57 protein-coding genes and 6 tRNA genes (2 of these 63 cut by a window edge) are annotated in these 55442 nt (G+C 59.8%); 20 read left to right on the top strand and 43 right to left on the bottom strand.

What is annotated here, in order from left to right:
- The 5 genes from BC360_RS25330 to BC360_RS25310 all read right to left on the bottom strand — a co-directional run.
- Nucleotides 1–5 (bottom strand) — tRNA-Glu (locus BC360_RS25330); it reaches 70 nt to the left of the window's first position.
- 198 nt (nt 6–203) lie between these two features.
- Nucleotides 204–278 (bottom strand) — tRNA-Glu (locus BC360_RS25325).
- Nucleotides 279–487: 209 nt separating this feature from the next.
- A tRNA-Glu gene (locus tag BC360_RS25320) sits at nt 488–562 on the bottom strand.
- Between the two features lie 136 nt (nt 563–698).
- Nucleotides 699–2084 (bottom strand): YcbK family protein, encoded by a 1386-nt coding sequence (locus BC360_RS25315; protein WP_065797283.1) that lies wholly within the window; start codon nt 2082–2084, stop codon nt 699–701.
- A 401-nt stretch (nt 2085–2485) separates the two neighbouring features.
- Nucleotides 2486–2926, bottom strand: coding sequence for a VOC family protein (locus tag BC360_RS25310; protein ID WP_065781523.1), 441 nt, complete (start codon nt 2924–2926; stop codon nt 2486–2488).
- A gap of 197 nt (nt 2927–3123) precedes the next feature.
- Between BC360_RS25310 and BC360_RS25305 the strand changes: the two genes are divergently transcribed.
- The 3 genes from BC360_RS25305 (at nt 3124) to BC360_RS25295 (ending at nt 4990) form a co-directional block, all read left to right on the top strand.
- Complete coding sequence (locus BC360_RS25305; protein ID WP_025426885.1) at nt 3124–3702, top strand: cold-shock protein; 579 nt, start codon at nt 3124–3126, stop codon at nt 3700–3702.
- On the top strand, nt 3702–4184 hold the full coding sequence (locus BC360_RS25300; protein ID WP_065797282.1) for a DUF192 domain-containing protein: 483 nt from the start codon (nt 3702–3704) through the stop codon (nt 4182–4184). Before BC360_RS25305 ends, BC360_RS25300 begins: the two co-directional genes overlap by 1 nt.
- A gap of 158 nt (nt 4185–4342) precedes the next feature.
- Entirely contained in the window at nt 4343–4990 is a 648-nt protein-coding gene (locus tag BC360_RS25295) for an outer membrane protein (RefSeq protein ID WP_065797281.1), read from the top strand.
- A 209-nt stretch (nt 4991–5199) separates the two neighbouring features.
- On the opposite strand, the gene BC360_RS25290 is transcribed toward BC360_RS25295, so the two are convergent.
- The 7 genes from BC360_RS25290 to BC360_RS25260 all read right to left on the bottom strand — a co-directional run bounded on the left by BC360_RS25290 (nt 5200) and on the right by BC360_RS25260 (nt 10610).
- A complete protein-coding gene (locus tag BC360_RS25290) occupies nt 5200–5856 on the bottom strand; it encodes a DUF1062 domain-containing protein (protein ID WP_244512897.1) in 657 nt (218 codons plus the stop codon).
- A 368-nt stretch (nt 5857–6224) separates the two neighbouring features.
- Complete coding sequence (locus BC360_RS25285; RefSeq protein ID WP_065797279.1) at nt 6225–7301, bottom strand: D-alanine--D-alanine ligase family protein; 1077 nt, start codon at nt 7299–7301, stop codon at nt 6225–6227.
- A gap of 230 nt (nt 7302–7531) precedes the next feature.
- Complete coding sequence (locus BC360_RS25280; protein ID WP_065797421.1) at nt 7532–8122, bottom strand: histidine phosphatase family protein; 591 nt, start codon at nt 8120–8122, stop codon at nt 7532–7534.
- Nucleotides 8123–8244: 122 nt separating this feature from the next.
- Nucleotides 8245–8321, bottom strand: a tRNA-Arg gene (locus BC360_RS25275).
- Nucleotides 8322–8358: 37 nt separating this feature from the next.
- On the bottom strand, nt 8359–8664 hold the full coding sequence (locus BC360_RS25270) for an ETC complex I subunit (RefSeq protein ID WP_065781518.1): 306 nt from the start codon (nt 8662–8664) through the stop codon (nt 8359–8361).
- Nucleotides 8665–9088: 424 nt separating this feature from the next.
- Nucleotides 9089–9685, bottom strand: coding sequence for a hypothetical protein (locus BC360_RS25265; protein WP_065781517.1), 597 nt, complete (start codon nt 9683–9685; stop codon nt 9089–9091).
- Entirely contained in the window at nt 9678–10610 is a 933-nt protein-coding gene (locus BC360_RS25260) for a hypothetical protein (protein WP_065781516.1), read from the bottom strand. Before BC360_RS25260 ends, BC360_RS25265 begins: the two co-directional genes overlap by 8 nt.
- 243 nt (nt 10611–10853) lie before the next feature.
- Here BC360_RS25260 and BC360_RS25255 point away from each other — a divergent pair, with 243 nt between their 5' ends.
- A complete protein-coding gene (locus BC360_RS25255; protein ID WP_141690299.1) occupies nt 10854–11069 on the top strand; it encodes a hypothetical protein in 216 nt (71 codons plus the stop codon).
- Nucleotides 11070–11115: 46 nt separating this feature from the next.
- Here BC360_RS25255 and BC360_RS25250 read toward each other — a convergent pair whose 3' ends face one another.
- Nucleotides 11116–11493 (bottom strand): hypothetical protein, encoded by a 378-nt coding sequence (locus BC360_RS25250; RefSeq protein ID WP_244512896.1) that lies wholly within the window; start codon nt 11491–11493, stop codon nt 11116–11118.
- 186 nt (nt 11494–11679) lie between these two features.
- Between BC360_RS25250 and BC360_RS25245 the strand changes: the two genes are divergently transcribed.
- Nucleotides 11680–11925, top strand: coding sequence for a hypothetical protein (locus BC360_RS25245; RefSeq protein ID WP_139110197.1), 246 nt, complete (start codon nt 11680–11682; stop codon nt 11923–11925).
- A 44-nt stretch (nt 11926–11969) separates the two neighbouring features.
- Here the strand turns inward: BC360_RS25245 and BC360_RS25240 are convergent, their stop codons facing one another.
- The 21 genes from BC360_RS25240 to BC360_RS25145 form a co-directional block, all read right to left on the bottom strand.
- Complete coding sequence (locus BC360_RS25240; protein ID WP_065781512.1) at nt 11970–12272, bottom strand: hypothetical protein; 303 nt, start codon at nt 12270–12272, stop codon at nt 11970–11972.
- Nucleotides 12269–12604: a DUF2293 domain-containing protein gene (locus BC360_RS25235; protein ID WP_065781511.1), complete on the bottom strand. Its 336-nt coding sequence runs from the start codon at nt 12602–12604 to the stop codon at nt 12269–12271. Before BC360_RS25235 ends, BC360_RS25240 begins: the two co-directional genes overlap by 4 nt.
- Nucleotides 12601–12807: a hypothetical protein gene (locus BC360_RS25230; protein ID WP_065781510.1), complete on the bottom strand. Its 207-nt coding sequence runs from the start codon at nt 12805–12807 to the stop codon at nt 12601–12603. The genes BC360_RS25235 and BC360_RS25230 overlap by 4 nt, the downstream gene beginning before the upstream one ends.
- A 12-nt stretch (nt 12808–12819) precedes the next feature.
- Nucleotides 12820–13065 carry a hypothetical protein gene (locus tag BC360_RS25225; RefSeq protein WP_065781509.1) on the bottom strand — a complete coding sequence of 82 codons (246 nt, stop codon included), beginning with the start codon at nt 13063–13065 and terminating at the stop codon, nt 12820–12822.
- Nucleotides 13066–13199: 134 nt separating this feature from the next.
- Nucleotides 13200–13481, bottom strand: a complete 282-nt coding sequence (locus tag BC360_RS25220) for a hypothetical protein (RefSeq protein WP_065781508.1) — start codon at nt 13479–13481, stop codon at nt 13200–13202.
- Between the two features lie 849 nt (nt 13482–14330).
- Nucleotides 14331–17054 carry a D-alanyl-D-alanine carboxypeptidase family protein gene (locus BC360_RS25215; RefSeq protein WP_065781507.1) on the bottom strand — a complete coding sequence of 908 codons (2724 nt, stop codon included), beginning with the start codon at nt 17052–17054 and terminating at the stop codon, nt 14331–14333.
- An 11-nt stretch (nt 17055–17065) separates the two neighbouring features.
- Nucleotides 17066–18697 (bottom strand): terminase large subunit, encoded by a 1632-nt coding sequence (locus BC360_RS25210; protein ID WP_065781506.1) that lies wholly within the window; start codon nt 18695–18697, stop codon nt 17066–17068.
- The gene (locus BC360_RS25205; RefSeq protein ID WP_065781505.1) at nt 18697–19083 is read right to left on the bottom strand and encodes a phage terminase small subunit P27 family; all 387 of its coding nucleotides are present in this window, start codon (nt 19081–19083) and stop codon (nt 18697–18699) included. The genes BC360_RS25210 and BC360_RS25205 overlap by 1 nt, the downstream gene beginning before the upstream one ends.
- The gene (locus BC360_RS25200; protein WP_065781548.1) at nt 19080–19379 is read right to left on the bottom strand and encodes a phage head closure protein; all 300 of its coding nucleotides are present in this window, start codon (nt 19377–19379) and stop codon (nt 19080–19082) included. The genes BC360_RS25205 and BC360_RS25200 overlap by 4 nt, the downstream gene beginning before the upstream one ends.
- A gap of 17 nt (nt 19380–19396) precedes the next feature.
- Nucleotides 19397–19810, bottom strand: coding sequence for a DUF3168 domain-containing protein (locus BC360_RS25195; RefSeq protein WP_065781504.1), 414 nt, complete (start codon nt 19808–19810; stop codon nt 19397–19399).
- A gap of 3 nt (nt 19811–19813) precedes the next feature.
- Nucleotides 19814–20239, bottom strand: a complete 426-nt coding sequence (locus BC360_RS25190; RefSeq protein WP_065781503.1) for an HK97-gp10 family putative phage morphogenesis protein — start codon at nt 20237–20239, stop codon at nt 19814–19816.
- On the bottom strand, nt 20229–20531 hold the full coding sequence (locus tag BC360_RS25185; RefSeq protein WP_065781502.1) for a head-tail connector protein: 303 nt from the start codon (nt 20529–20531) through the stop codon (nt 20229–20231). The genes BC360_RS25190 and BC360_RS25185 overlap by 11 nt, the downstream gene beginning before the upstream one ends.
- Nucleotides 20528–20998 carry a hypothetical protein gene (locus tag BC360_RS25180; RefSeq protein WP_065781501.1) on the bottom strand — a complete coding sequence of 157 codons (471 nt, stop codon included), beginning with the start codon at nt 20996–20998 and terminating at the stop codon, nt 20528–20530. Before BC360_RS25180 ends, BC360_RS25185 begins: the two co-directional genes overlap by 4 nt.
- Nucleotides 20998–21336: an HNH endonuclease gene (locus BC360_RS31110; protein WP_083222726.1), complete on the bottom strand. Its 339-nt coding sequence runs from the start codon at nt 21334–21336 to the stop codon at nt 20998–21000. Before BC360_RS31110 ends, BC360_RS25180 begins: the two co-directional genes overlap by 1 nt.
- Entirely contained in the window at nt 21333–21908 is a 576-nt protein-coding gene (locus BC360_RS25175) for a hypothetical protein (protein WP_065781500.1), read from the bottom strand. Before BC360_RS25175 ends, BC360_RS31110 begins: the two co-directional genes overlap by 4 nt.
- A 3-nt stretch (nt 21909–21911) precedes the next feature.
- Complete coding sequence (locus tag BC360_RS25170; RefSeq protein WP_065781499.1) at nt 21912–23474, bottom strand: phage major capsid protein; 1563 nt, start codon at nt 23472–23474, stop codon at nt 21912–21914.
- The gene (locus BC360_RS25165) at nt 23471–23809 is read right to left on the bottom strand and encodes a gene transfer agent family protein (RefSeq protein WP_065781498.1); all 339 of its coding nucleotides are present in this window, start codon (nt 23807–23809) and stop codon (nt 23471–23473) included. The genes BC360_RS25170 and BC360_RS25165 overlap by 4 nt, the downstream gene beginning before the upstream one ends.
- Complete coding sequence (locus tag BC360_RS25160) at nt 23806–24057, bottom strand: hypothetical protein (RefSeq protein ID WP_139110195.1); 252 nt, start codon at nt 24055–24057, stop codon at nt 23806–23808. The genes BC360_RS25165 and BC360_RS25160 overlap by 4 nt, the downstream gene beginning before the upstream one ends.
- Nucleotides 24054–25274: a phage portal protein gene (locus BC360_RS25155; RefSeq protein ID WP_065781497.1), complete on the bottom strand. Its 1221-nt coding sequence runs from the start codon at nt 25272–25274 to the stop codon at nt 24054–24056. Before BC360_RS25155 ends, BC360_RS25160 begins: the two co-directional genes overlap by 4 nt.
- Nucleotides 25275–25373: 99 nt before the next feature.
- Entirely contained in the window at nt 25374–26960 is a 1587-nt protein-coding gene (locus BC360_RS25150; protein WP_065781496.1) for a tyrosine-type recombinase/integrase, read from the bottom strand.
- A gap of 91 nt (nt 26961–27051) precedes the next feature.
- Nucleotides 27052–27128 (bottom strand) — tRNA-Pro (locus BC360_RS25145).
- Nucleotides 27129–27347: 219 nt separating this feature from the next.
- Here BC360_RS25145 and BC360_RS25140 point away from each other — a divergent pair.
- Both BC360_RS25140 and BC360_RS25135 read left to right on the top strand, forming a co-directional pair.
- Nucleotides 27348–28529, top strand: coding sequence for a GGDEF domain-containing protein (locus BC360_RS25140; RefSeq protein ID WP_065797278.1), 1182 nt, complete (start codon nt 27348–27350; stop codon nt 28527–28529).
- A 280-nt stretch (nt 28530–28809) separates the two neighbouring features.
- Nucleotides 28810–29814, top strand: a complete 1005-nt coding sequence (locus BC360_RS25135) for a GlxA family transcriptional regulator (protein ID WP_065797277.1) — start codon at nt 28810–28812, stop codon at nt 29812–29814.
- Nucleotides 29815–29884: 70 nt separating this feature from the next.
- On the opposite strand, the gene BC360_RS25130 is transcribed toward BC360_RS25135, so the two are convergent.
- Entirely contained in the window at nt 29885–30139 is a 255-nt protein-coding gene (locus BC360_RS25130; protein ID WP_065781547.1) for a YMGG-like glycine zipper-containing protein, read from the bottom strand.
- A gap of 556 nt (nt 30140–30695) precedes the next feature.
- Nucleotides 30696–30771: transfer RNA gene (locus tag BC360_RS25120), tRNA-Lys, on the bottom strand.
- Nucleotides 30772–30962: 191 nt separating this feature from the next.
- On the opposite strand from BC360_RS25120, the gene BC360_RS25115 reads away from it, so the two are divergent.
- Nucleotides 30963–31709 carry a cytochrome c biogenesis CcdA family protein gene (locus BC360_RS25115; RefSeq protein ID WP_065797420.1) on the top strand — a complete coding sequence of 249 codons (747 nt, stop codon included), beginning with the start codon at nt 30963–30965 and terminating at the stop codon, nt 31707–31709.
- Nucleotides 31710–31916: 207 nt separating this feature from the next.
- A complete protein-coding gene (locus BC360_RS25110) occupies nt 31917–32879 on the top strand; it encodes an AEC family transporter (RefSeq protein ID WP_065797275.1) in 963 nt (320 codons plus the stop codon).
- On the opposite strand, the gene BC360_RS25105 is transcribed toward BC360_RS25110, so the two are convergent.
- Complete coding sequence (locus tag BC360_RS25105) at nt 32847–34058, bottom strand: UbiH/UbiF family hydroxylase (RefSeq protein WP_065781492.1); 1212 nt, start codon at nt 34056–34058, stop codon at nt 32847–32849. The genes BC360_RS25110 and BC360_RS25105 overlap by 33 nt on opposite strands.
- A gap of 278 nt (nt 34059–34336) precedes the next feature.
- Here BC360_RS25105 and pcsA point away from each other — a divergent pair, with 278 nt between their 5' ends.
- The 8 genes from pcsA to BC360_RS25065 all read left to right on the top strand — a co-directional run bounded on the left by pcsA (nt 34337) and on the right by BC360_RS25065 (nt 43341).
- Nucleotides 34337–35062, top strand: coding sequence for a phosphatidylcholine synthase (gene pcsA, locus BC360_RS25100; protein WP_065797274.1), 726 nt, complete (start codon nt 34337–34339; stop codon nt 35060–35062).
- 10 nt (nt 35063–35072) lie between these two features.
- On the top strand, nt 35073–36050 hold the full coding sequence (locus BC360_RS25095) for a quinone oxidoreductase family protein (protein WP_065797273.1): 978 nt from the start codon (nt 35073–35075) through the stop codon (nt 36048–36050).
- A 49-nt stretch (nt 36051–36099) separates the two neighbouring features.
- Nucleotides 36100–37674, top strand: coding sequence for an ABC transporter ATP-binding protein (locus BC360_RS25090; protein ID WP_065797272.1), 1575 nt, complete (start codon nt 36100–36102; stop codon nt 37672–37674).
- Nucleotides 37664–38758 (top strand): ABC transporter permease, encoded by a 1095-nt coding sequence (locus BC360_RS25085; RefSeq protein WP_065797271.1) that lies wholly within the window; start codon nt 37664–37666, stop codon nt 38756–38758. Before BC360_RS25090 ends, BC360_RS25085 begins: the two co-directional genes overlap by 11 nt.
- A complete protein-coding gene (locus BC360_RS25080) occupies nt 38758–39678 on the top strand; it encodes an ABC transporter permease (RefSeq protein WP_065797270.1) in 921 nt (306 codons plus the stop codon). The genes BC360_RS25085 and BC360_RS25080 overlap by 1 nt, the downstream gene beginning before the upstream one ends.
- Before the next feature lie 48 nt (nt 39679–39726).
- Nucleotides 39727–40797, top strand: a complete 1071-nt coding sequence (locus BC360_RS25075) for a BMP family ABC transporter substrate-binding protein (protein WP_065797269.1) — start codon at nt 39727–39729, stop codon at nt 40795–40797.
- A gap of 327 nt (nt 40798–41124) precedes the next feature.
- Nucleotides 41125–41871 carry a FadR/GntR family transcriptional regulator gene (locus BC360_RS25070; RefSeq protein ID WP_065797268.1) on the top strand — a complete coding sequence of 249 codons (747 nt, stop codon included), beginning with the start codon at nt 41125–41127 and terminating at the stop codon, nt 41869–41871.
- 177 nt (nt 41872–42048) lie between these two features.
- The gene (locus BC360_RS25065) at nt 42049–43341 is read left to right on the top strand and encodes a hemolysin family protein (protein WP_065797267.1); all 1293 of its coding nucleotides are present in this window, start codon (nt 42049–42051) and stop codon (nt 43339–43341) included.
- A 339-nt stretch (nt 43342–43680) separates the two neighbouring features.
- Here BC360_RS25065 and glp read toward each other — a convergent pair whose 3' ends face one another.
- Genes glp through BC360_RS25040 form a run of 5 tightly spaced genes read right to left on the bottom strand, consistent with a single transcriptional unit; the run spans nt 43681 to nt 49159 of the window.
- Nucleotides 43681–44892: a gephyrin-like molybdotransferase Glp gene (gene glp, locus BC360_RS25060; protein WP_065797266.1), complete on the bottom strand. Its 1212-nt coding sequence runs from the start codon at nt 44890–44892 to the stop codon at nt 43681–43683.
- Between the two features lie 6 nt (nt 44893–44898).
- Complete coding sequence (gene moaC / locus BC360_RS25055) at nt 44899–45387, bottom strand: cyclic pyranopterin monophosphate synthase MoaC (RefSeq protein WP_065781482.1); 489 nt, start codon at nt 45385–45387, stop codon at nt 44899–44901.
- Entirely contained in the window at nt 45387–46202 is an 816-nt protein-coding gene (gene trpC / locus BC360_RS25050) for an indole-3-glycerol phosphate synthase TrpC (protein ID WP_065797265.1), read from the bottom strand. Before trpC ends, moaC begins: the two co-directional genes overlap by 1 nt.
- Before the next feature lie 31 nt (nt 46203–46233).
- Nucleotides 46234–47247, bottom strand: coding sequence for an anthranilate phosphoribosyltransferase (trpD, locus tag BC360_RS25045; RefSeq protein WP_065781480.1), 1014 nt, complete (start codon nt 47245–47247; stop codon nt 46234–46236).
- Nucleotides 47248–47266: 19 nt separating this feature from the next.
- Nucleotides 47267–49159 (bottom strand): peptidylprolyl isomerase, encoded by a 1893-nt coding sequence (locus tag BC360_RS25040; protein WP_065797264.1) that lies wholly within the window; start codon nt 49157–49159, stop codon nt 47267–47269.
- 362 nt (nt 49160–49521) lie between these two features.
- On the opposite strand from BC360_RS25040, the gene BC360_RS25035 reads away from it, so the two are divergent.
- Nucleotides 49522–51168 (top strand): Na/Pi cotransporter family protein, encoded by a 1647-nt coding sequence (locus BC360_RS25035; protein WP_065781478.1) that lies wholly within the window; start codon nt 49522–49524, stop codon nt 51166–51168.
- A 3-nt stretch (nt 51169–51171) separates the two neighbouring features.
- On the opposite strand, the gene BC360_RS25030 is transcribed toward BC360_RS25035, so the two are convergent.
- On the bottom strand, nt 51172–52935 hold the full coding sequence (locus BC360_RS25030; protein ID WP_065797263.1) for a hypothetical protein: 1764 nt from the start codon (nt 52933–52935) through the stop codon (nt 51172–51174).
- Between the two features lie 206 nt (nt 52936–53141).
- Here BC360_RS25030 and glmU point away from each other — a divergent pair, with 206 nt between their 5' ends.
- Together glmU and glmS are read left to right on the top strand one after the other, a co-directional pair.
- The gene (glmU, locus tag BC360_RS25025; RefSeq protein ID WP_065797262.1) at nt 53142–54512 is read left to right on the top strand and encodes a bifunctional UDP-N-acetylglucosamine diphosphorylase/glucosamine-1-phosphate N-acetyltransferase GlmU; all 1371 of its coding nucleotides are present in this window, start codon (nt 53142–53144) and stop codon (nt 54510–54512) included.
- 145 nt (nt 54513–54657) lie between these two features.
- A protein-coding gene (gene glmS / locus BC360_RS25020; RefSeq protein ID WP_065797261.1) for a glutamine--fructose-6-phosphate transaminase (isomerizing) crosses the window boundary here: on the top strand, nt 54658–55442 show its 5' end (the start). The gene runs 1042 nt beyond the window's last position; 785 of the gene's 1827 nt are visible here — the first part of the coding sequence; it begins with the start codon at nt 54658–54660; the stop codon falls past the right edge of the window.

The raw sequence follows: 55442 nt of genomic DNA, 5'->3' as shown, positions 1-55442 counted from the left end.
GGCGCACTTGCTGTGTGGGCGTCTTATAGTCAGCGCTTTTGCCAGCTGCAAGCGCTAATGTCAGGATTTTCGAGGTTTTTCTGTGGAAAATGCAGGAAAAATCACGGGTTAAAAACACCGTGCCCGTGGCCGACACAGAGGGGAGCATGGACCACGCAATCGGCGTCAAATCTGTAGCGAATGTGCTGGGGAAAGGATCACAGTGGCACGCCCTAGGGGAGTCGAACCCCTCTTCCCAGAATGAAAATCTGGTGTCCTAACCGATAGACGAAGGGCGCACTTGCTGTGTGGGCGCCTTATAGGCAGCGCCTTTGCAGACTGCAAGCGGTAATCTGAGAATTCGCGCGCTTTTCCTGTGAAAAGAACCGGAAAAATCTGCCACCACCCGGTCGTCCCGGAGAGCGACACATAATCGAGCGCGCGTCGGATTCTGGATGCAGAACTGCCGCTCACGAGCAGGGAAATCATTTGAAGGGGAGGGTCACAGTGGCACGCCCTAGGGGAGTCGAACCCCTCTTCCCAGAATGAAAATCTGGTGTCCTAACCGATAGACGAAGGGCGCACTTGCTGTGTCGGCGTCTTATAGTCAGGCGATTTGATTACCGCAAGCGTCAATTTTCATTTTTCTGTAAAAAATGCACAGGCAGGGAGCAGGGGGCGGATTCTGTGGATTAACCCGTCGAAACAAGGGCTTGCGTTCAGCCCTTGCTGCGGCGGCAACGCCAGTTCCAGTCGCGCTGCGCGCCGATGTCGATATGAACCGATTCCGTGTGGCAGTAGGTGCCGACGCCGCCGCGCCCGGGAATGCTGCGCAGGAAATCTGCCAATTCCCACTTGCTGACGCCCTGGACCTGGATGTCGGCCGCTTCGCAGCGCGTATGGAGGGATTGCTTCGCGCGGTTGACCTTGATCGGACGCAGGCCCGAAGTCACCATGACTTGGCGGCCGTAACGCGTCTCCACCTGCTTCAGCATCTGCATCAGTTCCGGCTTGAAGCAGCCGGCCTCGACCTTTTCGGTCTGCAGGATGAGGCCGCTTGGCGCCAGGCGAGCAAGGCCGGAAAGCGAGGCGAGCTGAACGGGCGCGTCCTCTTCATCTGCTGCATGGTCTTCATGCGCGACGCTGAACAGCGGACTCATCTTGACGCCGGGCAGGCCATTGTAGGCGAGCGAAGCCATTTGCGGTTGGCTGGCATTGCTGGTGGTGATGGTCTTTTTTTCGGCGGGCTGCGCTGCGCGCGCCGTTACCTGCTGCTGCTTCTCCTTGCGCTTGCCGGCAAAAAGGCTCGCAAGGGTCCAGGTCTTCGGCTCTTCCTTGGAATCGTTCTCGCTGGTCTTGCCGTCCGGCGCGGCCGTCATCGTCTGGGCAACTTCCGTCGTTGCCTGCGCCTGCTCGGCGGCCTGCACGGGTTGCAGCACACGCGACGTCTTTCCGCCGAGGGCAGCCTGCGCACTCAAGGGCAGCGGTACGGAGGCGGGAAGGGTGGCTCCCTCCGGAGAGGCATAGGCCATCACAGCCGTATCCGACGGCGCGCCGGAGGTGTCGTTCGAGGCGCCCTGCTGCGGCTGGATGATCGGTTGGGGTTGGGGTTGAGGCTGAGTTTGCCCCTGTCCCCGGTTGCCGCTGAAAAGACTGTTCGTCGTTGCGTTCATGGTCGGCTGGGCAGCGCCCGTGGCCGGGATGGAGCCCGTCGCCTGCGGCTGTGCGCCCGTCGCAGCCGCCTGGCCGTCCGCCGGAACCTGGCCATAGATACTGGAGGAGGCTGCTCGCAGGCCGGTGCTCTGCATCGTCAGCGATCCAGCCTGTTGTGCGGGGTCTTGCCCCGGCACGAGGGCGCCATTGCCCTGGGTTGCCTGCGGGTTGCTGCCGACCGCCGATACCTGGGCGTCGCGAACAGTCGCGCCGGCCTGGGTCGAATCGGCGACCTGCAGCGATTCTTGCGCTTCCTCGACTTTCAGCGCGTTCGCGGCTTCGCTGTCGGCCACAGCGGACACGCAGCCGCTCAAGGCGAGCAGTGAAACGGATATCGCGGTTGCGCGGCCAATTGACGACAGCAGCGCCCTCTTGGTTTCCCGATGTTGCAACGTCCTATCCCCGCTCTCCGTGCATGATTGGCGAGATCGTCGCCTTTCCATGCATTAAGTCTCAGTTCCGAAACATCGCCCAGAACAAACGAAAACGAATTTCGCGCGGCGGGCCAAACGGATCGCCGCGGGAAGGATTAGGCCAAATACAGTTAGGGGGCGTCGCCACGAGACATCGCGGATAGAACCCCGTATCAACGTTTCGCGCGGAAGTTACTGAACGATACGTGATTTGTAAACTGGCGCTAACCTTGAGCCCACATGCGCTTAGCATGCAAAGGCCCGGTGTCGGTGCCGGGCCCCGGATCATTCATTATTTCAACGGATCCGCGACTCGACTTTGCCAAGCCGGAACTCCCGGCTGCAGACGTCGATCATCGGCGGTCAGAATTGCGCGAGGCTTACCAGGCGCCGGTGTTGGCCATCGAGGCCCAGGGCTCTTGCGTGGGTCGATTTTCGCCCTTCTGCAGGATCTCGATCGAAATGCCGTCGGGCGAGCGCACGAAGGCCATGTGCCCATCGCGCGGCGGACGGTTGATGGTCACGCCATTGTCCATCAGATGCTGGCAGAAGCCATAGATGTCATCCACCTCATAGGCCAGGTGACCAAAGTTCCGGCCGCCTGTATAATCTTCGCTGTCCCAATTGTAGGTGAGTTCGAGGCACGGCGAGAGCTTGCCCTTTGCCCGGTCAAGATCGCCGGGGGCGGCCAGGAAGACAAGCGTGAAACGGCCCTTTTCGTTCTCGTAGCGACGGATTTCGCTGAGGCCGAAAATCGTGCAGTAGAACTTCAAGGCCTCGTCCAGATTTTTGACGCGAACCATCGTGTGCAGATAACGCATTGCAATGTCCCTGTTTCGAAGAAGATGGCGTATACTGATCTGCCAGCAAGCCAGAGGCAAGGCTGCGTCCCTACATTCGGCCCAGGCCAAAATACGCCGAGGGTCTTGCGCATCAGCGGCGGGACGATGTTATTCTAGTCAATAAGAATCAGTTAACTGTAGTCGGTAGTCGCGCGTAAACGAGGGGCTGGGAGAGAATGGCGGATAGGACATCTTCAAAAGACGTCATGCATGATGACGACTTTGGCAGCGACGCCCTCGACCTCGTCGAAATCACCGGCGTGATCAAGTGGTTCGATGTCGCCAAGGGCTTTGGCTTCATCGTGCCCGATAACGGCATGCAGGACGTACTGGTGCATGTGACCTGCCTGCGGCGTGACGGTTATCAGACGGTGCTCGAAGGGGCCCGGGTCGTGGCTCTCATCCAGAAACGCGATCGTGGCTACCAGGCCTTCCGCATTCTCTCGATGGATCAGTCGACAGCCATTCATCCCTCGCAGCTGCCGCCGATCAGAACCCATGTGCAGGTCACGCCGACGAGCGGCCTCGAGCGTGTTCTCGTCAAGTGGTTCAACCGGACCAAGGGGTTCGGCTTCCTGACGCGCGGCGAGGGCACGGAAGATATTTTCGTGCATATGGAAACGCTGCGCCGTTTCGGACTGACCGAACTTCGCCCCGGCCAGGTAGTTCTCGTGCGCTTCGGCGATGGTGAAAAGGGCCTGATGGCGGCCGAGATCCATCCCGACGGCCCAACGCCGACGAGCCGTTCGCACTGATGTCGATAGCTCGAACCCTTTCTGCAAGAAGCGCCGCCATGGCGCTTTTTTTGTCTCTGCTGTTGTTTGCCGTTGCTGCGTTTGCAGAGGTGCAATTCACCGCCGACCGGATGCGTGTGGTGACGGCAGACAACCAGGCCCATGAGTTGACGGTCGAGCTTGCCATCGATGCCGATCAACGCGAGCAGGGGCTGATGTTTCGCCGCTCAATGGCGCCTGACCATGGGATGCTGTTCGATTTCGGCGAAACGCGCCGGGTCATGATGTGGATGAAGAACACCCATCTGGCGCTCGATATGCTGTTCGTCGACAAGCGCGGCATCGTTCGCACCATCCATCAGGATGCAGTTCCGTTCTCGGAGGCGATCATCGATTCGGGCGAACCGGTGGCCTTTGTGCTGGAGCTCAATGCCGGCACCGTCAAGCGCCTGGGCATCAAGCCCGGCGACCGGCTCGAAGGCGCTCGCATCGGCGGCAATTGATCAAGTAGCGCCCAGCTTCAGAATTGGCTGACTGGAAATGTATAATCATATGATTTAAAAGAGAAATTTATTATTCCCGCTCCGAAGCGAGCCTTTTCGGCAGACGCGCCCTACATAAGTTGGTAATCTTGCTATCGGACCAACAGGAGGCATCTGTGATGATCAGGCATGTGCTTGTTGCAATCTTTGCTACTGCCGCTCTTGCGCCCGCTGCATCGGCCGCCGATCTGACCGAAAATCTCGAGCCGGTGCCCCTGGTGGAAGCCGCGCCTACCTTTGTCTGGACGGGCGGCTATGTCGGTCTGCAAGGCGGTGGCGGCTGGCTTAATGGCGACTTCAGCGCGCCTGGTGCAAATGCTTCTGAGGACTTCAATGGTGGCCTTCTCGGTGCCTTCGCCGGCTACAACTATCAGCAAGGCGATTGGGTCTACGGCATCGAGGGCGATGTCAGTTATAACTGGAACGACAAGACCTTCGATATCTTCGGTGCTTCTCCGGAAGTCGGGACTGATGTGTCCGGCTCCGTCCGCGGCCGCCTCGGTTACGTCGCCCATGAAAAGGCGCTTGTCTATGCGACCGGCGGTTGGGCAATTACACGCGGATTCGTTGATGTGCCGGGGGCTTCCAAGGAAAAGGAAACCTTCAATGGCTGGACGATCGGTGCGGGCGTCGACTACGCCTTCACCGACAGCATGTTTGGCCGAGCCGAATACCGCTACAACGACTATGGCGACAAGGACATCGGCGGCATCAACGTCGATCTCGACCAGCATCAATTCACCGTCGGTATCGGCGTGAAGTTCTGAAGACCATCGATGTCAGGAGGGCTCCGATGGCATCGGAGCCCTCTTTCGCTGTCGTTGTCCGCGTTATTCACGCTTACAGCGCCGCGCGTCAAACATGACGCGCTAAGGACGCTGTCACACTTTAAAATTGCTGCATAATTTATCCTTAAATCGATTCCGATTTAAGGAATTATGCAGTAGCCCGAGGCCGGGCCCCGGCCGGTCTTCGGCTAAGGCCCGGCGCGGCTGAGGATCGCGTTGCGATCGGCTTCGCCGGCAAGATCGATGGTGATACGCATCTGATCCTTCACAGAGCGCCGTAGCGTATTCCTGCCCAACGGAGTCGTGGCGACGCGGCCCGCTTCTTCAAGCATGGCGATACGCTTGCGTGACAGGCCGAGCTCCATGGATAGCAGCCTTTCGGTTCTCAGCGATGTTTTCATTGCCAGGCCGAGAACGATCTCCACACGTAAGGATGACGCGGCGGCAGGATTCAGTATCGTTTTCTCTACATGAACCTCGGCAAATTCTTCGATTCGCCCTGCATTCTGGCGCAGTCCGTCGAGATCGAAAGAAACCTTTTCGATCCAGGCTCCGTCGTTGTTCTGCAAGGCGTGCAGCGTGGCCGGATCGATATCGCGGATGTGGCGGCGCTCGAAGATGGGGCGATTCCAGGTGCTGTCGCAGCCGCTGCAGCGATAGATCAACCAGGCATCCAGCCGCCGGCCATTGGCATTGAGCCGCGTTTTGCCGCTCGGCTCAAACGGACGCACTGTTCGGCAGCGGTTGCAGGCGAGCCACGGGCGCGGCGCGATCCTGGGTTTGATGGTCCACTGGACCAGGAGTGTGTGAGACATGTCGTCTGGTTCTTCCGATTGGAAGTCCATCAAGACGACGGTTTGAGCACCCGTTCAGGGGACGCGGTCTGGCAGCGTTTTGGTGATGGTTCGATCCGCACGAAGAATCATGCGGCGACAGGTCGGCAATGCCATTCCGGTCTCGAACCGTCACCTCGACGAACGCATTAGGCTGCGATCCGACAGCGACGATCGCTATCGGGCGTACGTGGTGAAACAAGCGAGACCGGGGTTTACAAAGGCAAAGCAGAACTCCAGGAAAAGACAGCGCAATTTGCTGCGCAACCCTCCTAGCCGAATATGACTGCTACGGGAAGTAGCAATTTCGCGATTCATCGCGCAGTCGGAACGCGCGACGCGACGCGTTCCACCAATGCAATGCGGACTTGGGAAAATGATCAGCGAGCCAGCGTGGCCCTTGCCAATCCATGCTCGATCAACAGGCCGACAAGCTCAGTGTAGGGCACGCCGCTCGCGGCCATGGCCTTCGGGTACATGCTGATATCGGTAAAGCCAGGCATGGTGTTGACCTCGTTGATCACAACGCTCAAGTCCGGCCGGACGAAAAAGTCGACGCGCGCCAGCCCTTCGCAGCCGAGCGCGATGAACGCTTGTCCGGCCATGTCCTGCAAGCGTTGCGTTACCTCGTCTGGCAGAACTGCCGGAATGCTGATGGCGGCGCCATCTTCATCAAGGTACTTAGCCTCATAGGTATAAAAGCCGTGGCTGGCACTGGTCGCGATCTCGCCCGGAACGGAAACCATCAGGCTTCCGTCTGATCTTTCGAGCACGGCGCACTCGATTTCCCGTGCCTGGACGAATTCCTCGATGAGAACCTTCGTGTCGAACTTGAAGCCTTCGTCGACCGCCGCATCGAACTCTTCGGCAGTTTTCGCCTTGCTGACGCCGACCGACGAACCCTGTCGTGCAGGTTTGACGAAGACCGGCTGTCCCAATGCGGCCGTTACATTCTCGAAGTCCGGACGCTGATTGGGCCTTGCGGTGACGGAGCGGGCAACCGGTAGACCCGCCTCGCGCAACAGGCGCTTGGCCATTTCCTTGTCGATGGCCGTGGCGGAGCCGAGGATGCCGCAGCCGACCAGCGGGATATTGCAGACCTGAGCGAGCCCCTGGATCGATCCGTCCTCGCCGTACAATCCGTGCAGGACGGGAAACAGAATGTCGATCGCCGGTGGGTGCATCATCGTGCCGGCAGCACCGTCGAAGGCGATCAGGCGACCGCGTCCGCCAGGCACCAGGCATACTTTTGTACCGGCATAGACGATGTCAGCAGGCAGGCTGCCAGCCGTCATCTCGATCAACAACCATTGTCCGGTACGATCGATGAGGATCGGCACGATCTCGTACTTGGCCGGATCGATCGCTTTGAGGACATTGCGTGCTGAGAGGATGGAAACGTCGTGCTCGGCGGATTGCCCGCCAAAGAGCACACCCACACGCAATCTCGAGGTCATGAAAGTTCCTTTCCGGGAGCGTGAATCAATCGATGAGCTCCGTTTTACCTGACCAATTGCAACCGAATTGAGGTGGTTGGTGCGTCGTCATTTCCTGGCGTTCCGCTTTGCTGACTGGCTTCACCAAGCGATATCACGTCGGGTTATGGTACGGACCGATTGAACTGCAGCTGTTTTCGGAGTTAGGTCGGCACGACTTGATCCCTGACGGCCATCGAGATGAACTCCGGCTACGCGAACATGGGCGCCGAACCGCCTACAAGACTGAATTCACCGTCGCAAAGGCGATAGAAACCATCCTGAGGAACGGGCAGCTCCAGCATTTCGCGCTTCGAAAGGCCGGAATACACGCCGCGTACCAATCTACCGAAAAGCCCGTGAGAAATCGCAATGGTTGGCAAAAGCGTATCTGCGAGCCAGTCTCTTGCCCGGGCACACGCAGCATCAAAACTTTCGCCGTCTGGAGACCTAAAATACCAATCAAAAGCGTCCGAGCCATCCAGCATTGTCGGAAACTCATTGTCGATCTCGAACTTCGTCATACCATCCCAAGAGCCGACAGAAACCTCCATCAGCCGGGCGTCGTCACGAGCGACCAAGGGCAACACTCGCGTTAGGCGATCAGCTGTCTGTCGAGTTCGGCCAAGGGGGCTGACGTCCATTTGGAATGATTGCTGGCTGCCTGAAATCTCTTTCTGAAGGAATTCAGCGGTGCAATCCGCCTGTTCGATACCGCGCGCCGTAAGCGGGGAATCCAGTTGACCTTGGTAGCGACCCAAGGTGTTCCACATCGTCTCGCCATGACGAAGCAGATAAATCAATTGTGTCGCCATATAAGCAGATACCCGCTGCAGTTCACTTCAGAGGTTCGATATCCAGTAGAGCCCAGGATCTATCGAAGATAGGTTGGTCAGGCCCGTAGAACCTGAACAAGGAGAAGTGATGGCGACCCCTGCAGGATTCGAACCTGCGACAACCTGCTTAGAAGGCAGGTGCTCTATCCAACTGAGCTAAGGGGCCGTTCCGGGCGGAGCCCGTTGAAAGCGGCTCAAGGACCTCAATGGGTCCAGGGCTGCATCCGGCTGAAACGGAAATTGTCCGGGTAGGACACAGTCTTGCGCGTTGCCTCTTTCGGCGCGATCACGCGGTATTCGATGCCGTTGCGCTCGGCATAGGCAATTGCCTGCTCAGCGCTTTCAAAAGTCAGTCGCAGCTGCTGCAGCGTATCGCCCGAGCTGGTGTAGCCCATGACCGGATCGATTGTGCGCGGCTTTTCCTGATCGAACTCCAGCAACCACAGATTCGTCTTGGCTTTGCCAGACTGCATGGCGGTCTTTGCTGGACGATAGATCTTTGCGGACATGGTCTCGAACGGCTCCGTTATTTCGCTGGTGGAGCATTTTGCGGCCCCAACATGCGTCTTCCCATAGCGCAGAATGATTTAAAACGGAATGACTTTCAGACCGATAAATCTGGCTTTCGTCCGTATTTTGCCGGCAATGGTCGAGCGATCGCTTGGCCATGAAGGGCCGACGGCACCGGCGTGTCGCATGGCCTTCGTCTCGACAGGCATTATACGCCGACAATGCTCCCACAGATTCGCGGTCAGCAACATCGTGTGCAGCTAATAATCTAATGCTTTTGGGGATTTCGTTGGTCGGAGTGGAGAGATTCGAAATCGCCATCTCTCCACTTTATAACCTCGTATCAAATTGTTTTTAAATGATAAAATGAATATTAGCATTCGATCATTTGTGACATTGTGACGGGCGTAATTTTGTGACGTGTTACGCGCCCTTCTTACTGCTGTCTTTCAATTTCTCTTCAAAAAGAAAGTTAACCCGGCCAACAATCCGAGCGAACGTGTAGCCTCCTTCAAGGATTAAGAAAAAGAAGGCGCTGCGAATCACTAGCTGCAGCCACCAAATGTAATCCGACGCCTTAGGGGTGATTTCCAGCAAGCAAGGCAGCACTCGTTTAGCAAACCAATCGTTCTGTGCCTCAGGCGCAATAACTACCATAGCCACGGCCAGTGCGGCGGACGCCGTCATCACGAAATAGGAAACGTTGTGAAACAGTTCTTTGGACAGATCACGAATGCGTTCCATCCTGTTCTTTTTCTCTAAGGATGCGTCGCTGGAAACAGTTCCCTCGTTGCCACTTGCGATATAGAAAAGAACACTGAAGCCGAAGCCAAGAAGAATTGACGCCACAGTATTAATGGAATTGACGAAATCTGTCAGGTTATCCGTGAGAAGGAAAGCTATAGCCGGCGATATCGCTACAAATGCAGCGATTCGCGGCCAAATACGGATACGCCCGTCCGTTCTATAGTTATAGAAGGTTGCGTTATTCTCCGCGATGATGGACCTAATGCTAACCATTCTCTGTGACTTTTATGACGTGATCATTAAGGGCTATCAGTATCTCGTTGCATGTGTCTGCGTTGCCAGGATGGCCGTCTTCATCAACATCGACTTCAAGCGGAAATCTTGTCGCCCGAAACCCATTCTCGAACATGTAAATGGTTGTCGATTTTCCGTTCATATCCGCGAGCACGGTGCAATCGATAACGTCGTCGTCTTCGATGGCGATCACGTCGCTTTGATTCATAAGGCCAGCGACGGCATGTTTGATCGCATTCTGGCCCTGTCCGAAAAATGGAATGATGTTTCGTTTAACCCGCTCGACAAGAATGTCATCCTTGCCAGAGCGGGTCAGGGCAATCATTATTTTACCGCCAAGAGTGCTTCGACCGTTGATCGCTGTTGATTTGTTCGCAACATTTACCCGGATTTCACGCGGCTCTGCGTTCTTATAGTAAGACGCACCTAGTCTGAAAGAATGGGAGCGAATTCCCTTTCGTTCAGGCATAAAACCGACAAGCGTATCCTTTAGAGTATTATACCCTCCGAATAGTCCAAGGTATTGGGACCCTATGTAAATCATGCCAGTCTCGGACAAATACAGCACAAAATGAAACGGGCGTAGGTTTACGCTTTGTGCGGATATCTTTCCTTTGTCAGTATTGTCGTATCCGTGACCATAGTAAGAAGCCCTGAATGTGCCCGTAATGGTGCGAGCGTTGGGAAAATCAAGGTTCTCAAGCGGCGCTTCTTTGCGGGACCGCAACCTTTCGATGTCGGATTCCTGTTTCAAGTCGAAGGGTTTTTGGGCCTGCATCTTCGCGAAAAGCGCAGAGAATTCCGCCGTTGTGAACGGTGAAATCGCCTCCTCGTTGCCGGATTTCTTCATTCGCGCCAGATAGTGGAAGCTAGCGCTTACCTCTTCATTCTTTCTCGTAACCATTCGCCCTGATATCCCGTAACAGCTTACAACTAGCGATTCGCACTCGTAGGGATTGAAACACTAAAAGTAGCTCTTGTTTAGTGGGGACTAAGTAGCGTCGTCCGGCACCCTCCACAACTTGGGGATATCTTTAATGTTCTTATTTTGTTCTTTTTGTCGCAGAAGTCAAGGCGTTCGGGGAGAGCCGCGAGGGGCAACCGATGGGGTTAGAAGATGGCAAGGCTAGTGGGCAGTTCTAGTGAGATGGAAGAGCAGGCGCGAAAGTTGTCCGATGCCGAGCTTGCCGAAATCGCATGGATGAATGATAGCCCGGAAGCACTAAAGGCACGCGGCGAGATTGCGCGCCGAGCGGCGGAAGGTGGCCAGTCGACGCTTCGCTGGGCGAAGATAGCTGGCTGGGCAGGAATTGTCGCGATTGTATTAACTTTGATCAGCTTGGGTATTCAGGTCATCGGCTAAATCTGAGTGGAAAGCCCGCTGGTGAAGGCCAGTGGGCTTTCGTTGATCACTTCTTCTTTTTCGCTGCCGTTGCCGGCTGTATTTTCGGTGTCTCTGTTCCAGCCCACGCGAGGCCGTTCATGAACGCACTGCAAGCTTGGATGGGTCCGACCAATACGGTAGCGCCCGCTAGGTTGCCGTTGACCTTTTGGCGAGCCTTGGCAACGTCCGCGTCTGTCGCTCCTAGCGCCTTCGCCTTTGCAAGGTTCGACTGAGCGTCGGCGCGCATTTGCGCAACCGAACCGTATCCGCCATATGCCGGGCAGTTCATTGCAACAGCTTCCGCGCCTGCATAGCGATTGAGGTGCGCCTCCATTGGAGTGGCGGCGGGCGTGGTATTGCACCCGGCAAGCGTCAAGGCCGCTGCACCGGCAACGATAAGCATTCTCATTTCTTGGAATCCCCCACAGATTTACAACTTGTCGTGTATCGACGCTTGTGTTGCCCGACAAGAGGTCTGGCGCTTCTCCACGCTGCAATAACCGATCTGACGAGTCTGCTAAGTGATTGCATGCTGCCTCTTGCGCAACTAAGGTTTGCATATCCTGTAAACCTGACACAAAGAGCCCACATGAAATTCGTCGGTGTAATGATCCTCGTGCAAATGATCGGTGGTTCTGCCGAGCCCCGGATTGAGACCAAAGTGTTGACCATCCTGCCGATGGAACAATGCGAGGAGCAAGCAGCCAACCTCAACCGGGATGTGGTGCCGCCGAAACTGACTCAGGACGGTGGTATCATCGTATTCGAACGCCGTCAGTGCGCCCTTATGATGGATAGCGAACTGACGGCGGCGGCTAAGCGGATTGGAAACTGAGTGAAGCTGCCGTTCACGACTGATGCCTCTTGTCTGCCGTCGATTTAGGGAAGTAGCCGCGATGCAAGCGTCGTCGGCAGCCCATCGCAAAAAATCACCATGGCGTCTTGTGGAACGGATGAAAGGGCCTTTCGTAGGGCGGTTGCGTCGAAGTGGTTCCACGCTTTCGCCTGCGTCAACTGGACTGCCGCCATGAAAATTCGGTCGCTGTCCGCTCCCCCGTCAGGACCAACTTCGGTCAGAAACTTCGCAAGCGCAGCGAGAAAATCTTGAGCGAAGCTTTGATCTGAAAGTCGGTGATCAAGGGTTGTTATGTCTGAAGGTCGCAGTGCTGCAATGTTTATCATCGCATCCCCTGTTGAATGGCGCGGGTTGCCGGGAAGTCATCAAGCGCTTGCCTTGGCCGCTTCTTCCACGCCCCAATCATAGCGTTGATCTTTGGTTGCACTCGCCGCCGTGCTTCATTCCGATCGGTGCCGACTAAAAGCATCTGGTCATAGTCGGTCATGGTATGTCGAAGCGTGGTCTGCATGGTGATGCCGACCGCCTTACCGATGGATGCCTTCTGCCAGTCCTTTTTGGCGATCTCTGCGACGAAGAACGTGACGGCGAAATCCGGGCATCCGGGATGCTTGCGGCGAATGTGCTTCTCTATCGCTTCCGCCGCAAACTTCGTCATGCTTCACGCCGTCGCTGATTTTCGAAGGCGTAAAAGATGACGCTGGCGAGTTCGTCAGCGCGCCGGGAGACGGGCACAAAGTCCCATTCTTCCTGCGGCTCATTGCGTGCCTGGATCAGCGTTTCTTCAATGATGACGCTGATTTTTTTGACGAAAGCTTCATCGGTATCCTTCCACGGAAGGATGTTCGATTGATCAGACATGATGCTTCACCTCTAAGCGGCTGGCCGGATAAGCGAAGGAATACCTGCAACAATTTGCTTTGCCGCTTCCGCGCGCTGATCTTCAATGATCTGTCGCATCATATCCTCTGGCACGATGCCGTAATCAGTGAGCAATTCCGCGATCTGGTGCGGGGCGATCTGGCCGGAAACCATGTCCGGCTGAAGCTTGGCAATATTGGCGGCGAGGCCGTGGGTGAGGCTGTCGAAGATGGCAGTGGGAATGAAGGTGGTTTGCATAGGTAGCCTTTCTGATTTTTCGACATGAATCTTAGGCCGCGCAGATTCACGCGTCTAGAGGATTGCTAATTTTTGTTGTTATAAAACAAAGGCTTAATATAAGTAAGAACATACTTATTTTTGGCCGTTCGGCGCTAGAACCGACCGAATACCTCGTTTTCCTTCATACGTTCGGTGCTTTCTTGCTCGATCCGGGCGTTGCGCTTGGCAAGGGCTTTCTCGCCCTTTGCGCGGTGATAGGCGGCTTGCGTCCGTTCCTGCCACTTCCGCTTTGCAACGGCGTCCTTGTGGTTGCGGAGTTCCGCGATGGTCAAACCGGCAGCATCCGCTTCAGCTTTTTCGCGAGCGACGATGCCTTGTGCGCGCTTCTGTTGCTGAGCTTTATACTTTTCACGGAATACCGGAGATATTGCCACGTGCTGCTTCCCTGCTAACGAACAGTGAGGCCGGGGTGTCAGAAAGGAAAACCGCCCCGGCCTCATTCCCATGGAGCCGCGCTTTCGCGCACACGCTGCTATAGCGGTCTGGAAATCGGACGCTGTGGGAAAAATGAGGGCGGCGAGCTTTTGGGGACCGGAGACATTAGGATTGGAAGCTTTATCCAGTCGCGTAGCGATCTAAAGAAGCAAAATCCACGTAACAACAATAACCATCTTCTAGGAAAAAGGACATAGCTTCACTATGCGCATAGAAAAGACAAAGGGCCTATTGGCAAGTGTCTAATCTATGCTTGGTGAAGAGCTATCCAAAACCTTCTTCTGAGGCCACCACAGCACACACCTTATGACGGGGTGCAGGGGGAGGACATAACCAAACTAGAGAACCTTGTGACAGGTAAGGCGGGGTCTGACTGTCGCCTTTTATCTCTGGCTTCCTCTGTCCCTTAGAAACAGGCCACCCTTCCGGTGTGGGCCGTTTCCTTACGACTGAGCAGGCGTAAACGTGTCATACCAGTTTGGCGATATCGACGCGTTTTGTGGGTCGCAAGCTACCAGCGGAGCCCACTCCTGCGACGTCTGACATTACGGCGTGAAATCATCGGCGGCTAGGCCAGCCTATTCAGGAAGCAGGTAAAGTCAGACGCTGCTTTTCTGGGTTATATTATAGCAAGTTCACAATCGCCCTGACGAACTATTTCGTTGAAATCAGAAGAAAAACCCCATGCATCCGATTTTCTACCTGCTATAATAGAGACAATTGCAGCAGCAGCGGCAATTGTTTTCACAAACACCCGGCGAAGTCAGACGCGCCGGGTGTTTTGTTGTCTATCGGCTCCTGCTATTGGCGAAATTGCCGGGCCTTGTCTGTTTCCGCATCTCGTCGGCCACCACGCCGCGCATTGTAACTTCCATCTGCCGGGCCATCCGCTTCGCGAGGTCGGCATTCTGTTCAGGTGTCCCGCCGCCGTTCGTGTTGACGGTGACAGGGGCGTTAATCGAGATCGCTTGCACCGGGGCGGCGCTCATGCTGCCAAGGTCCGGCGTGGAAAGCATCGGCGTGCCGGTGACAAGGCCACCTTCGGCATAGCCGGGCATCCTCCCATAGTTCATCGCGTCAAGTGCGCGGGTGCCAATCCGCCGCGTGGCTTCCTTCGTCACGACGTATTCACCGCCATGGACGATACCCTTCGGCTCGTGCTTGCCGCCATCGCCAGTGTATCCCCCTTCCGCGAAGCCGAAGAGTGCGCCGAGCAAGCCGCCGAGGATACCACCGAAACCGCCGCCGCTACTTCCAGCGCCAGCACCACCACCGAACAAACCGGCAAGCGGCCCTTCGCCCATAAGAACGGCCTGAAGGCCAACTTTGATCAGCGTTTGCAACATGGATTGCAACGCCTGTTCCGCCGTCATGGTGCCTGACAAAAGACCGGCAAGGGCGTCCGTGATTTGCGAGCCGAAGAAATGCCCGGCTTCGGCAAGCCCTTCCTGTTTCTGGCGAAGCCCTTCGGTTGCCACTTCCGCTTGCGCCATACCCTGCGCAAGCTGGGCGATCTGGGCGCGCTGCTGAGGGGTGAGGGTGATGCCCGCTCGCTGCGCCTGATTGAGCATCTCTTGCTCATACCGGAGCGCCTGCGCCCGCTGCGCCGTCATGCCAAGCGCCTGTTGTTCGGTGCCCTGCGCCGCGACGTATTCGCGGGCATTGGCCGTGATCTGGCTATAGGCGTCGGCCTGCCGAGTCGCTGCGTCGGTCAGACGTTGAATTTCGGCGGTTGTGTTCTTACTACGGGCGTCGGCGTCCTCAATGTGCCAGTTCTCATTCGACAACGGGAAGGACAGGCCGAAGCTTCCTGCATTCTGGTGCATCCACTTCCGGGCAGCGTCGGACGCATAGCCGAGATCGGCAGCGTTACCCTTATTGTGCTGGCTGTTGCCGGGCGGTGCCGCCCACTTCCGGGCGGCTTCCGGCGATCCATGTTTTTCCAACGCATCAAGCCAAATTTCCTGTTGGCGCTGAATGGAGCGATAGCCGGAGTTGATCGTGACCGAACCGCGAAGGTCGTCGGGCATGGAGGCCAGCATTTTCGCCAGCTTCGCCGCGAAGGCGTCGGCCATGCCGTTGACGTGATCCTGCGCTTTGCCGGACGCCAGCCTGCTAGAAAGGTAGCCTGTCGGATCGTCGGTCGCGCTCTTGAGGTTCACAGACGAAAGCGCCTTGCCGCGCATTTCGTTAGCCAGGGCGATTTCGCGCTGACCTTGCGCACGTGCGATTGCAGCCTGATAGACGGCTTCGATTTGGGCTTTCTTGTCGAGATCGGCCAGCGATTTCGCCAGTTCCGGGACTTCGTTCTTCAGGGCGCGGATTGCGTCACCGAAGTTCTTGATGTTGGCGACGGCGCGGCCTGCGGCGGTATCAGTGCCGGACAAGGTAGCGTTGAGGTTGTCGAGCGGCGGCTTTGCGCCGCGTGCTTCCTCGCCGGTCTTGTAGATGAAGCTTTCGGAATAGCCGTTGCGCCGGTCGAGAATGTCGCGAAGCTTCATCGCCTCGCCGGTCAATTCCTCGACAAGCTGCTTCTGGCGATCAATGTTGAGGTCAATGGTCGGATCGTCGGGATTGATGCCCTTATCAAGCTGAAGATCGGACAGAAGGTCTTTCGCTTCGCGAAGCTTGTCGTAGGTGCTGAGAAGCTGAGACTGGACGTTCCGCGTCGTCTGTTCCTCGATGCGGTTCATCCGGTCAAGCCAATCGTCCATAGCACCGACGACATCAACCACGGCTTTCTTTAGAGCCGTGCCAACGGTGCCGGTGATCTTCGAGAACTTCCGGTCGATTTCGTCGGCGCGCTGAATCACCTCGTCGTCAAGGACAAGGCCAAGGTCGTGAGCTTCCTTGATGGCTCGCCGGATACCGTCGGCACCTTGGCTAATGAGTTCCACGAAACGTTCGCCGCCCGTGCCGCCGAACAGTTCATCGGCAATGCGGATTTGTGCCGCCCGGTCGAATTGCTGAAGTCGGGCAATGATTTCGATAAGCAATTCGTTCGGGTCGGCCAGCTTGCGCTTAAGTTCCGTGGCGCTGTAGCCAAGGCGGGCGAAGGCGTCGGCGGCGCTGCCCTTTCCGGTGACAATGAATTCGTCTGCGCGAAGGGAAAGCTCCTTCATTCCGTCGACAAGCGCGTCAACCGGGATGCGGGCTTGGTTCGCCACATGGGACAGTTCTTGGAAAGTGCGATTGGATAGACCGGCGCGCTTGGCTTCTGATCCGATGTTCGCCACGCCCCTTGTAAGGTCGGTGACGCGGCCAATGATGGCATCCAGCCCGCCGATTGCCAGCCCGCCCACGATACCACCAGCCAGCCCCTTGCTGAATGCGCCCATGGTCTTCATGGCATTGCCCATGGCCTTCTCGATGCCCGAACCGGCGTTTTCGGCGTCCTTCTTCATCTGGCCGAAGTCGCGGCGGGTCCGATTCTTACCGCGCTCAAGGTCGCGTTCGAATTTCGTAAGGCGGGCCTCAAACGAGACCAAAAGGCGCTGTTCGTCGTCTGCCATCTGATAGGCTCCTATGCGGCTTCGGCTTCGTCGCGAAGCCGGTCAAATTCATCGGGATCGAGGTCGAAAATGGATCGGCGGTTGTCGTTCGCAACGGCACGGGACACGGCCATGGCGGCGGCAACAGCGCCGTCGATACGGTCGGTCTTCTTGCCCTTGTGCATCCGCACAAGGCCGGTATCGTTGCGGCTGGCAACGACGCTATCGAAGTGATGGCGAAGGACCGGGTGCCCGTTGTGGCGAATATTGAAGCCATTCACGACGCGCTCAAGGGTGCCGATGGCCGGTCCCATGGTGAGCGGTCCCTGTCGCATCTCAATTGCAGGCAAGCCGTCATCATGAAGGCGCTGCATGGTCATCCGGGCAAGGTGCGGGTCGAATGCGATTTCCTGGACGTTGTCATTGTCGGCGCAAATCTCGCGAATGTGCTGCTCGACAGCTTCCGGCTCGATCACCGGGCCGTCAATTACGGTAATCAAGCCTTCATCGCGCCACTGTTCATAAGGCACGCCGTCACGCTGCGAACGGCCCTTCAGGTCATCGCCCGGCACAAAGAACCACGGGTGAACGAAGATCCGGCCATCGTCGTGACGCCATGCGCCAACCACGGCAGTCAGGTCGCCGTTCACGGACATATCGACTCCGAGGAAGCACGGCAGCGCCGCAAGGTCGACAAGGTCAAAATGCTGATCAATCCCGGCGTCATAGGTCGCCATGTTGAACAGCGGGTCGCGGGAATGGGCCTGCCAGATATTCAAGTTGAACTGCTGAAACGCGAACCGTTCGGCGGGCCGGTCGGCTGCTTCCTTCGCAGCGGTGCGCAAGGCGTTCAAGTTCGGGAAGCCGTGGGCAAGGCCGGGATTGCAACGATGCCAAACGGCTTCATCCTGCCAATCGTCGCCGGGCGCTGCTTCGAAGATAATCGGCAGATATGCCGGATTGTCGATCTCGCCGAGCGCGACCTTGCGGGCATAATCGTATTCGGTGAAGCCAAGATTTTCAGAACCGCGCCCGGCAGTCGTCGCGATCACCATAAGCGTGCCGCTGGTCTTGACCATGCCGGATTTCAGGGCTTCCCAAAGGTCTCGGCCCTTCCAAACGTGGATTTCGTCCACGAGGACGAAAGCGGGCGTCTTGCCATGCTGGGCCGCGCCATCGCTGGAAATGGCTTGAAGCTCGACCCCTTCAGAATTCAGGACGATCTTCTTCGCGCTGTTATGGGCGTTATAGATGCGGGTCGCCGCAACAATCCGCTTGTCCATGCGGACAATGTTCGCAGCTTCCTTGAAGCCAAGCCCGGCTTGTTCACGGTCGGACGCGGCAAAGATCACCTGTCCTGCAGCGACACGTTCGGGGCCGATGGTATGGAGCAAGGCAAGGGCTGCGGCGAGACTGGTCTTGCGGTTGCCACGCGGGATCATCCAGAACACGGTTTCAACAATCCGCCTGCCGTCCGCGTGTCGGGGTCCATAGATGCGGCGAACAATCCGTTCCTGCCAATCGTAGAGCTGGAAAGCCGACTTCGACGCGGTGCTGTTCGGGTGCCTCAACAACCGGAGGAACTTCACAGCCCTTTCGCCATAGCCGAAAGGGTCGGGAATATCGCTGCCGTCAAAAATCCAATCGGGATAGGTGCTTGCCATCAAAGCACCTTCAGGGGGTTGTCGCTGTCGTCATCGGCGGATGCACCACCGACACGCGCACGCGACACGGGCGAGAGACCATATTCAGCCGCAAGCTGCCGCGCTGTCTGCATCGCCTTATCCTGCGCGCGGCAAAACTTAAGATCGATCTCGCCGGTTGCGCGAAGCTGGTCCTCAATCTCGCGAACAAGGCCACGGGCGCGGCAATAGTCTTCGACGCCGCCGAGATCGCCACGGGTGATAATCCCGCGTTCAATAAGGCCGGGCCAGACGCGTTTCCATTCCGCACGGGCATACTCTGAAAGAGTCCTCGGCGCGGCGGGCGCTTTCGTCAACGCGTTGCTGTCGCGGGAAATGGGCGGCTTCACGCCGCGAAGGTGTGTCACCGGATCACCTCGCCGCGAAGCTCAAGGGCTTCATGCCTGCCGAGTTCCTTGATTTCTTTGAGGCCGTAGCTCTGGCCGTTGTGTGTCACACGGTCGGCGGTGGTGATGCCAGGGCGATACCGGACACGGAAAATCATGGTGCCGGTTTCGGCCTCGCCGTAGCCGGTGAAAAATTCGGTAGCGGTCTGCTGAAGGACTTCGGCCCAAACCACGGCCACGGGCGTCCATGCCTTCACCACGTCGCCGGTCGGCTTCACGGTTTCGGTCTGCCGGTCAATGGTGATGCGGCGATCCATGTTCCCGATATTGAGCACTAGACCACCCACCGAATGAGGGCTTCGACGGAAAGGACGCCGTGCCCATATTCGGGCTTCGGATCACGCGGGAACCGGGTTCCTGTCACCTTGAAGTGGTCGCAATAGCCGCCTTCAATCGGCAGATTGTATTTGGACAGGGCGGCGGCAAGGGTGCCGGTGATTTCTTTCGCGGCATCCTGCCCGGCATCCGGCGTCCAGATATGCAGGTCGAGATAAACCCACGCGGCGCTCTGGCTTGCGTAGTCGTTACCGTGCAAGGTCGTCGTGCCGTCGCTCATGACGATGCATGGCGTCTTATCCGGGCGGGTGGAGCCGGCGCGGATATGGTCAGCCGGGACAAGCGCCGTGACTTCCGGCTTATCCAGAAGCCGGGTGCGAATGGCGGTCTGAAGGGCAAGAACGGGTTCCACGGATTATCCTTTCCATGCATCGCGCACGGCCCTACGTCCGGCACGGTCAATGCGTTGCTGAAGGCGTTCGCCGAGAAGGCGAACGGCGAGCCAAAAGAATGGCTGCGCATCGGTCTTGCTGGTCCCGTATTCGACAAGGTGCGCATACCGAACGTCTGTATTGCCAGCGGTCACGATCACCTCATTTTCACCCGCCACGCGGGAGCCGCCCGGCTGACTGTAAGGCGGGGTCGCCTTTCCGGGTCCGGTGACGGCAATTGAGGTCTTGAGGTCGGGCGCACTGGTCGCCGGATCGTCGGGCGCAAGGTGACGCTGCATCGCGGCGAGTTCTTCCGCCGACGACATGAGCGCCTTGTTGATGCTCTTCCGGGGTGCTGCCTTCACGCGATCAAAGGCGCTCATGAGGTTATCGAGACCATCATTCGCCATCGTGGAACCACCTTTCCCGATAGCTATCGAGGACGACGGCCACGCCATGCGGCGCAAGCTGCGAGGTCAGACCGAAGGTCGCGATGTTGCGAACCTCATAATAGAAGGCGACAAGCCGAAGGATCGCCAACTTAAGATCAGCCGGGAACGGGTCGAGATCGGTCAGCGGCTTGCCGACATAGTTCGCCACGTATTGTTCGGCGGCTTCGATGTAAAGCTCGATCAAGGCGTCTTCATCGGTGCTATCCACCTTCATATGTTGCTTCGCCAGTTCCGGCGTGATGCCTGTCATTCGGCTGCTTCCTGTGAAAAAGTTAAATTCGGCCTCTCTTCCAAAGCCTTCCCCGCGCCGGTCCCCTTTGAAGGGGTAAAGTCCAAGACCACCCCCGGGTGCTTGCGGGCTGTTTTCGATCTGGGCGCGAGCGCTACCGCTTCCTCAATCGGCATCCTGCCAAGCCGGACAAGGAAGGCCGTCCTGCTAATGCCAACGTGTGCGGCCCACTCTGTCAGTGTCTTGCTCACGCCGTTTACCCAATAGCTCGTCCCTTTACGGCGCGAGGCTGGAAGTTGTTCAGGGCTGAAGATCGGCAACCGCTGGGTGCCAAGGCCGATTTGCATTGGCGTAGTGATCGCGTCAGCAATGGTTGCGCCGCGCTCAAGTCGCCCGATGATGATGGCTGGAGTGATCCCGTAATCGAGCGCCCATTCGGTGATAGGCTGGCCGATACCGTCGTGATCAAGGATGGTGGCGGGCGTCATCACAATGCACGCTCCTGCCGCTGTTTCACGCTGTTGTGGCATGGCGCGCAAAGGGGCTGCCAGTTTGCCCTATGCCAGAAGAGGCGCTTGTCGCCACGGTGCGGGATGACGTGATCCACCAGCGAGGCGGGGCTTCCGCATGTGCGGCAATACGGGTGCGCCTGAAGGTATTCGGCACGTGCTTTGCGCCATTCGTGGTCATAGCCACGGGCACGGGCTGAAGGGCGGCGCGCATCGTGCCGGGCCTTTCGCTCACGCTGGATAGTGCGCTGGCATTCACAAAGCTGGCCGTGGGGGACGATTGCGCCACAGGCGCAAATGCGGGGTGGCTTTCTCATCGGTCACGCCCTTGGCCTTTGAGTGCGTGCAGTCCGGCACGGTCAAATTCGGGATCAAGGCCAGCGACGACGTTACGCTCTGCCTGTTCCGGGTCGGTTTTATCGTCACTGCGGAAACGCGCCCAATACGCCCTGTTAATTTCGGTAGGTGTGGCGTTCCAAGCCTGTTCTGCCGTCCATCCGAGGATGCCGGTTGCGCGATCATAAAAGTTCGCGAAGATTTCAGCCCATGTCATGGGCCTATCAATCGTCAGCTGGTTTTTCCCCTTCGGATCGGGCGCCGGGGTGAGCATAGAAACGAGCTCGACCAGCGGGGCGCGAACGGACAGGAAGAATGGGAGAAGCGGCCTTCCGGGGATTGAAGACAGGAAGGCCGCTGCATCCTGACGGCTTGTCATCGTCAGGATCATTTCGGAAATGATCGTAAGGTTGCAATCGTCCAACGCCCGGAACAAGGCCGGAATGCCGTGGAGTTCTTCAAGGATGGTGGCGGCGCGCAGGGAGGGGCGAAGCGTCACGGCGTTGCCGCCGTGAACAATGGTGATTTCTTCGTATGCGCGCCGCTTGTTCATGGCTTACGCGGCAACCTTCAGCTTCACGAAGCGGTCGGGATGCGTCACGTCAGCGCCGACGCGCTTGCGGGCGTGGAACCGAACCTGTCCCTTGCCTGCGAGGCTGTAAGGGTCGCGAAGGGTCGAAAGGCCAACGCGGTCAATGATCCGGTAGCCGGAGAGATCGCCGAACAGGATCGGGAACTTGCCAGCGCCGATATCATCCATGTCGGGCATTTCGACAATCGGACGGCCAAGCAGGGTCATGACGCCGCCTGCCGTGATCGGATCGAGCACAAGGTAACGGCCAGTGCCGTCCTTCCACTGCCGAATAACGGACAGGGTGTTGCGGTTCATGAGCCAAGCGCCGTTCTGAGCGTGCGACGTGGCAATCTGGTGATACATGCCAATGATCACGTCTGCGGGGTTCGAAGTCGGGAAAGTCGCGGCAACGCCGGTCTTCACTTCCTTGATGCCGGAAGCGGTCATGATGCCCTTCGGCTGGCCGGTGCCCGTGCCCTTCACGAATGCAATGCCTTCGGTCTTGCCGAAGCTTTCGGCGTAGTCGGCAAGAAGTTCGCCCTCAAGGCCGTAAGCATTGTCTTCGAGAAGCTGGTTCGAAACGTCGGTGAAGGTCGCCAGTTCGAACGGGGTCAGCGTGACCTGTTCGAAGGTCATGCCGCTTTCGGTGCGGTCGCCGGTTTCGTCCACCCACGTTGCAGCAGTGCCGGACACGCGGCGCGGATACTTGATTTCCGGGGCTGAGATATTGACGACGCGGGCATAGCTGCGGATCGGGGAATATTCGTTCAAGAGCTTGATAAGCTCGCTGCCGAATTCTTCCGGGGCCAGGTATCCGCCGTTGGCGTCGGTCGAGACGGTGAGCGCCTTGACTTCATCCGGGCTGATACGTTCAACACCACGGCGAAGATAAGAGACGAACGCCTTCTGTTCGACGTTATCGTTGACGGCAGTGGGATGGTTGTTGTTATCGGCGGCGGGGCGGCGGTTCATCTTCGCCTTCATCGTGGCGATTTCTTCTTTGAGAGCCTTGACCTCTTCGGCGCTGGCAACCGGATCGGACTTCACTTCCGGCTCATTCTTCAGTTCGTTTTCCATGCTGTTTCCTTCGATGATTGATTTGACTTCGGCGGCGGCGTCCGGGTGAACCGGGCGGCGGCAAAGGCTGATTTCGGTGATGGTGAGATTGGTCAAAACACGCCCACCTTCAGGGCGGGCCTTGTGTTCGTGGAGGCGATAGCCAATGGACAGGCCACGCATGACGCCTGCCTTCATGTAGCGGCGGGCTTCCTTGGCAGGGTCCACGCCTTCGACAAACAGGCGGCCCTTCACCTCAAGGCCCTTGTCGGTGACGGCATAGGAATTCCAGATGCCGACAACCTTCCGCCCGTCATGTTCCATGAGCATCGGAATTTCGGGCACGAAGCTGAAGGCGGAAGGCTCGATAAGGTCGCCGTAGCTGTCCGGCTTGCCGAACGGCCACGCGGTGCCGGTCACGGTGCCGGTGTCGTCAATTGAGACTTCCGCTTTAATTTCGAGATTTTCGAGCGTGGCGGCGTCGATCATGCGGCCACCTGCTGCAGAGCGTCGTTGATCGCCTCCGTGCCGAAGAACAGAGCGGTAATGACGCCATCGGCAACGGCGAAGACTTCGGCCAGCGGACGCCCGATGGCATAAACGGAAACAAGGCGGTCGGCTTCAGCGGGAGCGGTGCCGCCACCAACAAGTCCGAGCCGGATAATTTCAGTCACGTCCGAAAAGCTGTAATCGGACCCACGGAAGCGTCGGAACAGAGCGCCGACGCCTTGGCCGGTCTTGCGCTCAAGTTCTTCAATTAGATCACGCGAGGGGAAGGCGAAGGTCTTTTCCCCGTCGCCAAAGAATGCACGGTGTTCGTTCATGGGTGTTCCTTGAGTGCGGCATTCAGTTGCTCAACCGACACGCGGTATGCGTCGTGAAGAGGTTTTCGTTGCTCTAACTCGACCAACGCGCGGAAGGCGCGCCCGGTGGAGCTACAGGCGGCACCATTGGGGCGGAAAAGTTCAAGGTCGAGACGAGCGGCAAGAACTCGTCGCGCTGCAAGCTGGGCCTTCTCTGGCATGTTCGATTTCAGAATCGTTGTAGCGATGTCGAAAGATGATCGGCTCACGCGGCTTCCTTCGCCGCAACCGACGCTGGCGCGGCGCTGCTGGTGGTATGGGGATTGATAAGTTCGTTGCCGTCTGGGAGGGGCGGCATATTCTGGATCGCGCGCGCCTCGTTCGGCGTCATGATCCGGTTTGTCACAAGGGCGGTCATGTTCGCGGTGCGGCTCGCCGCGTCGGCGCGCATGAGGTCTTCAGTGACAAACTCGAAGTAGTAGCTGTCGTGTTCGTCTTCGGTCAGAAGGACGGTTGCGAGTGCTTCCGTCCACGTATCCAGCCACGGGCGAAGGCAAAGCTGAAGGAAGGACGCACCCATCTGTTCGGCGTTGCTCCAGGTCGCCCGGCTCATCTCAAAAAGCAGATGCGGCGGAACGCCGAAGACGCGTGCGATGTCGGCAATCTGGAACACGCGATTTTCAAGGAACTGCGCGTCGGTAGAAGGCATTGTTTGCGAAACGAATTTGCGCCCACCGTCCAGATAGAGGGGTTCCCGGTTCTCTGATTCCTGCCACTTCCGCCAAGATTTCAGGACGTTGAAAAGGCGCTGCGCGCCCCCTGTATTCTCCGGCACCTTCTCCGGGTCTTCGATCACGCCACGGGGCATTCGACCGCTGCCGAATAGACGGGCGGCATCACGCTCAAGAATGGCGGAAAGGCCGATAGCCTCGCGTCCGAATGCTACAGGCGACCGGCCAAGGAAGGATCGGATATGAAGGATTTCGGTGTGCGGGTAATCTGTGGTGCCGCCGTCTTCAGTGACGCGGTAGACCGGAGGTGCGGCGGGTGTGTCTTCGATAATCGAGACAGTTCCCGGTTTCAGATAGATGAATTCGAACGGGCGCCCATCCGGGTAGCGCACGACGCGGGCGAAGCCGCTCCCGTAAATGAGGGCTTCGGCGGTCAGTTGGGTGCGAAGCCAAATCGGGCCCGTCCATGCATTGGAGCGGCGGTGCACGATGCGATAGGCGGAATGATCCTCTGCCGCCTGCTTGGTATCTTTCGTCTCGCGGTAAAGCTTTACGGGAAGAGAGCCGACGCTTTGGGAAATCAACCGGACGGCTTGCGCTACGGCAGGAACGTAAAGCGCTGACATGCCGCCGACGTTCACGCCCGAAACGGTAGAGCGAACGCCGAAAAGCTCTGAAATAGCAGGATCAGACAGGGCGTAAGCTTTGCGCCCGTCAAAACCGATCTTGCTTTTTACCTCAGTCCAAATTCCCATTAAGGACAATACTCCCATTAATCTAGGAATATTGTCCCACACTCAGATTCGCCTGTGAATCCCTTAAATCATCAAAAGTGATGATTTATTGCCTATTGATCACGAATTCTGATTGGTTGGTTCCGGAGCAGAAGGAAGGATGTCCCGAACGTTGTCCATTTGCCTCGCAATCTCGACCAGCTTCACATCGCTGCCGCCGTAATCGTCGGCAGAGGAACCGGAAGAGCGGCCAGTGATGTAACGGGCCGCCCGTTCGGTAATTCCACCCGTCGTAAGGGCGTCCTCAAACAGATGGCGAAAACCGTGGTTCGGCGGCGGCAAGTCATCCCGGTTCGGAAAGACTTTCTCATGTATCCATTCGCGAAGACGCTGGTCTTCGTTCTTCCCACCCGGAAAGAGCTTGCCGTCTGGCCGTGCTTTCACCCATTCGACAAATCCCTCTTTGATTAGCGCCCTATGCACCGGCACTTTTCGGGCCTTGTGAGTCTTAGTCGTCCGGCCATTGCCGACACGAATATGAATGAACCAATGACCTTCAACTTCGGAGATATCGCGCTTCTCTAGCGGGGTCACTTCGTTCACGCGTGCGCCGGTATGGGCGATGATCCAAGGTATCCAGCGGAAACTTGCACGGGTAGCAGTGCGAGCAAATTCAAGGAAATGCCGCGCATCCTTCAGAGAATAGGTTCGGTCGGCGCTATCGCCCTTTTCCACCACCGGCAGTTCTAGCGCCGTCCATGGGTCGCCGCCTGGGAACATCTTGTTTTCAGCTTGCCGGTTCGCCTCATTCATCAATGACCGGATGATGGTGATTTTGTCGTGGACCGTCTTACGGGATAGGTTTCCATCCGTGAGCATGTGGTCGCGCCATGCCTTACCATCGGCCAGCGTGATTGTGGCAACGCTCTTGCTCTTTCGGAAGTCTTCGAAGTCGGCTTGCGCTGTTCCATACTTATCCAAGGTCGCTTCCGATTTCGGACGGCTGAGACCGATGGACGCTAGGCGCTTCTGTTCCGTGATCACGTCGGCAAAGGTCACGGCATGAAAAGGTGACGCATCTTCCGGCTGTTCCTCGACCTCCTTTATCGCCTCGACAAGCAGGGGGTGCACGGGCTGGCCGTTAAAAACACCTTCGTCGCGCTCGTCCTGCCGAAGCATGGCCTCATAGGAAGCGACGCAAAGGGCTTGCGCCAGCGCTCGCCATTCCGGGGTTCCCTTCACGGTGTCGGTGTTGCCAGCAAGGCGGGCGCGCTCCAGCCGAGCGCCGACCAGTTCCTCTAGCTCGTCGTCGCTAAGACGTCCGGCGAAACCATCGCGGAACCGGCGTCCTTCGTCAGCGTCGATACCGTCTTGCGCATAACGGTAATCATGCTGTCGAATCTCTGCATCGAAGGTGATTTGGCTCTGATAGTCGCGAAGGGCGATCTGTTGCGTTGTGAGAGCATAAGGGGCGGCTTTCGGTGCGTTGCCGTTCGCCGCCTCGTGCTTGTGCCGGGCGATTCCAATCTGTCTTTGGATCGATGCGACGGCAGCGGCGTGATTCCGAAGGGCCGTGCGGCGGTCGCCGCCAAGCTGAATTTCGAGTTCAGCCCGGTTGTCGAGATAGGGGCGAAGTGCGGGAGGGATAACGACTCGCGCCGAGTAGCGCCCGTTTCGTTCTTTCCAGTGCTGAGGTTTTCCAGCCATTCGAAGGCCCATTTGTGACGTGGTTTGTGACGTCAATATGGGCTAAAAGCCTTACGGCGCAAGGGGTTCGAATGATTTCAATTAGATAAAGTGGTCGGAGTGGAGAGATTCGAACTCCCGACCCTCTGGTCCCAAACCAGATGCGCTACCAGACTGCGCTACACTCCGTGCCAACGGCGCCGGAGATACACGCTTCACCCACGCCCTGCAACATGAAATTTCGCCTCGGCCGAAACGAGGGGCCAAAAGTCATGCGATGGCAGGGTGCAGGGATGATCGACATGCGGCAATTTCGGGCTTTGCAGCCGATTTCTCATTTCCATTTAGTAATCGCTAAACTCCGTGCGATAGAGGCGCGGCGACAAACAACCACGCCGAGCCGGACCGATGACTGCCCAACTTGACCTCGCAACTGTACTGCTGCTTCACAAGTCGTCGTTTCTGGTCGGCGCCCTGTGCTTTCTTTACCTCCGGTGGCAATCACCCCGGAACGAGGGGCTCGGCATTCTGGCGGCAGGGTTTCTCTTTCTTGCTCTGGCTTCGACGCTGGCAGGTTATGGCGAACAGAAGCTGCTGCCGGCTTTTCTATGGACGCTGTCGAGCTTCACACTCGGCCTTGGCGGCTATGCACTGTTCTGGATCGGTCTGCGCCGGCTGAGTGGCCAAAGTCGCCGACGGGCCGATTGGCTGGCACTTGCCATTCCCTTGACTGGGGCGGTTGTCGGCTTGATCACGCATTTCCACGTTGTGAACTACGCACGTGCAAGCGCCTTCAACTCAGGCGCCTTCCTGTTCCTTGCCGCTTCCGCCTTTGCAGTCGTCTCGGATCGGAAAGGCGAGCCGTTGCCGGTTCGGACGATCTTCGCAGCTTCCCTGACGATCGGTGCCATGCTCTGCCTTGTCGTGGTGGTGGGCCTGCTCAGGCCGGCCGTCGTACCGATCACGACGACCTATGCCTTCTTCCTCCTGATCATCAGCCACTTCGCAATCGCGCTCTTTGCGCTCGTGCTGGTCAAGGAGCGAGCAGAGGCCGCATTGCGTCGGACGGCCGACACCGACATGCTGACGGGGGTCGGTAATCGCCGCTGGTTCCTGTCGCAGTTGCCGCGCTTAGGCTGGAAGGACGATGCACTTGCGGTCATGGATTTGGATTTCTTCAAGCGCGTCAATGACCGTTTTGGCCACCAGGCGGGTGACCAGGTGCTGATCGCTTTTGCCGAACTGGTGCGCGCAAACCTGCGTGCGACCGATTGCTTCGCAAGGCTCGGCGGCGAGGAGTTCGGGCTCTATCTCCCGAAAACGAACGAGGTGCAGGCGCAGGCGATCGTCGAACGGCTCCGCCTTGCGACCGAACAATTGCATGTCCGTTTCGACGGCCAGCGCGTTGCCCTCAGCGTCAGCATCGGAGTTGTCGTCGGCCGAGGCGTGGAAAACAGCTGGGAAGAACTTTTCAGTATGGCGGATGCCGCACTCTATCAGGCCAAAGATGCCGGCCGTAACCGCGTGATCGCCTATGCCCCGCGACAGGATTCGTTCGCAATCGATATCTCGACCGCACGGACAGGTTGAGGATTGCATCAAACGGGCGGTGATTTGCCTGAGCGTGCTTCCCGGCCATTTTTATCGGCATCGGCGCATCACTGTTCGTTCGGTTCGCATGGGCGGTGGATTAAAAAAAACGGGCCGGCGGAACTGGATCCGGCCGGCCCGTTCCGGCAATCTCGCGGAAAGGGGAACGTCTCTGCGCGGGGCTGCAGCGCCGCGCGAAGGGAGATCGATTGCCACCTGATAATGCCTGAATGCGGCCTGCCCAATTGACATTTCACGCCGGAAATTTGACATTTCTCGCATGTCCAGCGCTGAGAAAATACAATCTGTGATCGATGTCGTGGTGGTCGTCCTGCCAGAGTCGTCGATCATGTCGCTGGCGTCGGTGCTCGATCCGATGCGCGCGGCCAATCGCGTCTCCGGCCGCGAGGTCTTTCGCTGGCGGCTGCTGTCGGCGGACGGTGAGCCGGTCGCCCTGACATGCGGCATTCCGATCACGGTCGACGGCATGTTCACGCTGCCACTTGATGGCGATGTCCTGCTTGCGATCGGTGGCTTCAATCTCGACCGGCATGTCGGCCGCAAGTTCATCGCCACGCTTCAGGAATGCGCGCGCCATTTTGAAGTCGTCGCCGGCATCGAATCGGGTTGCTGGCTGCTCGGTCGCAGCGGTCTGCTCAACGGTCGCAAGGCCACCGCCCATTGGGAAGAGCTGGAGGATTTCAGTCAGGCGTTCCCGGCACTCTCGGTGTTGGGAGACCGTTTCGTCACCGATGGAAAGTTCTGGACCTCGGGCGGCGCATCGCCGACCTTCGACATGATGCTGCACCTGATTACCCAACGCCTTGGCTCGGCGCTGGCTCTCGATGTGGCCAGCATCTTCGTCTACGACCAGACCCACAGCGCAACGGACGTCCAGCCCGTCGTGTCCCTCGGACGGATCGAGACCCGTGATCCCGGTCTGGCGGAGGCGATCCGCCTGATGGAGCGAACGCTCGAACGGCCGCTGACTGTGTCTGCGCTTGCACGCCGGCTATCCGTGTCGCAGCGCAAGCTGGAGGTTCTATTCGCGAAAGGCCTGTCGACCAGCCCCGGCGCATATTACCTGCGCCTGCGCCTTCAGGTAGCCCATCGGCTGGTGCGCGATTCGGGCAGCCCGATCCGCGAGATTGCCCTTCGCTGCGGCTTCGACAGCTTGTCAGCCTTTTCCCGCGCCTATAGCCGCGAATATGGAACGAGCCCGCTGAAGATGCGAAGCAGGCACCGCGGAACGGTTGCTATGTCGGATGGCGGTGAGGGGATCTGAAGGCGGTGAGCGCACCGAATCCTTCGCTAGCTATGCTTGGCGGTCGTGCAATCGGACACCTGGTCGGCTATTATCGGCAGCGTGCCTCGAATCGGCGGCCGTAGCGATCGCGATAGATACAATAGCCTTCGCGCTCCCGGGAACGGCCAATCAGGTTGCCCATGATCCCACCGGCCACAGCGCCGATAGCCGCGCCGCCCCAGCTGTCGCTCACCACGCCCCCGATTATTGCGCCGGTTCCTGCACCGATAGCGGTCCCTCGCTCTGTCTGAGTGCAGGACGCGAGGGTACCAATCATTCCAACCGCAATGATAAGCTTTCTCATGCTTTCATCCCTTTGCTCGATATCAATCTGGGTTATCCTGATACGCGTCTTTGCATCCTCGGCATGAGGTTCAGCATCTACGCAATGTGTACGATTGTCGATAGTGCCGATTCCTGAAGGTGGCCGGCGCGCTGCGTGGCCTCTCATCCGAGTCGCCGCTCACGTTCGCTGCTGGGATAGCTCGAACAACGGTAACCCGCCGGGGGCAAACTGCTCCCAGATACGCCATTCATTGCTCGGAGCGGCATTCCTAAGGAGAGCGTCGAGCTCCGACAATGCGGTCAAGCGCCACGCCGCCCGAGATCTGCTCGGTCACAGGCCATTCGCTCCAGGGCGCCCACCAGATCCTGAGACACTACCTCGCCCTTCACCCGGAAATGGCGACCACAGCGATCGACAAGATGGTTACCTGGTACGACGGTCATGGAGAAACAGCGATCAGAGTATGCGTACAATGTCGTTGCTTACGACATTTTTGGGGGATGTCGGACGTGTCGGAAAAAGTCGGGTGGAATATCCGAATAATCCAGAAAATGCAATGAAATCAAAGCGTTGATGGTGAGCGCGCAGGGATTCGAACCCTGGACCTACTGATTAAAAGTCAGTTGCTCTACCGGCTGAGCTACGCGCTCCCTAGCCGCGACCGTGAGGCCCGGCGGAAGTGGGCGGACATATGCACTTGAGCTTCCCGCCGGTCAACCCAAAAATTACTGCTTTCGTGAAGAAATGGTGCATGGCGCAATGATCGCCAAAAGGTGATTGGTATCATCGCGACCATGCGGCTAAGGAATGGCCCAAATACCGCATGCCGGAGTTCTTGCCGTTGTCGATTGCCGATATTTCGATCTGGACCGCCATTCTCGCTGGCGCGCTGTCCTTCCTTTCGCCCTGTGTCCTGCCGCTTGTGCCGCCCTATCTCTGCTATATGGCCGGGGTGTCAGTCGATCAGTTTCGAAGCGGCGAGGCGGTTTCAGCCCGCAGCACCCGGCGCGCCGTTCTGCCGGCAGCCCTTCTGTTCACGCTCGGCTTCGCAACCGTGTTCGTGTCGCTTGGTGCCGGCGCATCCTCGATCGGCCTGCTTTTGCGCCAGCAAATGGATCTGCTGTCGCGTATCGGCGGCGTGATCATCATCATCATGGGCCTGCATTTCCTCGGTGTTTTCAAGATCGGCCTGCTTGCGCGCGAGGCGCGGTTTCAAGGCGGCGGCAAGCCGGCGACGCTGTCGGGCGCCTATATCATGGGCCTTGCCTTCGCCTTCGGCTGGACGCCGTGCATCGGTCCGGTGCTCGGCACGATTCTCGGCGTTGCGGCTGCGCGCGATACGGTCACGGACGGTGCCATGCTTCTGGCCGTCTATTCGCTCGGGCTTGCCATACCGTTCTGGATCGCCGCCGGTTTTTCCGGTGCTTTCATGCGCTTTCTCCTGCGATTCCGCCGCCACCTTGGCCTCGTCGAAAAACTGATGGGCGCGCTTCTGGTGCTGGCCGGCCTTGCTTTCCTCTTCGGTTTCATCAGTTCCGTCGCCATCTGGTTCCAGCAGACGTTCCCGATTCTGATGAAAATCGGCTAGGTCTCCAGCGGATCAATGGAGGGGATTGGGCTTCGCCGGTTGCGCCTCAACCTATTGGAATCGATCGGGTTGATGCTATTGGGTTGATCAGGCCCGATTGTGCAGGGCGCGCGAGTACCGTGCCCAAAGCGTGGATACCGCGACGGCGATTGGGCTTTGGGGGATTAGTCGCCTTCAGTGCACGCATGAGCATGGTCGAGGAGAGGCATGACGGAAATTGCTGGCCTGGTGCTGCCGTTCTTCGGGCTGATCTTTCTCGGCTATCTCACGGCCCGCTTGGTCGAGCATCCGGGCGAGGCGATGGGGTGGCTGAACACCTTCATCATCTATCTCGCTTTGCCGGCGCTGTTCTTCAAGCTGGTGTCGCGAACGCCGATCGAGCAGCTGACGCGCGCCGATTTCATCCTGACGAGCGTCGGTGCGACCTATGTCGTCTTTTCGCTGATCTTCATCGTCGGTCTTTTCGTGCGGCGCAATTCCATCGGCGAGGCGACAATACAGGGGTTTGCCGCAGCCTATGGCAATATCGGATATATGGGGCCGGGCCTGGCATTGCTGGCGCTGGGTGACGCGGCGGCAGTGCCGGTCGCACTGATCTTCTGCTTCGAGAATGCGGCACACTTTACCGTGGCGCCGGCGATGATGGTGCTTTCGGGTGGGCGAAAGGAAAACGCTGCGGTTCTTGCCTTTGGCATCGCCCGCAGGATCATCCTGCACCCGTTCATCCTGTCTACCTTTGCCGGGGTCGCAGCGGCATTCTTTGCCGTCCAGCCGCCGCTGCCGGTGCAGCGGCTGATCGACTATCTGGCGCAGGCGGCCGCACCCTGCGCGCTGTTTGCCATGGGCGTGACACTGGCGCTCCGGCCAATCAAGCGCATCCCGATCGAGATCGGCTACATCGTGCCGGCCAAGCTCATCCTGCATCCGGTGCTGGTTTTCATCGCGCTCAGCCTGATGGGAAACTATGATCCGGTCTGGGTGCAGACGGCTGTGCTGCTGGCGGCGCTGCCGACCGCGACCAACGTCTTTGTCATAGGCCACCAGTATGGCGTCTGGCAGGAGCGGGCGTCGGCGACCATACTGATCACGACGTTGCTCTCGGTAGCAACCGTAACCGGGCTGCTCTATCTGATCCGCTCAGGCGCTCTTCCGCCCGATCTTTTCCCGTAAGCTGTCCTTCAGCGCGTGAAACGCGCTGCCGGGGTGTACGCCCTCGCGCATCAACACACTGCGCAGTGGTCCTGCTGCCGAGAGGATGTGCAGGCCGACGGCGCGCAACGCCTGCACCGGGAGGAAGCTTGACAGCAGCGATCGGTTCAAGAGGTCGACGCTCGCCGTGCGACTGATAATATCGAGGCGACGGCGGCTGTCAAAACGGTCGCCGATATCGCCCGGAAGGTTGCCGCCCGTCGGTGCGCCGATCAGATCGACCAGCGTCATCGCATCGCGAAGGCTCAAGTTGAGGCCCTGGGCACCGATCGGCGGGAAGGCGTGCGCCGCCTCGCCAACAAGCGCGACCCGGCCCTTGCCGAAGCGATGGGCGCTCATGCCAGACAGCGGGAAGGACTGCGGGCCAGCCTCGACCGTGACCTTGCCGAGGATCGACTGCATCCGGTCCTCCACAGCGCGCGAGAGTGCGGCCAGGTCGAGCGCCAGCGTGGTTGCGGCATCTTCGGGTTTACGCACCCAAACGAGGCTCGAGCGGTTGCCGGGCAGAGGCACCTGGGTGAATGGTCCGCTCTCCGTGTGAAACTCCGTCGAAGTGTCCTGGTGGGGAAGCTCGTGCGAGAAGTTGAGGACGACGGCGGTCTGCGGATAGGACCAGGTGCTGACGGAAATCTTGGCCGCTTCGCGCACCGGCGAACGGCGGCCGTCGGCACCGACAACCAGATCGGCCGTGATATCGCGTCCGTCATCGAGCGAGATCCGCGCCTTGTCGCCGGAGAGGTCGAAATCGGCCGCCGACACGGTCATGCGATCGAGCGTTTCGGTCTCGGACGCCCGCTGGCGCAGAATGTCGAGGAACGGGGCGTTCGGAATGTTGTAGCCGAAGGCCGATAGACCGACTTCCGACGCGCGAAAGTTCACCGTCGGCGCCCGCAGCAGGCGGTCAGTCCCGTCCAGAATGCGCATCGTCGAGAGGGGTGCCGTCGACGGCTGCACCTTCTCCCAGAGGCTCAGTTTCTTCAGGTATTCGATCGACTGGTCCATCAGCGCGGTCGTCCGGCCGTCGGACGATGCCGGTTCCGGTCCAATCAGCGCGACGCGGTAGCCAGCTTCGGCGAGCGCGATCGCTGCCAGAGAGCCCGCGAGACCAGCGCCGACGACGGCGATGTCGTAATGATCCATGATGGAAGAACCCTTTCGCTCGCGCCATCAAGCGCCTGCTGTCTTGAACATGATCTTACTTCTAGTCCTCGACAAAGGCGAAATAAATGGGTTGAATCAGCGCAGAAGCAATTTGAAAGTGTCCACAGAACAATCCCCATCGGGCAAAGTCGTGCTTGAATTTTGCTGGCGATACGTTGCAAAGGGTGCATATTACGCGCAATGCGCTGCCAAAGCGGTTGGGGCGGGGTGACGGCCCTGTCTGGCGAAGTGCACAAGGGGATAGGCGGCGTCCGCAGATGAAGTTTTTCAACTACAAACGAGTCCCCTACGCCGAGATCCGCGCCTTCTCCGTGCACATATTGACCGCTTCCGGGTCATTCCTCGCTTTTCTTGGTGTCGTCGCCGCAGCTGAGCACCGCTTCGTCGACATGTTCTGGTGGCTGGGCCTGGCCTTGCTGGTGGACGGCATCGACGGTCCGATCGCCCGCAAAGTGCGGGTCAAGGAAGTGCTTCCCAATTGGTCGGGCGACACGCTCGACAACGTCATCGACTATGTCACCTACGTGCTTCTGCCGGCCTTTGCGCTCTATCAGAGCGGCATGATCGGCGAACCGTGGTCCTTCGTTGCGGCGGGCGCGATCGTCGTTTCGAGCGCGATCTACTATGCCGACATGGGCATGAAGACGGACGAATATTTCTTCTCGGGCTTTCCCGTGGTCTGGAACATGGTCGTCTTTACGCTCTTCGTCATTCAGGCAAGCGAACTGACCGCCTCAATCGTCGTCCTCGTGTCGGTGGTGCTAACCTTCCTGCCGATCAATTTCCTGCATCCGGTGCGCGTCCAACGGTTGAGGCCCTTGAATCTCGGCATCTTCCTCCTCTGGTCGGCGCTCAGCATGTACGCACTGCTTCTACATTTCGAGACACCGGCCTGGGTGGTGACCGGTGTTCTTGCGACAGGCATCTATCTCTACGTGATCGGTTTCGTCCTGCAGATTTTCCCCAAGCTCGGCCGGACCTAGGAGCTCTTCGATGGCACAGGCAATTGTCGTACGCGAACTCGGTGGACCCGAGGTCCTGAAGCTGGAGGGCGTTACGCTCTCGCCGCCGGGGCCGGGTGAAGTGCAGATCCGCCAGGTGGCCGTCGGGTTGAATTTCATCGACGTCTATTTCCGCACCGGGCTCTACAAGTCGGCCGCTGGCCTGCCCTTTGTCCCGGGCAAGGAGGGCGCGGGGATCGTGACGGCCGTCGGCGATGGCGTCAGCCTTTTTGGCGTTGGCGACCGGGTGGCCTATGCCTCGTCGGATGGCGCCTATGCCAGCGAGCGCAACGTCGAAGCTTCGCAACTGGTCAAGGTTCCAGACGATATTCCGCTCGAGACCGCGGCGGCGATGATGCTGAAGGGCATGACAGCGCAATATCTGCTCAACCAGACATTCCAGGTTGGCCCTGAAACGACGCTGCTCTTCCATGCCGCCGCCGGTGGCGTCGGCTTGATTGCCGGTCAATGGGCAAAGGCTTTGGGCGCAACCGTCATCGGTACGGCCGGCTCGCAGGACAAGATCGATCTGGCGCTCGCCCATGGCTACGACCACGTCATCAACTACCGCAAGGACAACTTCGTCGCCCGGGTCAAGGAACTGACGGACGGCAAGGGTGTCGATGTCGTCTATGATTCGGTCGGGAAGGACACCTATCCGGCGTCGCTCGATTGCCTGAAATCGCGCGGTCTTTGGGTGAGCTTCGGCAACTCGTCGGGCCCGGTCGACGCCTTCAGCATCGGCATTCTGGCGCAGAAGGGGTCACTGTTTGCGACGCGTCCGACACTCTTCGGTTATGTGTCGACGCGGCCTGCGCTTGAAGCGTGTGCAAATTCCCTCTTTGATATTGTGCAAAGCAACAAAGTGCGTATCAATATAAATCAGACTTATCCGCTTGCTGACGCCGGTCGCGCGCACACGGATCTTGAGACAAGAAAAACGAGTGGAACAACACTGCTGATTCCTTGATCGAAGCCTTAAGGCGGACTGGGATCGACAGAGGGGAAAAGAGGGCAGCGTGCCTGTTGAGGGAGCAACTGCGAACGGTCCGTTGTTGACTGTGAGCAACCTGACGAAATTGTTTGGCTCGTTTGCAGCCTGCAATGAGATCAACCTGCAGATCAACCAGGGCGAAATCCACGCCCTTCTCGGCGAAAACGGCGCCGGAAAATCAACGCTGGTGAAGATGCTGTTCGGCGTTCTGGCGCCGACGGCCGGCGAGATCGTTTGGCAGGGGCGCAGCGTGCGCGTCGCCAGCCCGGCCGCCGCTCGCAAGCTCGGCATCGGCATGGTTTTTCAGCATTTTTCGCTGTTCGAGGCGTTGACCGTCGCGGAAAACATCGCGCTGTCGATGGACGGCAACATCTCGCTCGCCAAGGTCGCGGAAGAAGCCTCGCGCCTGTCGCACGCCTATGGCCTGCCGCTCGATCCCAAGGCGCACGTGGCTGACCTTTCCGTCGGCGAGCGCCAGCGCATCGAGATCGTCCGCGCCTTGTTACAGAACCCGCGTCTGATCATTCTCGACGAGCCGACGTCGGTCCTGACGCCGCAGGAGGCCGATCGACTGTTCGAAACGCTGAACAAGCTCAAGGCGGAAGGTCGCTCGGTCCTCTATATCAGCCATCGGCTTGAAGAAGTGCAGCGCATCTGCGACCGCGCGACCGTGTTGCGCCACGGTAAGGTCACGGGCGCCTGCGATCCGAAGGCCGAAACACCGGCGTCTCTGGCACGCATGATGGTGGGAAGCGACGTCGCGGTCGTTACCGCCGAGGGCACCAGCACCAAGGGCGACGTGCAACTGGAAGCCCGCCACCTTTCCGTTTCCGCGCGCACGCCGTTTGCCGTTTCGCTGAAAAACATCTGTCTCAAGGTGCGCGCCGGCGAAGTGCTGGCGATCGCCGGTGTGGCCGGCAACGGCCAGGGCGAGCTTTTCGATGCGCTTTCCGGCGAGTATCCGGTTGCGGACGACGCTGCGGTGCAGATCAGGCAAAAGCCTGTTGGTAACAGGAACATCAACGCGCGGCGGCTGATGGGCGCAGGCTTCGTTCCCGAAGAGCGCCACGGCCATGCGGCGGTTTCGGCCATGCCGCTCTCCGACAACCTCGTGCTTGCGCGAAGCCGCTCCGATGCAAAAGCCTTCCTCGGCGGCGGCTTCCTCAACATCATCCGCCGAGATGCGGTGACCACAGCAACCAAGCGCATCTCAGAAGCGATGGACGTGCGCAAAAGCGGGGAAGACCCGCCGGCCGGATCGCTCTCGGGCGGCAATCTGCAGAAGTTCATCGTCGGTCGCGAGCTCGACCGCCAACCGGCCGTCCTGATCGTCAATCAGCCGACCTGGGGGGTGGATGCGGGTGCCGCAAGCCGGATCCGGCAGGCGCTTGTCGATCTCGCCAAGGCCGGGTCCGCCGTGCTGGTGATCAGCCAGGACCTTGACGAGATTTTCGAGGTGGCGACGGAGATCGCGGTGATCAGCGAAGGGCGGCTCTCCGATCCCTATCCGGCGCGCGAGCTTTCGCGCGAGAAGATCGGCCTTCTGATGGGCGGCATGTACGGCAAGACGGAAGGCACGGGGGCTGTGCATGCACATTGAACTGGAAAAGCGCGCCAAGATATCGGCGCTGTTCTCGATCCTATCTCCGTTCATCGCCTTCCTGCTGACGATCATCTTCGGCGGCATCATGTTTGCGCTTCTGGGCAAGAACCCGGTCACGGCGCTCTACAGCTTCTTCATCGAGCCGTTGAGCGAGGTCTGGTCGCTGCACGAACTGGCGATCAAGGCCGCACCGCTGATCCTGATCGCCGTCGGCCTTTCCGTCTGTTTCCGATCGAACAACTGGAACATCGGCGCCGAGGGGCAATTCATCATGGGCGCCATTGCCGGCTCGATTCTGCCGGTGGTGTTTTACGAGTGGCAGTCGCCGCTGGTGCTGCCGCTGATGCTGCTGATGGGCATGCTCGGCGGCGCGCTGTTCGCCGCCATTCCTGCCTTCCTCAAGGCGCATATGAACACCAACGAGATCCTGACGAGCCTGATGCTGGTCTATGTCGCCCAGCTCTTTCTCGACTGGATCGTGCGCGGCCCCTGGCGCAACCCGCAGGGCATGAATTTCCCGGAGACGCGCAGCTTTGCGGCCGACGCGATCCTGCCGGAACTGATCGCGTCCGGGCGCACCCACTGGGGCTTCGCCTTCGCCATCATTGCGGCGATCCTGGTCTGGTTCATGATGCGCTACACGCTGAAGGGCTTCGAGATCTCGGTTCTCGGGCAATCCGAGCGGGCAGGGCGCTTCGCCGGTTTCTCGTCCCGGCGCATGATCTGGTTTTCGATGCTGCTGTCAGGCGCGCTTGCGGGGCTTGCCGGCATTTCCGAGGTGAGCGGTGCGATCCAGCAGCTGCGCCCGGTAATCTCGCCCGGCTACGGCTTTACCGCGATCATCGTTGCGTTTCTCGGCCGGCTCAATCCGCTCGGCATCATTGCGGCCGGTCTCGTGCTGGCGCTGACCTATCTCGGCGGCGAAGCAGCACAGCTGTCGCTCGGGGTGTCGGACAAAGTCACCCGCGTCTTCCAGGGCCTGTTGCTGTTCTTCGTGCTCTCCTGCGACACGCTCATTCATTATCGCATCCGGCTGGTTTGGTACCGCTTTACTGCGTCAGATTTGGACGGGAGCCGCTGATGGGGATCGTTGAAGCCATCTTGCTGAGCGTCATTACCGCAGCGACACCGCTCGTCATTGCCGCGCTGGGCGAATTGGTGACGGAACGCTCGGGCGTACTCAACCTCGGCGTCGAAGGCACGATGGTCATGGGCGCCGTCTGCGCCTTTGCAGCGACCCAGATCACCGGATCGCCCTATCTCGGGATTCTGGCAGGCGTCGTCTGCGGCGCGGTATTTTCCCTCCTCTTTGCATTCCTGACACTGACGCTGGTTGCCAATCAGGTGGCGACCGGCCTGGCGCTGACGCTGCTCGGCCTCGGCGTTTCCGGCATGCTCGGAGAGAGCTTTCTCGGCATGCAGGGTATCAAGCTGCAGCCGATCGTCATCCCGGTGCTGGCCGAGATCCCGTTCATCGGCCCCTTGCTGTTTCGTCAGGACATCATCTTCTATCTGTCGATCGCGCTGGTCGCAGGCGTCCATTGGTTCCTGTTCAGGAGCCGTACGGGCTTGAAGCTGCGCGCCGTCGGCGACAGCCATGCGTCCGCCCATGCTCTTGGTGTAAACGTCATCACGACGCGTTATCTTGCCGTGATGTTCGGCGGTGCGTGCGCAGGCCTTGCGGGCGCGCAACTATCGCTGGTCTACACCCCGCAATGGGTGGAAAACATGTCGGCCGGGCGCGGCTGGATCGCGCTTGCGCTGGTGGTGTTTTCGTCCTGGCGTCCGTGGCGTCTCGTGGCCGGCGGCTATCTATTCGGCGCCGTTTCCATCAGCCAGCTTCACGCGCAGGCTTTCGGTATCGGCATTCCGTCGCAATTCTTGTCGTCGCTTCCCTATCTCGCGACGATCGTCGTCCTCATCCTCATTTCACATAACCGGCGCACGACCCTGATCAATACGCCGGCATCGCTCGGTAAGCCGTTTGTGCCAGATCGGTGACAATAACAATCCAGACGGACGTTTCTCAAACCGACAGAGGTCAAGAAAATGAAAAAACTATTGCTCGCTCTCGCAAGTACCGCGGCCGTCATCGGCTTTGCTTCGGCCGCCGCCGCTCAGGACAAGGCCAAGGTCTGCTTCGTCTACGTCGGTTCCAAGACCGACGGCGGTTGGACCCAGGCGCATGACATTGGCCGCCTGGAACTGGAGAAGACGCTCGGCGACAAGATCGAAACGCAGTTCCTCGAAAACGTGCCGGAAGGTCCGGACGCCGAGCGCGCAATCGAGCGTATGGCCCGTTCCGGCTGCGGCCTGATCTACACGACCTCCTTCGGCTTCATGGACGCGACGATCAAGATCGCCCAGAAATTCCCGGACGTGAAGTTCGAGCACGCAACCGGCTACAAGAGCGCGCCGAATGTGGCGACCTACAACAGCCGTTTCTATGAAGGCCGCTACATCCAGGGCGTTATCGCTGCCAAGATGTCCGAGAAGGGCGTTGCCGGCTACATCGCTTCCTTCCCTATCCCGGAAGTGGTAATGGGCATCAATGCCTTCGTCATCGGAGCGCGCTCGGTCAACCCGGACTTCAAGATCAAGGTCGTATGGGCAAACACCTGGTTCGACCCGGGCAAGGAAGCCGACGCTGCCAAGGCGCTGGTCGACCAGGGCGTCGATATCCTGACCCAGCACACCGACACGACGGCGCCGATGCAGGTTGCCGCAGAGCGCGGCATCAAGGCCTTCGGCCAGGCATCCGACATGATCGCCGCCGGTCCGCAGACCCAGCTGACCGCGATCGTAGACACCTGGGGCGCCTACTACATCAAGCGCACTCAGGCCTTCCTCGACGGCAAGTGGGAAACCACGTCGAGCTGGGATGGCCTGAAGGACGGCATCCTGACCATGGCGCCCTACACCAACATGCCTGACGACGTGAAGAAGCTGGCCGAGGACGCGGAAGCCAAGATCAAGTCGGGCGAGCTGAAGCCGTTCACCGGTCCGCTGAAGAAGCAGGATGGCAGCGAGTGGCTGGCCGCAGGCGCGTCGTCGGATGACGGCACGCTGCTCGGCATGAACTTCTACGTCGAAGGCGTCGACGACCAGCTGCCGAAGTAAGCACGGCGGAAGAACGCAGCAAATGTACAAACCCCGCCGCGATGGCGGGGTTTGTCGTTCTTGTCGGCGGGTCGAGTCACGACGCAGCGGCTTGTCGACACCGGGATCCCGGCGTTGGTTGGCTTGCTGAGAACGGCGCAATGAATGGTTGTGGCCGACCGGATTCGGCCATAGTGCAGCTTTGGTGCATTTCGTGTAATGCTTGAGGAATCGGATAGGCTGTTCTCGGCCCCGCTCGTCGTGTTCGTGGGGATGGGTGGACGGGGAATGGCAGTAGGGGCGCTGCATTTGGCGCTGTCAGGCAAGGGAGTGCCTGGAGGAGGTGGGTTGAACAGGAGTTTGCTGGAGACTGTCCTTTCCGGGACGCGGAAGCGCACCAGTCATGCGCATGTGGTCGACCAGCTTGGCAAGGCGATCGTTTCAGGCGAGTTCCCGATCGGGTCGATCCTGCCCGGCGATCCGGAGCTTGCGGCGCGCTTCAAGGTATCGCGCACGGTTCTTCGCGAAGCGATGAAGACGCTTGCCGCCAAGGGTCTGGTCGTTCCACGTGCGCGCATCGGCACGCGCGTCACGCCCAGGAACGACTGGAACCTCTTCGACAACGATATCCTGACCTGGCATTTCGAATGCGGTGTGGACGAGGAATTCCTCTATCACTTGAGCGAAGTCCGCCTGGCCTTCGAACCGCATGCGGCTGCCCTTGCCGCAAGGAATGCGTCTGACGCAGAGATCAGCCGCATGATGCGCCTGGCCGTCGCCATGGGTGAAGCTGGGCACACGGCCGAGAGCCTCGCCTATGCCGATCTGAAATTCCATCTGTCGATTGCCGAAGCCTCGGGCAATCCGTTCATGCGCACGGTCGGCGGCCTGATCGAGGCGGCGCTGGTCGGCATTTTCAAGCTGAGTTCGCCGGTCGCTGAAAAAGGCGGCGTCGACGAAGTCGCCCGCAATCACATCCGGATCGTCGAGGAAATCGGCCGGCGTGACGAGGCGGGCGCACGGGCCGCGATGGAAAATGTCATCAAGATCGGGCGTGAGCGCGTGCGTGGCGCCCTGCGGTCGGAAGAAAGCTGAACCGCCTTCGCCGGATTCTTCCGCAATATCGCCTGCTCCTACCTCGCGAAATACGGGTGAAGCGCATTTGGCTTCACGGATTTCGAGACTTGCGCTTGCTCGGATCGCCCGCTGGCCCTATTTGGTGAACGGTCGCTCTCGATTGGGCGACTTTTCGTCAACGGTGACTTGGAGACCATGTCCGAATTTTTTGTCATTTTCGTCCTGCTTTTGATCAACGCATTTTTTGCTCTCTCGGAAATGGCAATCGTCTCGGCAAGCAAGCCATTGCTTCGCCAGATGGCAAGACAGGGAAATCTCCGTGCCGAAGCGGCACTGAAGCTGGCGGAAGACCCCGGCAAGTTTCTCTCCACCGTCCAGGTGGGCATCACACTGGTCGGCACGCTTGCCGGTGCCTATGGTGGCGCGACGATCGCGGCCAAGTTCGCCCCGATTTTCGATAGCATCGCCTGGATCAGCCCCTACGGTCATCCGGTGGCCGTGGCGATCGTGGTGACGCTCATCACCTTCCTCTCCGTCGTCATCGGTGAGTTGATCCCCAAGCAACTGGCGTTGAAGAACTCGGAGGGCTTCGCGATGTTCGTGGCGCGGCCGATGACGTTGTTGTCGCGCATCGTGGCGCCGGTCGTCTATCTCTTCGAAACCTCGGCCGCCCTGATGATGCGGCTGCTCGGCATACGTCCGGATGATCCGGACCATGTCACCGAAGAGGAAGTCCACGCGATCATGGCGGAGGGTGTCGAGAGCGGCGCGATCGAAAAGTCGGAGCACGAGATGCTTCGTCGCATCATCCGTCTCGGTGACCGTAACGTGAAGTCGATCATGACGCACCGCACCGAAATGAGCTTCATCGATATCAACGACAGCCTGGAGACCATCGGGGAGAAGATCCGCCAATACGGCCATTCCCGTTATCCAGTCGTCGACGGGCCGAGCGGCGATGTCCTTGGCGCGGTTCTGGCCAAGGAAATCCTCAATGCGCCGACATCCGTCCCTCTCGACGTTCGCAAATATGTGCGTGAGATCCACACCTTGCCGGAAACCGCGTCCTGCCTGAAGGCACTCGATGCTTTCAAATCGTCGAGCATCAACATGGCGATGATCGTCGACGAATACGGCAGCACCGAAGGCATTATCACCATTGCCGATATTCTGGAGGCGATCGTCGGCGTGCTGCCGTCGAACTATGACGACATCGAGCACGCACTGATCCGCCAGCGTGAGGATGGAACCTACCTCGTCGACGGACGCACGCCGATCGATGAGATCCATCTGACCATCGGCATCGACGGCATCGATGCAGACGGAAACTTCGAAACGATCGCTGGTTTCCTGGTTCAGCAACTGCGCAAGACGCCGGAAGAAGGCGATATCGCCATTGTGCATGGCTATCGCTTCGAAGTGGTCGATATGGATTCCCGCCGTATCGACAAGATACTCGTGAGCCGTTGCGAAAACACCGTCTCTTGATGCGGGGATGAGGACGCGACGCCAACGGGGCGTCGCCGATCCGGCCGTTGGTTGCCGGTGCCATGGCAGAAGCGATGGTCGTTCCGGAAAGCAGATAGCCCCAGAAAAGCAAAAGGTCGGGCAATACCCGACCTTTCCCTCAAATCATCACGGCGCCTGCTAGTACATCCGTAGTCATTCGCCTTGAGCGATGATTGAATGACCGTGTTATTAAAGGGTTACCATGTCGGGCATATGACAGCGCAGCCGGAATATCCTTTGTTTCTGCCGTGGCGTTGAGCTTGGCATGTCCGGCGAGCCGAAAGCCGAACCTGGTTCACCACGATCTTTCGAGGAAGACTACCTGAGCCGGACGATTTGGCAGGACGTACCTGAGGGTGCCTCTTCGGCGTTCGGCACGCGAACGATCAGGCAATCGGACTGGGCAAAGACTTTCATCATTGACGAGTCCTGGCGCGGGAAAGGATGGGCGACAAGCGAGCCGTCCACATCGCTCGAAAGCCGCGCCCGCACATAGTCCTGGCGCTTGTCGTTGGCGGGTAGTGGCGCGGCGAGGCGGGCGGTCGTCAGGCGATCGCGCCTCGGCAGTCTTGCCAGTTTGCAGGTCAAGGGTTCAAGGAACAAGAGAGCGCAAACGAGGCTCGATACAGGATTGCCGGGTAGGCCGAGCACCGCCATGTCACCGAGTTGCCCGACCATCAGAGGTTTTCCGGGCCGCATGGCGATGCGCCAGAAGTCGAGCGTCATGCCACTCGCAACCAATGTCGACTGCACGAGATCATGATCGCCGACCGAGGCGCCACCTAGCGTCACGAGCACATCGGCTCCCTTTGCCTTTGCCCGCTCGACGGCCGCTGAAATCGCCTGGCTGTTGTCCGGGACGATGCCGAGGTCGATGATCTCGGCGCCGTTTTCACGCGCAATGGCGGCAACACCGAATGTGTTGGAGGCAATGATCTGATCGGCGCCGGGTACGCTACCGGGCGTCAACAACTCGTCGCCGGTGGCAAGGATTGCGACTGTTGGTTTTTTGAATACTGGCAGGGTCGCGTGGTTCATGCCGGCGGCGAGCGTCAGGCGACCGGCGTCCAGAACGTCGCCCGCGAGCAGCACCGTCTCGCCGGATGTAAAATCCTGGCCGGACAGCCGGATATGTCGCCCTTTGCCGGGCGCAAACAAGGTGCGGATCTTGCCATCGGCAAGCTGTTCGGTGTCTTCCTGGATGATGACCGTGTCGGCGCCGGCGGGAAGCGGTGCTCCGGTGAAGATGCGAACAGCCTCTCCGGACTTCACCTCGCCGCCGAAGCCATGGCCGGCGGCGGACTGGCCGATGACCGTAAGCTCGGCGCCGATGGTATGGATATCCTCATGACGAACCGCATAGCCATCCATCGCCGAATTGTCGAAGGCGGGATGGGTGACGCGCGCAGTTACATCTTGCGCGAGCACACGGCCGAGCCCCTCATGCAGATCGACATGTTCGCTTGCTTGCCGGGGCCTGGCGCTGTCTAGGATCCTGTTAAGCGCTTCTTCGACGGAAAGCAGCGACATCGGCGGTCAGTCTCCCTGGCGTCGGTAATCGCCGGAGCGTCCGCCGGATTTACTGACGAGCTGGATGCCGCCGATTTCCATTTCCCGGTCCGCAGCCTTCGCCATGTCGTAGATCGTCAGGCAGGCGATGCTGACGGCGGTCAGCGCCTCCATCTCGACGCCGGTCTTGCCGGTCAGTTTGGCAAGCGCTTCGACGCGCAGGCCGGGCAGAGCCGGATCAGGCGTGATGTCGACCGACACTTTCGTCAACATCAGCGGATGGCAAAGCGGGATGAGATTCGACGTCTGCTTGGCGGCCATGATGCCGGCCAGCCGCGCAGTGCCGATCACGTCGCCCTTCTTGGCGTTGCCCTCCAGGATCAACGCCAGCGTCTCCGGGCGCATGCGGACATGGCCCTCCGCCGTGGCACTACGGACGGTTTCGGCCTTGTCGCCGACGTCGACCATGTTCGCTTCGCCGCTGCTGTCGAGATGCGTGAGTACGGTCTTGCCCATCACTCGGCCGCCAACACGCTTTCGGAGCCGGTCAGCAGCGCGCGCGTTGCCGCCTCAACATTGCTCTTGCGCATCAGGCTTTCGCCGACCAGGAAGGTCGTGATGCCGCTCCTTTCCAGACGCTTGCAATCGTCGTGGGTAAAGATGCCGCTCTCGCCGACGAGCAACCGATCGGACGGAACCATCGACGCCAGTTGCTCGGATACGGCGAGATCGACGTCGAATGTTCTCAGATTGCGATTGTTGATGCCGACCAGCGGCGAGGTAAGCTTGAGCGCACGTTCCATCTCTTCGGCATCGTGCACTTCGATGAGCACATCCATACCGAGGGAAAGGGCGGTCTCCTCCAGGCGCCGGGCGTCATCGTCGCTGAGCGAAGCCATGATAAGCAGGATGCAGTCAGCACCCCAGGCACGCGCCTCGAACACCTGGTAGGTGTCGAACATAAAGTCCTTGCGCAATGCCGGAAGCGCGCAGGCTGCGCGGGCGGCTTCAAGGAATGCCGGTGCACCCTGGAAGCTCGGCCCATCCGTCAGCACCGAAAGACAGGCAGCGCCGCCGGCCTCGTAGGCCCTGGCCAGAGCCGGTGGATCGAAATCAGGACGGATCAGGCCTTTTGACGGGCTCGCCTTCTTTATTTCCGCGATCAGGCCGAAGCGGCCCTGCTGTTGGCGCGCGGCGAGTGCCGCGTGGAACCCGCGCGGAGCGGACTGATCGGCGATTCGGGTCTTCAGATCCTCGATCGACGTCTGCGATCTGGCCGCAGCGATCTCGTCGCGCTTGTAGGCTTCGATCTTGCGCAGGATATCGGTCATGGCGCGGTTCCTTGTCTAAAGCAGCGTTGTCTCAGGCAGCGTTGGAGACGCTGATCAGGCGCTGCAGTGCCGCCTTGGCGCCACCGCTCGAGAGCGACTGGCGGGCGAGCGTCATGCCTTCACCAAGATCTACGGCCTTGCCGGCAATCATCAGCGATGCAGCTGCGTTGGCAAGCGAAATGTCCCTGTAGGCGTTTTCCGCACCGTCGAGAACAGCCTGCAGCGCAACGGCATTGTGGGCGCCATCGCCGCCCTTCAAGGCGTCGAGAGACACTGTCGGCAGGCCGAAGTCCGCCGGCGTCAGCGTGAAGGTCCTGATCTTGCCGTTCTCGAGAGCCGCCACCTGCGTCGTGCCGGTGGTGGTGATCTCGTCGAGACCTTCGCCGTGCACGACCCAGACATTCTCCGAGCCGAGGTCGCGCAGGACTTCCGCCAGTGGCTGCACCCATTGCGGCGCGTAAACGCCCACCAGTTGTCGCTTGACGCCGGCAGGGTTGGACAGCGGGCCGAGCAGGTTGAAGATCGTGCGGGTGCCGAGCTCGACGCGTGTCGGCCCGACATGGCGCATGGCGGAATGGTGCTGCTGGGCAAACATGAAGCCAACGCCGGCTTCGCGGATGCAGCGCGAAATCGCCTCAGGGCCGATATCGAGCTTGACGCCGAGGCACGACAGGGCGTCGGCCGTGCCGGACTTCGAGCTGAGGGCCCGATTGCCGTGCTTGGCGACTGGTACACCTGCACCCGCAACGATCAGTGAGGCGAGGGTCGAGATATTGTAGGTACCGGCGCCGTCGCCGCCGGTGCCGACGATATCGACGGCATTGGCCGGAGCATCGACCGGCAGCATGCGGGCGCGCATGGCGGCAACGGCGCCGACGATTTCGTCGACGGTTTCGCCGCGGACGCGCAACGCCATCAGGAAGCCACCGATCTGCGATGGCGTGGCCGCACCCGACATGATGATCTCGAAAGCCGCTCGTGCGTCTTCGCGGTTAAGGGCCTCGCCGGCGGCGACTTTGGCGACGAACGGTTTCAGATCACTCATCGGTTGCTTTCCTTGCCGCTTATCTCTGTGCCAAAGCCGTTTCGGCAAGCGTCTGATTGATCGAAACACCGTAGGCCGACTGCAGCGTCGATACCATCTGGTCGAGAATGTCGTCGCCGCTGGCACGGGCCACGGCCTGGATCTGCCGGCTATCGTCCTCCAGGGCGTCGGTCGGGCCGTTGTTCTCGATCGCGGTGACACGCAGGAGGATCTGACCATCACCGCCGATACCGGCGGCATTGGCGACGAGACCGTCCGGACCGCTAAAGGCGGCTGCGACGGCGGCCGGGCTCAGTGCCGCATCCGATGTCGACCGGGTCAATCCGGTCTTCGTTTCGACGGCAAGCCCAAGTTCCGCCGCGATATCGGCGAGCGTCGCACCCTTTTCGATCCGCTGCTTCAACTCGGTAGCTTTGGCGGCGAGCGCCGTGCGCTGCTGTTCTGCGGTCCAGTCTGCTGCGACCTCGTCGCGTGCTTCATCGAGTGTGCGATCGCGAGCCGGAACCACTTCGTCGAGGTCGAACCAGACATAACCGTCACGTCCGATGTTGACCGGCAGGGTTTCGCCGCCCACTTCAGCCTTGAAGGCCTCCTGCAGCAGAGCACCAGGCTCCGGCAGGCCCGCGACTTCATCGCCATTCATATCCTTGCCGGTCGCGTCGATCCCGTCGACGGTGGCGACTTTCAGCTTGAGCTGCTCGGCGACGTCCTTGAGCGGGGCGCCGGCAGCGCGCTCGTCCTCGATCTTGTCGTGAAGGCCGATGATCTCGTTCTGCGCGTTGGCAAGGGCAATGTCCTTGCGGAGTTCTTCCTTGACCTCATCGAAGCTGCGAACCGTTTCCGGGCGGATGTTCGTCGCGCGCAGGATCACCGGTCCGAAGGCGCCATCGATGACAGGCGACGTGCCGCCATTGGCGGCGATTGCAAAAGCGGCTTCGCCGATCTTTGCGTCCGGAACGCTGGCAGAGGTGAAGTCGCCCAGAAGAACGTCGGCAGGCGTCTTGCCTTCAGCCTTGACGAGGTCGTCGAAGGACGTGCCGGCTGCCAGTTTGGCTGCCGCAGCGTCCGCTGCATCACGCGAAGGGAAGGCGAGCTGTTCGATTGTCCGCGCGCCTTCGGTGCGGAAATTGTCCTTGCGCTTGTCGTAGTCAGCGCGAACGTCCGCATCGATCACGGCCGTCGCATCGGCGATATCCTCGGGCGCGAGCTTCAGATAGGTGATCTTGCGGTATTCCGGCGCGCGGTAGTTTGCCTTGCGACCGTCGTACCACGGGGCGAGAACGTCGTCGCCCGGCGCCTTCACCGGATCGATATTGGCGTTCGACAGCAGGACGTAGTCGATCGAGCGCTTTTCGTGGCGATAGGAGGCGATCGCGTCGCTGAGCACCTTCGGTGCGACATAACCGTCGGACAGGGCGTCGACGATCTGCGAGCGTACGGCGACCTGGCTGCGGTTGTTGATGTAGTCCTGTTCGCGAAGGCCTGCATTGCGCAGCACGCTTGAGAACGTCAGGCGATCGAACTGGCCGTTGACGCTGTGGAAGGCCGGGTCTTCGGCGATGAGCTTGGCCAGCCGATCTTCCGAAAGGCCGAGGTTCATGTCGCCGGCCAACTGGTCGAGGGCCGCACCCGCGACGAGCTGGGAATAGACCTGCTGCTCGATGCCGAATGCCTTTGCCTGCTGCGGCGTCAGGCGGGTGCCGAGCTGGCGCGAAACGAGCGCAAGCTGACGCTCGTAAGCGAGCCGGAAGTCCGGAGCCTTGACCTTGACGTCACCGACGACGACCACAGCATCCGATTGGTTCGCGATCATCGATGTCGATGCGCCCCATACCATGAAAGACAGCACGAGAATGACGAGCAGGCCTTTGACGACCCAGGTCTGGGCGGCTTTTCTCAGGAATTCGAGCATGGGGGCAGAAACCTCGTTACAGTGCGGTGGCTGTTGGCCAAACGAGTTCGTTCCTTAAAACAAACGAAACAGGAAATGAAGGGCGCAATGGCGCAAATTGCGCGCCAGCCGAAGATCACGGCGGATCGCGCGAACAGGGCGCGCTTCGGACCTGAGGCTTGGTTGGGCTGCTTGCGATGCCGACGGTCGTCCACGGAGGGGCGTAGCTGGCAAAATCGATGTCGGATTTGTTAGCCGGCAACGGAAAATTATCTGTCAGAGTGACGAAATCGCCGTCGTCGGATTGAGGTCGAAAACACTTCGGAACTATGGTTGTGTGTATTGGGCGGGGCGATTCATGCGGCCCTGCGGAAAGACATGCCATGCAATCGACAATCGTGATGGTAAATCTGTTCGGAGCGGTGGCGCTGCTGCTGTTCGGCCTTTCCCTGGTCAAGGATGGGGTAACGCGCGCCTTCGGGGCGAAGCTGCGGGCCGGCCTGGCCCAGGGGACGAGCGGGCCGACGCGATCGTTCCTGACGGGCCTTGTTGCGACACTCGCTCTGCAAAGCTCGACTGCGACGGCATTGATGACTGCCTCTTTCGTGGAGAAGGGGCTTATTCGCTCGCGCATGGCGCAGATCGTCTTGCTCGGTGCGAATGTCGGTACGGCGGTCACCGCCTGGATCGTCGCAACTGGCATCGAATGGTTGTCGCCGATGATCATTCTGGTCGGCGTGTTGCTGCACCGCGTCAGCCGCTCGAACGCCCGCCAGGGCCTTGGCGCGGCCTTTGTCGGGATCGGTCTGATGCTGCTGTCGCTGCATTTGCTTGGCCTGGCCACCGAGCCGATGCGGGAATCGGCGGCGCTGGCAGCGTTTCTCGGCATGCTCGACAGCGCCTGGCCAGTCGCTTTGATCATATCCGCGGGCCTTGCCTTCGCCTCTTCCTCCAGCCTCGCGGTGGTGATGCTGGTGCTTTCCCTTTCCGCCGCCGGCGTTCTCTCCGTCGGGCTGACGGTTGCGCTGGTGCTTGGCGCCAATCTCGGCGGGGCGATCCCGCCTGTCATGGCGACGCTGTCTTCGGCGCCGCCGGCGCGACGCGTCACGCTTGGCAATCTCGTCGTCCGTGCCATCGGATGTCTGATCGCGCTGCCTTTGACCGGTGTCAGCGTCGAGTTCCTGCAAAGTCTGCCGTTGCCGAAGCAGAACCTGCCGGTCGATATCCATCTGGCGTTCAATCTTGCCGTGGCGATCCTCGCCTGGCCGTTTGCGGGCCTGCTGTCGCGGCTGATGATCCGCTTCATCCCCGATAGCGAGGCGGACGAAACCGGGCCGCGCTATCTCGACGAGAACGTGCTGCACACGCCGGTCATGGCTCTTTCGGGCGCGACGCGGGAAGTGCTGCGGGTGGGCGACCTGATCGAGATGATGCTGATCCGCGCCCAGACCGCCTTCAACAACAACGATCTGTCGGAGATCCGCGATATCGGCAAGTTCGAGAAGCAGGTCGATCTGCTGCAGCAGGAAGTGAAGATTTTCCTGTCGCGCCTGGGTCGCGACGGCCTGAGCCCGGAGGATGGGCGCCGCTCGATCGTGATCATCGACTACGCAATCAATCTCGAGCATATGGGCGATATCATCGAGAAGGGGCTGTGCGAGCAGATCGGCAAGAAGGTCAACAATGGCCTGAAATTCTCCGAGGACGGCTATCAGGAACTGAAGAGCCTCTTCAACCTGACGATCGACAATCTGCGGGTTGCCCAGACCATTTTTGTCACCCGCAACGCCGATCTCGCCCGACAATTGATCGAGGTGAAGGTCAGTGTGCGCCACATGGAGAAGCGGTCGGCCGAACGGCACATCGAGCGGCTACGCGACGGACGACTGGAAAGCCTGCAGACCAGTTCGCTGCATCTCGACATGTTGCGCGATTTGAAGCGCATCAACGCCCACATTGCGTCGGTCGCCTATCCGATCCTCGAGGAAAGCGGGCTTTTGACCGAGAGCCGGTTGCGACCACAGGCGTGATCTCTACGAACCGGCGGCCGTTTCGCCGGGACGCAAGCCGTTCCGGACGAACGCGTCGTAGCACGGCGTCAGTGTGATGCGCGTGTGGCCTGCCTCGAGGCTCGGCAGGTAGAGCGCCAGCAGTGTCCTGTTGACATTTGTCGGTGGGCAAGTCGGCACGAGCGCGATGTCGACGGCAGCCACTGCCGCGCGCACCTCTGCGTCCGGCGGCGGGATCGCCCGGAACGGGTCTGCGCCGATGGCGACGCGTTTCGGCGCGTGGCGATCCATCAACCAGGGAAACGGATTGGCGAAATCGATATTGAAGATGGTTTCAAAGCGGACGCCATTGGCGGCCTCGTAGGCGCGCAGGGCATCGACAGCGCCGTCGACATTCGTCAGCCAGGCGGTCTGGAAGTCGAAATCGCTGTAGAGCAGGAATGACGGCAACTCGCCCGCGTCCGCGAGTGTATCGAAGGCGCCGCGCTGCGTGATATAGGCATCGCGCATGCGTTCGGCCCGCACTGCCAGGATCGGGCGGACATTCACCGCACCCATCGTTTTCAGGTTGTGGCTCTCGATCCGGACATTGTTGACGGCGCCGACCCAGGCGCGTGCGCTCTTCTGGGCGACGACAGTCATCGGTGGCAGCGCCGCCGCGGCGGCTAGGAGCGAAACCGCTATCGTTAGCCGCTTGGACGTGCTGTTGGCGGCGAAGTCGAGGGCGATTTTGAGCAGCAATGGATAGAGGAAGATGAAGGCCTGGCTGCCGGTGTTCTGGCTTTCGAACAGGATGCCGGCCACCACGAAAGCGGCGAGCCAGAAGAATTTCTGGTCGAAAACCTGGCCCATGCCGACGACCGAAGGTCTGCGGCAGGCGGCCCGCAACGACGCGGCGAAAGCTGGCAGGTTCGCAAAAAAGAGGGTCAGGCACAGAAGGCCCGCAGGCAGAAGAAGGCCCGCGTTCAGCGACGCTGCCTGAAAAAGGCGCGGCAGCAGACTGCCGTCATTGACGTCTAGCATCGCCAGGATATCGGCGACATAGGCCGATACCGCACCAAGCGAGAGCTCGATAACGGCAAGGACGCTGAAGAAGATCAGAGCCGACGCGACTGCCGGGCGCAGGCCGAACCGCCCGGCCGCGAATGCCGTCAGACACAGGATCACGCCTGCGACTGCCCCAGTAATCTTCACGAAGAAAAGCGCGATCATCGCCCCTGCGACGACAGTCGAAAGAATGCGCGGGCTGCGCACATAGATGAGTGCGGCGGCGAGCACGTAGAGCAACTGGCAGACCTGGCGGTTGTAGATGCCGAAGCCATCGGATCCCGGATAGGGATAAAAGTCGCCGGTGTTGAAAGGAAGCACGGAAAAGAGAAGGAACGGCAGCAGGATGGCGTAGGCTAGTGCCCGTGAGCGCTTCTGAATGTCGAGCATTACCAGGCCGATCAACGGACCAGTGACGATGAGAAGGCACCAACTCGCCAGCAGCAGGGGGTGGCCGTTCGGGAACGCCGATTGCAGCGCTGTGAACAGGTAGTACCCGAACCCGCCGACGGGTGCGAAGAAATCGACGGACGGGATCTGTCCGTCAGCAAGCCGGTTGGCGGCATCAAGATAGAGATAATGATCCCAGAACATCGGCCCTATCGGCTGCGGGATCGTGACGGTCAGCAGCAGCGAGAGCAGAGCGAGTGCCAGAGCGAGTCCTGCAAGCGGCGAACATATGGCAGCCAGAGCGATATTGTCCGGCTTTGCTGCTGCGTCGAGATCGGTGCTGGCATGCATTGCGGCTTCTCTCCCCGAGGGAGCGATGCACGCGCATGGGTTGCCGAGGCAGGCTCCGCTTCCCCTTATGCCATCATCGGGTTTTAAGCCGGTTAACGCGACGTGATTGTGCGAATTATGCTTCCCGCAATATGTTGCTGATATGAAGGGGCCGAATCGGGCAGCCGGATATCGGTCCTCAAGAAAAAGACCAAGGAGTTCATTGGATGGAACGGAGTTGCCTGGCGATTGTACTGGCTGCGGGTGAAAGCACGCGGATGAAATCGTCGATGTCGAAGGTGCTGCATCCGGTGGCCGGCCGGCCGATGATTGCCCATGTGGTGGCCGCGCTCTCGAGCGCGTCGATTTCCGACGTCGCTCTCGTTGTCGGACGCGACGCCGAGGTTGTTTCAGGTGCTGCCGGCATCGGCGGCGTATCGATTGCGTCGTTCCTGCAGAAGGAGCGTCTTGGCACCGGACATGCGGTTCTGGCGGCGCGCGAAGCAATATCCAGGGGGTTTGACGACATTCTAGTTGTCTTCGGCGATACGCCGCTGATCACGCCTGAGCCGCTCAAGGCGGCGCGCGACGGCCTGGCCGCCGGCAACGATGTGGTCGTCATCGGTTTCGAGGCTGCCGATCCCTCGGGTTATGGCCGGCTGATCGTCGAAGACGGCGCGCTGCTCGCGATCCGCGAGCACAAGGATGCGACCGAGGAAGAACGCCGCATCACCTATTGCAATGGCGGGCTGATGGCGATCGATGGCCGCAAGGCGCTCGACCTGCTCGACCGCATCGGCAATGCCAACGTCAAGGGCGAGTATTACCTGACCGACCTGGTCGAGATCGTGCGGGCAATCGGCGGCCGCGCCATCGCCGTCGAAGCGCCCGAGGAGGAGCTGACCGGCTGCAATACCCGTGCGGAACTCGCCTATATCGAGCGGCTCTGGCAGCAGCGCCGCCGTCACGAACTGATGCTGTCGGGTGTCTCGATGATCGCGCCGGAGACCGTTTTCCTCGCCTGGGACACGGAATTGCAGCAGGACGTGCTGATCGAACCGAATGTCGTGTTCGGCCCGGGCGTCCGCGTCGAGAGCGGCGCCATCATCCATGCCTTCTCGCATGTCGAGGGAGCGACGGTGCGTGCTGGCGCAACCGTCGGCCCCTATGCGCGCCTGCGGCCCGGTGCTGATCTCGGCGAAAAGTCGAAAGTCGGGAATTTCTGCGAGGTCAAGAAGGCGGAAATCGGCGCCGGCGCCAAGGTCAACCATCTGACCTATATCGGCGATGCCTTCGTCGGCGCCGGCTCGAACATCGGTGCCGGCACGATCACCTGTAACTATGACGGCGTGAACAAGCACGAGACCCGCATTGGCGAGAATGCCTTCGTCGGCTCGAACTCCTCGCTGGTCGCACCGGTGACGATCGGTGACGGCGCACTGGTCGCCTCCGGCAGCGTCATCACCGAGGACGTGCCGGCCGACGCCGTTGCCTTCGGCCGCGCGCGCCAGGAGATCAAGCCGGGCAGGGCACGTGTCCTGCGTGAACGCTACGAGGCACGAAAGGCTGCGAAAAAGGCGGCCAAGGCGGCCAAATAGGTTCGCGTTAAATACTGAAACCGAAAGTGAAATCGGGGCGGATTGCCTCGTCCGGCAAATGCGTTACCAAGGCAACGCGCCGGGCGGGACTTCCGCCCTGCCGATTGGTGCGTCAAAACGGCGCGAGACGAATTCGGAGACGACTATGTGCGGAATTGTTGGCATCGTTGGAAACCAGCCGGTCTCGGAGCGACTGGTCGATGCGTTGAAGCGCCTGGAATATCGCGGCTACGATTCAGCCGGGGTCGCGACCATCAATGCCGGCGCGCTTGAGCGCCGCCGGGCCGAAGGCAAGCTGGTCAATCTGGAGGCTCGCCTGCGCGAAGAGCCGCTGGCCGGAACGATCGGCATCGCCCACACCCGCTGGGCGACGCATGGCGCTCCGACCGAGCGTAATGCTCATCCGCATTTTACCGACGGGGTTGCCGTGGTTCACAACGGCATCATCGAGAACTTTTCCGTGCTGAAGGACGAACTGATCGCCGACGGTGCGAAGTTCGAGACGCAGACCGATACGGAAGTCGTGGCGCATCTGCTGGCAAAGTTCCGGCGTGACGGCCTCGGCCGGCGCGAGGCGATGCATGCGATGCTGAAGCGGGTGACCGGCGCCTATGCATTGGCCGTGCTCTATCAGGACGACCCATCGACGATCATGGCTGCCCGCAACGGTCCGCCGCTGGCGATCGGCCACGGCAAGGGCGAGATGTTCCTCGGCTCCGATGCGATCGCGCTGTCGCCGTTTACCAACGAGATCACCTATCTGATCGACGGCGACTGGGCCGTGATCGGAGCCGATGGCGCCCATATCTTTGACCTCGCCGGCAATGCCGTCGATCGCCCGCGACAGATCTCATTGGCAGCCGCCTACATGATCGACAAGGGCAATCACCGGCACTTCATGGAAAAGGAAATCTACGAGCAGCCGGAGGT

Source organism: Ensifer sp. LC163, from assembly GCF_001695855.1.
Lineage (GTDB): Bacteria > Pseudomonadota > Alphaproteobacteria > Rhizobiales > Rhizobiaceae > Ensifer.
This window is presented reverse-complemented; position numbering and strand designations above follow the sequence as displayed.

Bases quoted from the DNA above. Each gene is read 5' to 3' on its own strand.
- BC360_RS25310 (WP_065781523.1), bottom strand. From the start codon at position 2,926: ATGCGTTATCTGCACACGATGGTTCGCGTCAAAAATCTGGACGAGGCC.
- BC360_RS25305 (WP_025426885.1), top strand. From the start codon at position 3,124: ATGGCGGATAGGACATCTTCAAAAGACGTCATGCATGATGACGACTTT.
- BC360_RS25300 (WP_065797282.1), top strand. From the start codon at position 3,702: ATGTCGATAGCTCGAACCCTTTCTGCAAGAAGCGCCGCCATGGCGCTT.
- BC360_RS25295 (WP_065797281.1), top strand. From the start codon at position 4,343: ATGATCAGGCATGTGCTTGTTGCAATCTTTGCTACTGCCGCTCTTGCG.
- BC360_RS25290 (WP_244512897.1), bottom strand. From the start codon at position 5,856: ATGGACTTCCAATCGGAAGAACCAGACGACATGTCTCACACACTCCTG.
- BC360_RS25285 (WP_065797279.1), bottom strand. From the start codon at position 7,301: ATGACCTCGAGATTGCGTGTGGGTGTGCTCTTTGGCGGGCAATCCGCC.
- BC360_RS25270 (WP_065781518.1), bottom strand. From the start codon at position 8,664: ATGTCCGCAAAGATCTATCGTCCAGCAAAGACCGCCATGCAGTCTGGC.
- BC360_RS25265 (WP_065781517.1), bottom strand. From the start codon at position 9,685: ATGGTTAGCATTAGGTCCATCATCGCGGAGAATAACGCAACCTTCTAT.
- BC360_RS25260 (WP_065781516.1), bottom strand. From the start codon at position 10,610: ATGGTTACGAGAAAGAATGAAGAGGTAAGCGCTAGCTTCCACTATCTG.
- BC360_RS25255 (WP_141690299.1), top strand. From the start codon at position 10,854: ATGGAAGAGCAGGCGCGAAAGTTGTCCGATGCCGAGCTTGCCGAAATC.
- BC360_RS25250 (WP_244512896.1), bottom strand. From the start codon at position 11,493: ATGCTTATCGTTGCCGGTGCAGCGGCCTTGACGCTTGCCGGGTGCAAT.
- BC360_RS25245 (WP_139110197.1), top strand. From the start codon at position 11,680: ATGAAATTCGTCGGTGTAATGATCCTCGTGCAAATGATCGGTGGTTCT.
- BC360_RS25240 (WP_065781512.1), bottom strand. From the start codon at position 12,272: ATGATAAACATTGCAGCACTGCGACCTTCAGACATAACAACCCTTGAT.
- BC360_RS25235 (WP_065781511.1), bottom strand. From the start codon at position 12,604: ATGACGAAGTTTGCGGCGGAAGCGATAGAGAAGCACATTCGCCGCAAG.
- BC360_RS25230 (WP_065781510.1), bottom strand. From the start codon at position 12,807: ATGTCTGATCAATCGAACATCCTTCCGTGGAAGGATACCGATGAAGCT.
- BC360_RS25225 (WP_065781509.1), bottom strand. From the start codon at position 13,065: ATGCAAACCACCTTCATTCCCACTGCCATCTTCGACAGCCTCACCCAC.
- BC360_RS25215 (WP_065781507.1), bottom strand. From the start codon at position 17,054: ATGGCAGACGACGAACAGCGCCTTTTGGTCTCGTTTGAGGCCCGCCTT.
- BC360_RS25210 (WP_065781506.1), bottom strand. From the start codon at position 18,697: ATGGCAAGCACCTATCCCGATTGGATTTTTGACGGCAGCGATATTCCC.
- BC360_RS25200 (WP_065781548.1), bottom strand. From the start codon at position 19,379: ATGGATCGCCGCATCACCATTGACCGGCAGACCGAAACCGTGAAGCCG.
- BC360_RS25190 (WP_065781503.1), bottom strand. From the start codon at position 20,239: ATGGCGAATGATGGTCTCGATAACCTCATGAGCGCCTTTGATCGCGTG.
- BC360_RS25185 (WP_065781502.1), bottom strand. From the start codon at position 20,531: ATGACAGGCATCACGCCGGAACTGGCGAAGCAACATATGAAGGTGGAT.
- BC360_RS25180 (WP_065781501.1), bottom strand. From the start codon at position 20,998: ATGACGCCCGCCACCATCCTTGATCACGACGGTATCGGCCAGCCTATC.
- BC360_RS31110 (WP_083222726.1), bottom strand. From the start codon at position 21,336: ATGAGAAAGCCACCCCGCATTTGCGCCTGTGGCGCAATCGTCCCCCAC.
- BC360_RS25175 (WP_065781500.1), bottom strand. From the start codon at position 21,908: ATGAACAAGCGGCGCGCATACGAAGAAATCACCATTGTTCACGGCGGC.
- BC360_RS25170 (WP_065781499.1), bottom strand. From the start codon at position 23,474: ATGATCGACGCCGCCACGCTCGAAAATCTCGAAATTAAAGCGGAAGTC.
- BC360_RS25165 (WP_065781498.1), bottom strand. From the start codon at position 23,809: ATGAACGAACACCGTGCATTCTTTGGCGACGGGGAAAAGACCTTCGCC.
- BC360_RS25155 (WP_065781497.1), bottom strand. From the start codon at position 25,274: ATGGGAATTTGGACTGAGGTAAAAAGCAAGATCGGTTTTGACGGGCGC.
- BC360_RS25150 (WP_065781496.1), bottom strand. From the start codon at position 26,960: ATGGCTGGAAAACCTCAGCACTGGAAAGAACGAAACGGGCGCTACTCG.
- BC360_RS25140 (WP_065797278.1), top strand. From the start codon at position 27,348: ATGACTGCCCAACTTGACCTCGCAACTGTACTGCTGCTTCACAAGTCG.
- BC360_RS25135 (WP_065797277.1), top strand. From the start codon at position 28,810: ATGTCCAGCGCTGAGAAAATACAATCTGTGATCGATGTCGTGGTGGTC.
- BC360_RS25130 (WP_065781547.1), bottom strand. From the start codon at position 30,139: ATGAGAAAGCTTATCATTGCGGTTGGAATGATTGGTACCCTCGCGTCC.
- BC360_RS25110 (WP_065797275.1), top strand. From the start codon at position 31,917: ATGACGGAAATTGCTGGCCTGGTGCTGCCGTTCTTCGGGCTGATCTTT.
- BC360_RS25105 (WP_065781492.1), bottom strand. From the start codon at position 34,058: ATGGATCATTACGACATCGCCGTCGTCGGCGCTGGTCTCGCGGGCTCT.
- pcsA (WP_065797274.1), top strand. From the start codon at position 34,337: ATGAAGTTTTTCAACTACAAACGAGTCCCCTACGCCGAGATCCGCGCC.
- BC360_RS25095 (WP_065797273.1), top strand. From the start codon at position 35,073: ATGGCACAGGCAATTGTCGTACGCGAACTCGGTGGACCCGAGGTCCTG.
- BC360_RS25085 (WP_065797271.1), top strand. From the start codon at position 37,664: ATGCACATTGAACTGGAAAAGCGCGCCAAGATATCGGCGCTGTTCTCG.
- BC360_RS25080 (WP_065797270.1), top strand. From the start codon at position 38,758: ATGGGGATCGTTGAAGCCATCTTGCTGAGCGTCATTACCGCAGCGACA.
- BC360_RS25075 (WP_065797269.1), top strand. From the start codon at position 39,727: ATGAAAAAACTATTGCTCGCTCTCGCAAGTACCGCGGCCGTCATCGGC.
- BC360_RS25065 (WP_065797267.1), top strand. From the start codon at position 42,049: ATGTCCGAATTTTTTGTCATTTTCGTCCTGCTTTTGATCAACGCATTT.
- glp (WP_065797266.1), bottom strand. From the start codon at position 44,892: ATGTCGCTGCTTTCCGTCGAAGAAGCGCTTAACAGGATCCTAGACAGC.
- moaC (WP_065781482.1), bottom strand. From the start codon at position 45,387: ATGGGCAAGACCGTACTCACGCATCTCGACAGCAGCGGCGAAGCGAAC.
- trpC (WP_065797265.1), bottom strand. From the start codon at position 46,202: ATGACCGATATCCTGCGCAAGATCGAAGCCTACAAGCGCGACGAGATC.
- trpD (WP_065781480.1), bottom strand. From the start codon at position 47,247: ATGAGTGATCTGAAACCGTTCGTCGCCAAAGTCGCCGCCGGCGAGGCC.
- BC360_RS25040 (WP_065797264.1), bottom strand. From the start codon at position 49,159: ATGCTCGAATTCCTGAGAAAAGCCGCCCAGACCTGGGTCGTCAAAGGC.
- BC360_RS25035 (WP_065781478.1), top strand. From the start codon at position 49,522: ATGCAATCGACAATCGTGATGGTAAATCTGTTCGGAGCGGTGGCGCTG.
- BC360_RS25030 (WP_065797263.1), bottom strand. From the start codon at position 52,935: ATGCATGCCAGCACCGATCTCGACGCAGCAGCAAAGCCGGACAATATC.
- glmU (WP_065797262.1), top strand. From the start codon at position 53,142: ATGGAACGGAGTTGCCTGGCGATTGTACTGGCTGCGGGTGAAAGCACG.